This is a genomic window from Ruegeria sp. HKCCD6647-2 (genome assembly GCF_057221075.1).
The window spans coordinates 115344-172680 of record NZ_JBWVBD010000003.1; the positions used below are offsets into that span (position 1 = coordinate 115344).

The 57337-nt window shown below is 56.7% G+C and carries 51 protein-coding genes (1 of these 51 running past the window's edge); 33 read left to right on the forward strand and 18 right to left on the reverse strand.

The features are described 5' to 3' along the window. Positions 1 to 52: 52 nt before the first annotated feature. Positions 53 to 1021 carry a LysR family transcriptional regulator gene (locus AC2TDJ_RS09665; RefSeq protein ID WP_480841626.1) on the reverse strand — a complete coding sequence of 323 codons (969 nt, stop codon included), beginning with the start codon at positions 1019 to 1021 and terminating at the stop codon, positions 53 to 55. 130 nt (positions 1022 to 1151) lie between these two features. On the opposite strand from AC2TDJ_RS09665, the gene AC2TDJ_RS09670 reads away from it, so the two are divergent. The 4 genes from AC2TDJ_RS09670 (at position 1152) to AC2TDJ_RS09685 (ending at position 6486) form a co-directional block, all read left to right on the forward strand. Continuing rightward, on the forward strand, positions 1152 to 2156 hold the full coding sequence (locus tag AC2TDJ_RS09670) for a TAXI family TRAP transporter solute-binding subunit (protein WP_480841628.1): 1005 nt from the start codon (positions 1152 to 1154) through the stop codon (positions 2154 to 2156). Between the two features lie 85 nt (positions 2157 to 2241). Next, on the forward strand, positions 2242 to 4455 hold the full coding sequence (locus AC2TDJ_RS09675) for a TRAP transporter permease (RefSeq protein WP_480841630.1): 2214 nt from the start codon (positions 2242 to 2244) through the stop codon (positions 4453 to 4455). 3 nt (positions 4456 to 4458) lie between these two features. Continuing rightward, positions 4459 to 5697, forward strand: coding sequence for an NAD(P)/FAD-dependent oxidoreductase (locus AC2TDJ_RS09680; protein WP_480841632.1), 1239 nt, complete (start codon positions 4459 to 4461; stop codon positions 5695 to 5697). Positions 5698 to 5745: 48 nt separating this feature from the next. Further along, positions 5746 to 6486 (forward strand): aspartate/glutamate racemase family protein, encoded by a 741-nt coding sequence (locus AC2TDJ_RS09685; RefSeq protein ID WP_480841634.1) that lies wholly within the window; start codon positions 5746 to 5748, stop codon positions 6484 to 6486. Between the two features lie 60 nt (positions 6487 to 6546). Here AC2TDJ_RS09685 and AC2TDJ_RS09690 read toward each other — a convergent pair whose 3' ends face one another. Further along, positions 6547 to 6717 (reverse strand): hypothetical protein, encoded by a 171-nt coding sequence (locus AC2TDJ_RS09690; RefSeq protein ID WP_480841636.1) that lies wholly within the window; start codon positions 6715 to 6717, stop codon positions 6547 to 6549. A gap of 50 nt (positions 6718 to 6767) precedes the next feature. Between AC2TDJ_RS09690 and AC2TDJ_RS09695 the strand changes: the two genes are divergently transcribed. From AC2TDJ_RS09695 to AC2TDJ_RS09705, 3 genes are all read left to right on the forward strand, one after another. Continuing rightward, entirely contained in the window at positions 6768 to 9308 is a 2541-nt protein-coding gene (locus tag AC2TDJ_RS09695) for a plasma-membrane proton-efflux P-type ATPase (protein WP_480841638.1), read from the forward strand. Positions 9309 to 9342: 34 nt separating this feature from the next. Beyond that, a complete protein-coding gene (locus AC2TDJ_RS09700) occupies positions 9343 to 10173 on the forward strand; it encodes a polyphosphate kinase 2 family protein (protein WP_480841640.1) in 831 nt (276 codons plus the stop codon). Positions 10174 to 10424: 251 nt separating this feature from the next. Next, positions 10425 to 12281 carry an SLC13 family permease gene (locus AC2TDJ_RS09705; protein WP_480842242.1) on the forward strand — a complete coding sequence of 619 codons (1857 nt, stop codon included), beginning with the start codon at positions 10425 to 10427 and terminating at the stop codon, positions 12279 to 12281. 48 nt (positions 12282 to 12329) lie between these two features. Here AC2TDJ_RS09705 and AC2TDJ_RS09710 read toward each other — a convergent pair whose 3' ends face one another. Together AC2TDJ_RS09710 and AC2TDJ_RS09715 are read right to left on the reverse strand one after the other, a co-directional pair. Continuing rightward, entirely contained in the window at positions 12330 to 12626 is a 297-nt protein-coding gene (locus tag AC2TDJ_RS09710) for a DUF1330 domain-containing protein (RefSeq protein ID WP_480841642.1), read from the reverse strand. Further along, positions 12619 to 13311 (reverse strand): GntR family transcriptional regulator, encoded by a 693-nt coding sequence (locus AC2TDJ_RS09715; RefSeq protein ID WP_480841644.1) that lies wholly within the window; start codon positions 13309 to 13311, stop codon positions 12619 to 12621. The genes AC2TDJ_RS09710 and AC2TDJ_RS09715 overlap by 8 nt, the downstream gene beginning before the upstream one ends. 103 nt (positions 13312 to 13414) lie before the next feature. On the opposite strand from AC2TDJ_RS09715, the gene AC2TDJ_RS09720 reads away from it, so the two are divergent. The 7 genes from AC2TDJ_RS09720 (at position 13415) to AC2TDJ_RS09750 (ending at position 21527) form a co-directional block, all read left to right on the forward strand. Continuing rightward, the gene (locus AC2TDJ_RS09720) at positions 13415 to 14017 is read left to right on the forward strand and encodes an amino acid synthesis family protein (RefSeq protein ID WP_480841646.1); all 603 of its coding nucleotides are present in this window, start codon (positions 13415 to 13417) and stop codon (positions 14015 to 14017) included. Further along, positions 13989 to 14816: an alpha/beta fold hydrolase gene (locus AC2TDJ_RS09725; protein WP_480841648.1), complete on the forward strand. Its 828-nt coding sequence runs from the start codon at positions 13989 to 13991 to the stop codon at positions 14814 to 14816. Before AC2TDJ_RS09720 ends, AC2TDJ_RS09725 begins: the two co-directional genes overlap by 29 nt. Next, positions 14813 to 15748 (forward strand): flavin reductase, encoded by a 936-nt coding sequence (locus AC2TDJ_RS09730; protein WP_480841650.1) that lies wholly within the window; start codon positions 14813 to 14815, stop codon positions 15746 to 15748. Before AC2TDJ_RS09725 ends, AC2TDJ_RS09730 begins: the two co-directional genes overlap by 4 nt. A gap of 6 nt (positions 15749 to 15754) precedes the next feature. Then, positions 15755 to 16792 carry an LLM class flavin-dependent oxidoreductase gene (locus AC2TDJ_RS09735; RefSeq protein ID WP_480841652.1) on the forward strand — a complete coding sequence of 346 codons (1038 nt, stop codon included), beginning with the start codon at positions 15755 to 15757 and terminating at the stop codon, positions 16790 to 16792. 14 nt (positions 16793 to 16806) lie between these two features. Beyond that, positions 16807 to 18270, forward strand: coding sequence for an aldehyde dehydrogenase (locus AC2TDJ_RS09740; RefSeq protein WP_480841654.1), 1464 nt, complete (start codon positions 16807 to 16809; stop codon positions 18268 to 18270). A 67-nt stretch (positions 18271 to 18337) separates the two neighbouring features. Continuing rightward, a complete protein-coding gene (locus tag AC2TDJ_RS09745; RefSeq protein ID WP_480841655.1) occupies positions 18338 to 20008 on the forward strand; it encodes a BCCT family transporter in 1671 nt (556 codons plus the stop codon). 70 nt (positions 20009 to 20078) lie between these two features. Beyond that, positions 20079 to 21527 (forward strand): NAD-dependent succinate-semialdehyde dehydrogenase, encoded by a 1449-nt coding sequence (locus AC2TDJ_RS09750; RefSeq protein ID WP_480841657.1) that lies wholly within the window; start codon positions 20079 to 20081, stop codon positions 21525 to 21527. A gap of 125 nt (positions 21528 to 21652) precedes the next feature. On the opposite strand, the gene pdxR is transcribed toward AC2TDJ_RS09750, so the two are convergent. Next, on the reverse strand, positions 21653 to 23140 hold the full coding sequence (pdxR, locus tag AC2TDJ_RS09755; protein WP_480841659.1) for a MocR-like pyridoxine biosynthesis transcription factor PdxR: 1488 nt from the start codon (positions 23138 to 23140) through the stop codon (positions 21653 to 21655). A gap of 169 nt (positions 23141 to 23309) precedes the next feature. On the opposite strand from pdxR, the gene AC2TDJ_RS09760 reads away from it, so the two are divergent. Continuing rightward, on the forward strand, positions 23310 to 24605 hold the full coding sequence (locus tag AC2TDJ_RS09760) for a uroporphyrinogen decarboxylase family protein (protein ID WP_480841661.1): 1296 nt from the start codon (positions 23310 to 23312) through the stop codon (positions 24603 to 24605). 173 nt (positions 24606 to 24778) lie between these two features. On the opposite strand, the gene AC2TDJ_RS09765 is transcribed toward AC2TDJ_RS09760, so the two are convergent. From AC2TDJ_RS09765 to AC2TDJ_RS09775, 3 genes are read right to left on the reverse strand one after another with little or no spacing between them, the layout of a single operon-like run. Then, entirely contained in the window at positions 24779 to 25810 is a 1032-nt protein-coding gene (locus AC2TDJ_RS09765; protein WP_480841663.1) for an ABC transporter substrate-binding protein, read from the reverse strand. Next, a complete protein-coding gene (locus AC2TDJ_RS09770; protein WP_480841665.1) occupies positions 25777 to 27120 on the reverse strand; it encodes a sensor histidine kinase N-terminal domain-containing protein in 1344 nt (447 codons plus the stop codon). Before AC2TDJ_RS09770 ends, AC2TDJ_RS09765 begins: the two co-directional genes overlap by 34 nt. Before the next feature lie 41 nt (positions 27121 to 27161). After that, positions 27162 to 27911: a response regulator transcription factor gene (locus tag AC2TDJ_RS09775; RefSeq protein WP_480841667.1), complete on the reverse strand. Its 750-nt coding sequence runs from the start codon at positions 27909 to 27911 to the stop codon at positions 27162 to 27164. A gap of 40 nt (positions 27912 to 27951) precedes the next feature. Between AC2TDJ_RS09775 and AC2TDJ_RS09780 the strand changes: the two genes are divergently transcribed. The 4 genes from AC2TDJ_RS09780 (at position 27952) to AC2TDJ_RS09795 (ending at position 31633) form a co-directional block, all read left to right on the forward strand. Further along, a complete protein-coding gene (locus AC2TDJ_RS09780; RefSeq protein ID WP_480841669.1) occupies positions 27952 to 28938 on the forward strand; it encodes a Bug family tripartite tricarboxylate transporter substrate binding protein in 987 nt (328 codons plus the stop codon). 60 nt (positions 28939 to 28998) lie between these two features. After that, positions 28999 to 29484: a tripartite tricarboxylate transporter TctB family protein gene (locus tag AC2TDJ_RS09785; RefSeq protein WP_480841671.1), complete on the forward strand. Its 486-nt coding sequence runs from the start codon at positions 28999 to 29001 to the stop codon at positions 29482 to 29484. 12 nt (positions 29485 to 29496) lie between these two features. Further along, positions 29497 to 31017, forward strand: a complete 1521-nt coding sequence (locus tag AC2TDJ_RS09790; protein WP_480841673.1) for a tripartite tricarboxylate transporter permease — start codon at positions 29497 to 29499, stop codon at positions 31015 to 31017. Positions 31018 to 31168: 151 nt separating this feature from the next. Continuing rightward, positions 31169 to 31633 carry a hypothetical protein gene (locus AC2TDJ_RS09795; protein WP_480841675.1) on the forward strand — a complete coding sequence of 155 codons (465 nt, stop codon included), beginning with the start codon at positions 31169 to 31171 and terminating at the stop codon, positions 31631 to 31633. A 40-nt stretch (positions 31634 to 31673) separates the two neighbouring features. Here AC2TDJ_RS09795 and AC2TDJ_RS09800 read toward each other — a convergent pair whose 3' ends face one another. After that, on the reverse strand, positions 31674 to 32906 hold the full coding sequence (locus AC2TDJ_RS09800) for a proprotein convertase P-domain-containing protein (protein ID WP_480841677.1): 1233 nt from the start codon (positions 32904 to 32906) through the stop codon (positions 31674 to 31676). Positions 32907 to 33192: 286 nt separating this feature from the next. Here AC2TDJ_RS09800 and AC2TDJ_RS09805 point away from each other — a divergent pair, with 286 nt between their 5' ends. Continuing rightward, a complete protein-coding gene (locus AC2TDJ_RS09805; RefSeq protein ID WP_480841679.1) occupies positions 33193 to 34620 on the forward strand; it encodes an NfeD family protein in 1428 nt (475 codons plus the stop codon). Further along, a complete protein-coding gene (locus AC2TDJ_RS09810; RefSeq protein WP_480841681.1) occupies positions 34620 to 35387 on the forward strand; it encodes a slipin family protein in 768 nt (255 codons plus the stop codon). Before AC2TDJ_RS09805 ends, AC2TDJ_RS09810 begins: the two co-directional genes overlap by 1 nt. A gap of 171 nt (positions 35388 to 35558) precedes the next feature. On the opposite strand, the gene AC2TDJ_RS09815 is transcribed toward AC2TDJ_RS09810, so the two are convergent. Then, the gene (locus AC2TDJ_RS09815) at positions 35559 to 36029 is read right to left on the reverse strand and encodes an Lrp/AsnC family transcriptional regulator (protein ID WP_480841682.1); all 471 of its coding nucleotides are present in this window, start codon (positions 36027 to 36029) and stop codon (positions 35559 to 35561) included. A 101-nt stretch (positions 36030 to 36130) separates the two neighbouring features. Here AC2TDJ_RS09815 and AC2TDJ_RS09820 point away from each other — a divergent pair, with 101 nt between their 5' ends. The 6 genes from AC2TDJ_RS09820 (at position 36131) to AC2TDJ_RS09845 (ending at position 42096) form a co-directional block, all read left to right on the forward strand. Continuing rightward, the gene (locus AC2TDJ_RS09820; protein WP_480841684.1) at positions 36131 to 37141 is read left to right on the forward strand and encodes a pyridoxal-phosphate dependent enzyme; all 1011 of its coding nucleotides are present in this window, start codon (positions 36131 to 36133) and stop codon (positions 37139 to 37141) included. Continuing rightward, positions 37134 to 38258, forward strand: a complete 1125-nt coding sequence (locus AC2TDJ_RS09825) for an amidohydrolase (protein ID WP_480841686.1) — start codon at positions 37134 to 37136, stop codon at positions 38256 to 38258. The genes AC2TDJ_RS09820 and AC2TDJ_RS09825 overlap by 8 nt, the downstream gene beginning before the upstream one ends. A gap of 140 nt (positions 38259 to 38398) precedes the next feature. Beyond that, positions 38399 to 38749, forward strand: a complete 351-nt coding sequence (locus tag AC2TDJ_RS09830; RefSeq protein WP_480841688.1) for a DUF1428 domain-containing protein — start codon at positions 38399 to 38401, stop codon at positions 38747 to 38749. Positions 38750 to 39282: 533 nt separating this feature from the next. After that, a complete protein-coding gene (locus AC2TDJ_RS09835; protein WP_480841690.1) occupies positions 39283 to 41340 on the forward strand; it encodes an adenylate/guanylate cyclase domain-containing protein in 2058 nt (685 codons plus the stop codon). A 226-nt stretch (positions 41341 to 41566) separates the two neighbouring features. Beyond that, on the forward strand, positions 41567 to 41797 hold the full coding sequence (locus AC2TDJ_RS09840; protein WP_480841692.1) for a type II toxin-antitoxin system CcdA family antitoxin: 231 nt from the start codon (positions 41567 to 41569) through the stop codon (positions 41795 to 41797). Further along, a complete protein-coding gene (locus tag AC2TDJ_RS09845) occupies positions 41797 to 42096 on the forward strand; it encodes a CcdB family protein (RefSeq protein WP_480841694.1) in 300 nt (99 codons plus the stop codon). Before AC2TDJ_RS09840 ends, AC2TDJ_RS09845 begins: the two co-directional genes overlap by 1 nt. Positions 42097 to 42134: 38 nt before the next feature. On the opposite strand, the gene AC2TDJ_RS09850 is transcribed toward AC2TDJ_RS09845, so the two are convergent. Genes AC2TDJ_RS09850 through ubiT form a run of 4 tightly spaced genes read right to left on the reverse strand, consistent with a single transcriptional unit; the run spans position 42135 to position 45769 of the window. Beyond that, entirely contained in the window at positions 42135 to 43346 is a 1212-nt protein-coding gene (locus tag AC2TDJ_RS09850) for an NnrS family protein (protein WP_480841696.1), read from the reverse strand. Next, a complete protein-coding gene (ubiV, locus tag AC2TDJ_RS09855; RefSeq protein WP_480841698.1) occupies positions 43343 to 44245 on the reverse strand; it encodes a ubiquinone anaerobic biosynthesis protein UbiV in 903 nt (300 codons plus the stop codon). Before ubiV ends, AC2TDJ_RS09850 begins: the two co-directional genes overlap by 4 nt. 4 nt (positions 44246 to 44249) lie before the next feature. After that, positions 44250 to 45227 carry a ubiquinone anaerobic biosynthesis protein UbiU gene (gene ubiU / locus AC2TDJ_RS09860; RefSeq protein WP_480842244.1) on the reverse strand — a complete coding sequence of 326 codons (978 nt, stop codon included), beginning with the start codon at positions 45225 to 45227 and terminating at the stop codon, positions 44250 to 44252. Beyond that, positions 45227 to 45769 carry a ubiquinone anaerobic biosynthesis accessory factor UbiT gene (gene ubiT, locus AC2TDJ_RS09865; RefSeq protein WP_480841699.1) on the reverse strand — a complete coding sequence of 181 codons (543 nt, stop codon included), beginning with the start codon at positions 45767 to 45769 and terminating at the stop codon, positions 45227 to 45229. The genes ubiU and ubiT overlap by 1 nt, the downstream gene beginning before the upstream one ends. Before the next feature lie 137 nt (positions 45770 to 45906). Here ubiT and AC2TDJ_RS09870 point away from each other — a divergent pair, with 137 nt between their 5' ends. Then, positions 45907 to 47415: a UbiD family decarboxylase gene (locus tag AC2TDJ_RS09870; RefSeq protein WP_480842246.1), complete on the forward strand. Its 1509-nt coding sequence runs from the start codon at positions 45907 to 45909 to the stop codon at positions 47413 to 47415. Further along, positions 47412 to 47984, forward strand: a complete 573-nt coding sequence (locus tag AC2TDJ_RS09875; protein ID WP_480841700.1) for a UbiX family flavin prenyltransferase — start codon at positions 47412 to 47414, stop codon at positions 47982 to 47984. Before AC2TDJ_RS09870 ends, AC2TDJ_RS09875 begins: the two co-directional genes overlap by 4 nt. A gap of 79 nt (positions 47985 to 48063) precedes the next feature. Here AC2TDJ_RS09875 and AC2TDJ_RS09880 read toward each other — a convergent pair whose 3' ends face one another. After that, positions 48064 to 48918, reverse strand: coding sequence for a LysR family transcriptional regulator (locus tag AC2TDJ_RS09880; RefSeq protein ID WP_480841702.1), 855 nt, complete (start codon positions 48916 to 48918; stop codon positions 48064 to 48066). Positions 48919 to 49021: 103 nt separating this feature from the next. On the opposite strand from AC2TDJ_RS09880, the gene AC2TDJ_RS09885 reads away from it, so the two are divergent. Together AC2TDJ_RS09885 and AC2TDJ_RS09890 are read left to right on the forward strand one after the other, a co-directional pair. Next, positions 49022 to 49501, forward strand: a complete 480-nt coding sequence (locus AC2TDJ_RS09885) for a c-type cytochrome (protein ID WP_480841704.1) — start codon at positions 49022 to 49024, stop codon at positions 49499 to 49501. Between the two features lie 30 nt (positions 49502 to 49531). After that, positions 49532 to 50410: a c-type cytochrome gene (locus tag AC2TDJ_RS09890; protein ID WP_480841706.1), complete on the forward strand. Its 879-nt coding sequence runs from the start codon at positions 49532 to 49534 to the stop codon at positions 50408 to 50410. An 82-nt stretch (positions 50411 to 50492) separates the two neighbouring features. Here AC2TDJ_RS09890 and AC2TDJ_RS09895 read toward each other — a convergent pair whose 3' ends face one another. Beyond that, positions 50493 to 52586 (reverse strand): tetratricopeptide repeat-containing sulfotransferase family protein, encoded by a 2094-nt coding sequence (locus AC2TDJ_RS09895; protein WP_480841708.1) that lies wholly within the window; start codon positions 52584 to 52586, stop codon positions 50493 to 50495. A gap of 269 nt (positions 52587 to 52855) precedes the next feature. Next, the gene (locus AC2TDJ_RS09900) at positions 52856 to 53629 is read right to left on the reverse strand and encodes a DeoR/GlpR family DNA-binding transcription regulator (protein WP_480841709.1); all 774 of its coding nucleotides are present in this window, start codon (positions 53627 to 53629) and stop codon (positions 52856 to 52858) included. A gap of 214 nt (positions 53630 to 53843) precedes the next feature. On the opposite strand from AC2TDJ_RS09900, the gene gap reads away from it, so the two are divergent. Beyond that, positions 53844 to 54845, forward strand: a complete 1002-nt coding sequence (gene gap, locus AC2TDJ_RS09905; RefSeq protein ID WP_480841711.1) for a type I glyceraldehyde-3-phosphate dehydrogenase — start codon at positions 53844 to 53846, stop codon at positions 54843 to 54845. A 10-nt stretch (positions 54846 to 54855) separates the two neighbouring features. Continuing rightward, complete coding sequence (gene eno, locus AC2TDJ_RS09910; protein ID WP_480841713.1) at positions 54856 to 56130, forward strand: phosphopyruvate hydratase; 1275 nt, start codon at positions 54856 to 54858, stop codon at positions 56128 to 56130. A 94-nt stretch (positions 56131 to 56224) separates the two neighbouring features. Here eno and AC2TDJ_RS09915 read toward each other — a convergent pair whose 3' ends face one another. Further along, positions 56225 to 57337: the 3' portion of a SulP family inorganic anion transporter gene (locus AC2TDJ_RS09915; protein WP_480841715.1), read on the reverse strand. Its footprint extends 624 nt past the window's final position; only the last 1113 of its 1737 coding nucleotides appear in the window; its start codon lies off the right edge, out of view — the gene reads right to left on this strand; the stop codon is at positions 56225 to 56227.

Here is a 57337-nt window from a genome sequence, read left to right on the forward strand (position 1 = left end):
TTCCCGGGCGGCTCGGATTGCCGGAAAACGCAGCGAAATTTTCCGCAAAGTCCTAACTGTGCCTTCCAGTCTCGTCTGAAATCTTCCGCGTTTGGGGATTTGCACCAACTTCAGCAAGCATTTTCTGCACCTCGATCTTCCAACCTTCTCTTATCTTCAAGGCCAGACGCGAAGTTGGTCGATGTTCAGGTTTCAGGATCGCGTACTCATACCTGAGCGGGTCATCAAAAGGGAGGAAAACGACGCGGTCATTTGAGAGGTTGAGCTCCCGCTCGGTTGCAACCGTCAATGGGTCAACAATCGTGCAACACTGGCCTGAACTGACAAAAGGAATAAGCGGCAGAAAATACTGACACGTCACGGTCGGATTGTACCGGGCGGATATCGCCTGAAACTCCTGTTTTATCTTTCCCTGAAAAGGATGGGTTGTGTGCAATCCACCCATCGGAACGCCGTCTAAATCGGAGATGTTGATGCTGTTTTTGGTTGCCAGAGGGTTGCCCCGATCCATAGCGCAAAAACAATCGCCGCTGATGATTTCGGCCGAAAATTGACGTTGCTTGCCGACGGAAAACTCAAAGTCCGCAAATCCGAAATCGATATTCTGAGTACCCGCAAGCTCCATGATTTGCGGCGAACTGCGTGTTGACAGCGTGATGCGGATCTCGGGGTTTTCGCCAACCGACTGGCTGATGAAGCGAGGAAACAAAAAGGCCGAGGGGCCGGGCATGGTGGCAATATTCAAGCTGCCCGAATGACCTTTGATCAATCCGTCCATCGTATTGGAAATCGTTGAAAGCCGGTCCAGAATGTCAGTCGTTTCGGCCAGCAAATAATGAGCCTCCGGAACTGGAACGAGGCGCCGCCCCTTGCGTTCGAACAAGGCCAGTCCAAGACTTTTTTCCAGGTTCTTCAACGCCAGGCTGATCGCCGGTTGTGTGCGGTTCAGTTTCTTCGCTGTCTGAGAGATGGAGCCTGTTTCCATCACTTCGCGAAACACTGTGAGCTGCGTGAGGTTCATCCTTAGACACATAAGCTAAACTTTAGTTTTGTGAAATATAACAAATTTGTATTTATGAGAATTACTTTTAGGCTTTCAGGATCGAAGTTCGGGTGAACCGAATCCAAGGATCCAAAACTGGGAGATGACAATGAAACTCATGAAATGCCTGACAGGTCTCGCATTGGCAGGAGCGCTTGCTGCGCCCGCATTGGCGCAGGACCCGACATTCTTCCGCATCGGCACCGGGGGCGCAGGCGGGACCTACTTCCCGATCGGCGGCACTATTGCAAACGGTATCTCGGCCCCTCCGGGTTCGCGTCCCTGTGAGGAGGGCGGCCAGTGTGGTGTGCCCGGTCTGATCGCCATTGCGCAATCAACGACCGCATCGGTCTTCAACAATGCCGCAGTTCAGAACGGAGAGCTTGAGGCCGGTCTGGCCGCCGCCGACGTCACACGCTCGATGTATCTGGGTGAGGGCAAATTCGAAGGCAAGCCTCATCCGAAACTGCGCATCGTGGCCAACCTTTTTCCCGAAGACCTCCATCTGGTTTTGCCCGCTGGTGAGACCATCAACGACCTGAGCGATCTGGAGGGGAAGCGCGTCGGCATTGCACAGGCCGGTTCAGGAACGCAGGTTGCCGTGTTGCAGATGCTTGAGGCGTGGGGCGTCAACCGCGACAACATGGACGAAGCCGAACTGAACAACAGTCAGAGCGCCGAGCGTCTGGCCGACGGTCAGTTGGACGCCTATTTCTATGCAGCAGGCTGGCCGGTTGCCGCGATGGTGCAGCTATCTTCGACGAAGGGTATGAATCTGCATTCCTTCTCGGACGAGGATTTGGCGAAGATCAACGAGATCATCCCGGCCTACATCCCCTCGGCCATTCCGGGTGGCGTCTATGACGGGATCGACGCCGAGACCAAGACACCGGCGGTCAGCGCAATGCTGGTTGTGTCGTCGGATCTGTCGGAGGATCTGGTTTATCAGCTGACCAAGGCCCTGTGGAACGACAACACCCGCAAGCTGCTGGATAACGGCCATGCCAAAGGCAAGCAGATCACGCCTGATACCGCGTTGGATGGTGTCGAAGCCTTGGGTGTTCCGCTGCATCCGGGTGCCGAGAAGTTCTACAAGGAAGCCGGGCTTCTTTAATAGCCGAAATTCGGCGCAATCAATCGTCCGGTGCCCCTGAGCGGGGCACCGCACCTTCAAAGCACGCGCATTCAGGGGGGCCATCATGTCCGGGATACAGAAACTTGATGACCACGAGCTAACAGCCGAGGAACTGGCTGCCATCGAAGAACAGTTCGACGAAGGCGCTGCCGTCCGGCAGGTTACGCCGACGACGGGCAAGGTTCTGCGCGTTGTCGCCCTGATCTTTGCGTTTTACGAATTCTTCACCGCCGGGTTTGGCCTGCCAGCCGATCACTGGCACATGGGCATCTATCTGGCCCTGCTGTTCATTCTGGTCTACGCGACTATCCCGATTATCGGGGCCAAAAGCCTCTATGCGCTCAAGGTCAGCCGGTTTCGCATCGGCAACATCCCTCTTTATGATCTCGTCTTCATGGCCCTTGGGATCATTGCGGCGCTGTATGTGGGTGTCGCTTGGCGCGGCATTCCGTTTCTGGGGATCGAGGAACAGACGTTCCGCATGGGCAACCCCAACACGTACGACGTGATTTTGGGCGTGATCATCATCCTGCTGGTGCTGGACATCGCGCGCCGCACTTTGGGTTGGGTGCTGCCGCTGATCATCTGCGTCTTTATCTCATACGCCCTGCTCGGGCCGTACTTCCCTGGCCTGCTGCAACACCCCGGCGTGAACTTCAAAACTTTCGTGTCGTCGATGTATTTCCCGCAAGAGGGCATCTACGGTGTTACCCTTTGGGTCGTTTCGACCATCGTCTTTCACTTTGTCCTGTTCGGTGTGATCGCTCAGCGCACCGGGTTGGGACAGCTTTTCATCGACAACGCTACGATTTTGGCGGGCCGTTATACTGGTGGTCCGGCAAAAGTGTCGGTGGTATCCTCGGCCTTCTTCGGCACGATCTCGGGCTCTTCGGTGGCCAACACCGTTTCGACCGGCGCGCTGACAATTCCCAACATGAAGCGCCTGGGATACCCCGGGCATTTTGCAGGCGGCGTCGAGGCCGCGTCCTCGGCTGGTGGCCAGATCACGCCACCGATCATGGGAGCCGCAGCCTTTATCATGGCCGAGTTTCTTGAGGTGCCTTACACCACAATCGTCATCGCCGCGATCTTCCCGGCGATCCTGCACTATGTTGGCGTCTTCGCCGTGGTGCACCTGATGGCGCGCAAACTGAACTTGCAGGGATTGGCGAAAGAACAACTGCCGCAGCTTAAGGCTGTCTGGGCAGAAGGCTGGGCCAATATCGTCCCCCTGATCGGCCTTCTGGTGGTTCTGTTCACCGGCTACACGCCCTTCATGTCGGCTTTTTGTGGCATCTCCCTTGCGGTTATCGCCGGTATGTCGCGACTGAGGCAACCTCCGACATTGATCTACGCGGCCGCATTTCTGGCCTTTGTGCTGTGGAAATTCTCTGATGGCGGGTTCGATCTGAACATGACTTTGATCCTTTGTGGGCTGTTGGTGATCGCCACACTGAACCCGCAGAAACGGATCGAAGTACCCGAGATGCTGCAGGCCGTTGAACTGGGCGTGAAATACTCGCTGGCGGTTGGAGCGGCGGCTGCAGCTGTGGGCATCGTGGTTGGCGTGATCAACACGACCGGTATCGGTTTCCGTATCGGGTTCATGGTGACTCAGGGCGCAGGCAATCTGGCGTCGGACCTGTACAACATGATCTCATTCGGCAGCTTCCAACTGTTTGCGATGGAAGACCTCCAACTGTTCATCTCGCTGGTCTTCATCGCCATCGTCTGCATCCTGATGGGCGCAGGCATCCCGACCACGGCGCTTTACATCATGCTGGTATCCGTCGCGCAGCCCGCGCTGGCGCAGTTGGGCGTTCCGCCGATCGCGAGCCACCTGTTCGTGCTCTACTACGGCGTGGTGTCCGAGATCACACCTCCGGTATGCACGTCAGCCTATGCGGCGGCGGCCATTGCCAACTCAAACCCGTTCCGAACCGGTTTATCCGCATTTACTCTGGGGTTGGGGAAAGTTATCGCGCCCATGGCTTTTGTCTATGCCCCCGTTTTGCTGTTCGTATCCTCGACCGGGTTCGATCTTTGGGAGTTCACATATACCGCAACCAGTTGCATCGCCGGTGTCATCGCCTTGTCGGCCGCGGTGGTCGGCTATTGGCTGCAACCGTTGAACATGGTGTCGCGGATACTGATGGCGATTGCTGGCGTCATCTTCGTCGCGCCAACGCTGACCGCTGATCTGATCGCACTCGCGGTGGCGTCGCCCGTTATTGTTGCACAACTGATCGCCCGCACGCGCAGCCACTCTCCGGCCTGAAAGATGACAGAACAAGTTACCATCATCGGCGCTGGGATCGTCGGCATCTGCTGCGCCTTGTCGCTGCAGGAACGCGGTATCCCGGTTCGGCTTGTCGACAGGGGCGAGCCGGGTCAGGAAACCTCGTTCGGGAACGCGGGTGTAGTGTCGCCCTGGTCGATTATCCCGCAATCCGTGCCGGGCATCTGGAAGAAGCTTCCCCAAATGCTGCTGGACCCGAAAAGCGCTTTGTCTGTTCGGTTCTCATTCTGGCCAAAGATGGTGCCGTGGGGCCTGCGGTTTCTCGGAAACTCCGGCGAAAAAACCGTTCGCGAGGTCGCGGACGCCATGGAATTACTGTGCCGCCCGTCGATCGAGCTGTACCGTCGGCACCTTCTGGGAACAGGCCATGAGGACCTGATCACGGACAGTTATTACGTTCACGCATTTCGCCACCCGGAACAGGCCAACCTGAATGGTCTGGATTATCGGATCCGCACGGAAAAAGGCGGACAGCTGGAGCGTATTGACGGTGATGAGTTGCACCGCCTCGAACCGGCATTGTCGCGCGACTTCAAAGCGGCAGTTCTTATCAAAGGGCAAGCGCGGGTTATTTCGCCGGGCCGCGTCGGAGCGGTTCTGGCGGACAAAGCCCGCGGTCAGGGAGCCGAGATTGCGCGGACCGAGATAACGGGTCTGGCGCGGGCAGAGGACGGGGGCTGGAACCTGGCAACGCCAGATGGAACTTTACACACCAAGCATGTTGTGCTCGCCGCTGGTGTCTGGTCCGCTGACCTTCTGAAACCGCTTGGGTTGGCCGTTCCGTTGGTGGCCGAGCGTGGATACCATGTTGAATTTCCCAACCCGTCCATGTTTTTGAACAACTCGGTGATGGATGTGGATGCAAAGGTGGTGGCAAGTTCGATGCGGGACGGTCTGCGGGTTGCCGGGACAGCCGAATTTGCGAGCATCGACGCCCCTGTCGACCCACGCAAACGGGCGGTTCTGACAGATCAGGCCAAGGCAATGGTGCCAGACCTCGATACCAGCCAAACGCAATTCTGGATGGGACGACGCCCGTCTTTTCCGGACAGCCTTCCCGCTATCGGACAGCTTAATGGAAATTCGGGGCTCTACACGGCCTTCGGGCATTCTCATTACGGGCTCATGATGGCGCCGAAAACGGGAGAGCTTGTTGCGGATTTGGTATCCGGGCGCCGCCATAACATTGATCTTGCTCGGTTTTCCCTGACCCGGTTCTGAGCGACACAAACCAACACAGCGCAATCTCATCAGAAGGACGTACCCAAAATGCCGGTTTACAGAGGTGGACAAAACATATGTGGGGCTTCGATTGGTGTTCTGTGCCTGGAAAGCTATTTCCCGAAACCTCCCGGGCACATCAAAAACCCATCGAGCCTGTCGTTTCCGGTTCTCTACGAGATGATCGATGGCGTAACCGTACCGACTTTGCTGAACAACCCGACACCTGATTTGCTGGCGCCCTTCATCAAAGGTGCACAACGGCTTGAGGCAGAAGGCGTGCGAGCCATCACGGGCAGTTGCGGTTTTCTGGCTTTGTTTCAGAAGGAACTGGCCGCCGCCGTTTCCGTGCCTGTATTCGCCTCGAGCCTGATTCAGGTGCCCTTGGCTTATCACATGACTGGTGCCAGCGCGCCTGTAGGGGTTTTGACCGCTGACGCATCGGCCCTGACCGCTCGGCATTTCGAAGGCGTTGGTGCGGCGGGTATTCCGGTGGCCGTGAAAGGACTGGAAGAAACCAGTGAGTTTGCTGAGGTGATCTTGCGGAACACACGGACAAGTATGAATACGGACCTCATCGAGGCTGAAGTTCTGCAAGCCGCCCACAGCTTGAAAGACGAAACACCCGGCATTCGTTCATTGGTACTGGAATGCACCGATCTGCCGCCCTACGCCGCCCGAATTCAGGAAGAGCTGAAACTGCCGGTATTTGACCTCACGACTCTGGCCCAAATGGCTCATAACGTTGCGGCGCGTGCACCATATTCAGGGATAATGCCCTGGGGGTGAATTCAAGGTGAAGCCACAAGGGTGTCAGGCCGTTTCGCAGCCATATTGATCCTGCGTTTTTCAAACACGACGGCGGTGACTTTCACCGTTTGAACCACCGGTTGCGTTCCGTCTTTCATCTGAAACACTACCAGAGTCTGGCGACAAAAAATTTTCATCTTCAACAGGATCGCTGCCTGTTGAAGTTGCAACAGGCGTGACAAATGCACCGCGCTTGTGTTTAGTATTCATTTTTTTGTTTGAACTAAGCCCTGCGGAATTCAGCGATAGGTGACAGAGCGATGGTCAAAGAAGTCAAAGCGAAATCCCAAGGCAACAAGCTGAACCTCGAAAAAGCCGATCTTTCGTCAGTCCTGAGTGAACTGCATACGTCGAGCGATGGCCTGACTTCCACCGAAGTAAACGCACGCCTTCAGAAGTTTGGTCGCAACGAATTGGCCGAAGAGAAAGTGAGCAATCTTCAGCGGCTGTTCAAATATCTCTGGGGTCCGATCCCCTGGATGATCGAAATAGCGGCTGTTCTGTCTGCTTTGATCGGGCACTGGTCCGATTTCTGCATTATCCTTGTCCTGCTGGTCTACAATGCCGTGTCAGGCTTCTGGCAAGAACGCAAAGCAGCAGACGCGCTGGCCGCGCTCAAGGCCGGGATGGCGCCCAAAGCCGACGCAAAGCGCGATGGCACGTTCTCTCAGATTGACGCAGCAGATATCGTTCCGGGCGACATCGTGCGGGTTAAGCTGGGCGATGTTGTCCCGGCGGACGTACGTTTCACAGATGGGGAATATATCAGTATCGATCAGGCCGCGCTGACCGGGGAATCTCTGCCGGTCGCCAAGAAAGTCGGGGACGTCGGCTACTCCGGCAGTATCGCCAAAAAAGGCGAAATGACCGCGGTTGTCATAGAAACGGGCAACAACACCTTCTTTGGGCGCACGGCCAGCCTGGTCGCCGGGGCCGGATCTGGGGCGTCGCATTCTCAAAAGGCCGTCACCCATATTGGTGATTTTCTCATCATTCTTTCGCTTATTCTTGCGTTCATTCTGGTTGGCGCGGAACTCTACCGCGACATTGTAGTCGAACACTCTTGGCACTGGACTGCTGCCGCTGACATCCTGAGAACAGTGCTGGCCCTCCTCATCGCCTCGATCCCCGTGGCCATGCCCACGGTGATGACCGTCACCAACGCGTTGGGCGCGATGAACCTGTCCAAGAAAAAGGCAATCGTGTCGCGGTTGGAGGCGATCGAGGAACTGGCAGGTGTTGATGTACTGTGTTCGGACAAGACTGGAACGTTGACCAAAAACCAGCTGAGCCTGGGCGATCCCGTCCTGTTTGCTGCCAAGGACGCAGACGAACTGATACTGGCGGGTTCCCTCGCGTCCCACTTTGACGGAGATGATCCGATCGACGCCGCCGTGATTGCCGGACTGGCAAACCGCGATGAATTGTCGGGTTACAAGCAATCAAACTTCGTACCGTTTGATCCGGTGTCCAAACGGACCGAGGCACAGGTCACGGACGCGCAGGGAAAGGCGGCCTCGTACACGAAAGGAGCGCCGCAGGTCATATTGGATCTGAGCGATATTGACGCGGCTTCAAAGGCCAAGGCGCAGAAATCCGTTGATGATCTTGCCTCGAAGGGGATGCGTGCGCTTGGGATTGCGCGGTCGGACGATCAAGGGAAAACGTGGCGGTTCCTGGGAATATTGTCGCTATACGATCCGCCGCGCGATGACTCCAAGGAAACCATTCAAAGGGCCATGGCGCATGGTCTGCAGGTCAAAATGGTAACCGGAGACGACGTGGCCATTGGAAACGAGATTGCCGGGCAGTTGGGAATGGGGTCGCATCTTCAGGCGGCGTCGGATCTGTTCAAGGATGGCATGGATCTGAGCCATCTGCCCGAGCCGGTGACTGCCTGCGTAGAGAAGGCCGATGGGTTCGCCCGCGTTTTCCCGGAGCACAAATACGCCATTGTCAAAGCGCTTCAGGATCGCGGTCATGTTGTTGCGATGACAGGCGACGGCGTAAACGATGCCCCGGCTTTGAAGCAGGCAGATTGCGGCGTTGCCGTCAGCGGTGCCACCGATGCAGCCAGAGCTGCCGCTGCACTGATCCTGACGGCCCCTGGCTTGTCCACGATCATCGACGCCATTGAGGAAGCCCGGCAAATATTCGAACGGATCGTAAACTACATTGTGTACCGCGTCGCAATGACACTCGACATCATGTTTGTGGTGGTGCTGGCGACGGTCCTGTTTGGGTTTTCGCCCTTGACCCCGATCATGATCATCATGCTTGCGTTGCTCGACGATGTGCCGATCATGACGATCGCGTATGACAACACAAACCTGCCCAAAGCACCGGTTCGTTGGGATATGCGGCGCATATTATTCGGCGCAAGCCTGATGGGAGTCCTGTCGGTGGTACAGACCTTCGGGCTGCTCTTGATCGGCATGGAATGGATCAACAACCAAAGCCTGCAGGCATGGATTTCGCTGACGCAAGAGCAGCTTCAGACCGTGCTGTTTCTGCAGTTGGCGGCAGGTGGACATCTTCTGCTGCTGGTCATTCGGTCACGTGGAGCGTTCTTTGCGCACCCCTGGCCAGCGCGCCCGTTGTTCATCGCGGTTGTAGGCACTCAGATTCTTGCAGTCTTGCTGTGTGGCTCCGGGGTATTCGTCGAACAAATCCCGTGGACGATCATACTGATGGTCTGGATCTATATGCTCGTCTGGATGGTCATATTGGATCAGGTGAAACTTGCCATGTATCGCAGGTTGCAGCGGCAGAACCGTCACCTTCATTCAAGGACAGCCTGAGACACAGCGCAATTTGCAACGGAAAGGAGTTGGAATGCACTATTTCAATAAGTTCCGCGTCAAACCCGGAAGCTCGGTGGAGCTCGACAGCATCGATCCGAATTTCAAGGACAAACACGAAAGCCATGAACACGCGCTTCCTGAGATACAGGCTTATTCGCAAAAGCTGAGCGAACTCCAGTATTTGATGTACGCGGAAAAGAAACGGTCCCTGCTGATTTGCCTTCAAGGCAGGGATGCCGCAGGCAAGGATGGAACGATCAACCATGTGTTGGCGGCCATGAACCCGCAGGGTTGCAAGGTAAGTGGGTTCAAAGTGCCCACGCCCGAAGAGGCTGGTCACGATTTTCTCTGGCGCTATCACAAGGAAACCCCCGGAAAGGGGCAGGTCTCGATCTTCAATCGATCCCATTACGAGGACGTTCTTGTCGTTCGGGTGCACGACCTGGTCCCGAAGGACGTTTGGGAAAAACGATACGATCATATTAATGCGTTCGAGGCGTTGCTGCGCGACAGCGAAACACACGTTTTGAAGTTCTATTTGCATATCAGTCCCGAAGAAGAACTGAGCCGCTTCAAAGAAAGGATCGACGATCCGGCGCGTCACTGGAAAATCAGCGAAGGCGATTACGCGGAACGGCCATTTTGGGATGACTACACCAAAGCCTTCGAGGCCGCGTTGAGTAAATGCAGCACAGAACATGCGCCATGGTTCGTTATTCCGGCAAACCACAAGTGGTTTCGGAATCTGGCAGTCTCCCGGATCGTCGCCGAATACATGGAGTCTCTCGATATGCGGTTTCCGCCACCGACAGTCGACATTGAAGACATACGCAAAAAGTATCATGAGGCTGCTAAGTCTTAGTCGAATACGACCCCAGAAACTACATGGGACCACCCGTGGCCCTTTCATGGACGTATGATTCCAATTCCCCTCCCGAAAGAACGGCGCGCAAAATATTAGTGCGCAGATAGCGTTTGCGCGCGTCATTTGGCATCGCATCACAGGTGCAAATTGTAATTTCATGACAATTGGGTGACGATGGTCTAGGTGTTCTAGAAAAACAGTTCAAACTCCAGGTGATATTTGTGGAACAAGTGGCCTTCAGTTTCGAGATGGGTGTGGTTTGCGCCCTTTTGGCCTTTACCGTCTTTCTGTTTGTTTCCGAAATTGTCAGAATTGATCTCTCGGCAATACTTGTGCTGGTTATTATCGGTCTCCTCAGCTATGCGCCCGGGTTGGATAACCTTGCGAATGTTCCGCACCTGTTCGACGGATTTGCATCAAACGCCGTAATCTCGATTATCGCGGTCATGATCGTCGGTGCCGGTTTGGACAAAACGGGCATCATGAACAAGGTCGCCGCCGTTATTCTGAAATACGGTGGCACATCCGAGAACCGTGTATTGCCCATCGTGTCCGGTACCGTTGGCGTGATATCATCGTTCATGCAGAATGTGGGGGCAGCCGCGCTGTTCCTGCCGGTCGTCAGCCGCATTTCTTCAAGGTCAGGAATTCCGCTGTCACGCCTGCTGATGCCAATGGGATTCTGCGCCATCTTGGGCGGTACGATGACGATGGTTGGGTCCTCGCCACTGATCCTGCTGAACGATCTGATCCTGACGGCCAACGAAGGCCTGCCCGAAGGGCAGAAAATGCCGCCGTTCGGGCTCTTTTCCGTCACACCTATTGGTGCCGTCCTGATCCTGACCGGGATCGTGTATTTCTTGCTGCTGGGCCGCTGGGTGCTGCCGGGCGACGCAGGTTCTGAAAACACTGGAACGGGACAGGGCACACAGGAATATCTGCAACGAGTCTACGGTCTGAAAGCCGATGTTTTTGAGGTGATCGTGCCTGCTGACAGTCCACTGGTTGGGCAGGTGCTGGCGGATATCAACCACGAAAACCACCTCTATATAATCTCTACTTTCTATCGCGGGAAAACCTCGATGGTTCAGGTCCTGACAGCCGAAATCGCCGCGCCTTGTAGGCTTGCGATCATCGGTCGCCGCTGGGTCGTCGAGGAGTTTGCCGAGAAATTCGGACTGACTGTCCTTCCGGAACTGGACATTTTCGTCGAAGAATTTGCGGCGACAAACGCGGGCATAGCCGAAGTTGTCGTCACGCCCGACAGTAAGTTGATTGGGAAATGCCCACGCGAGCTTTTGTTTCGCAAGACATATGGCATGTCGTTGCTGGCTATTCACCGGGGCGAAGAAACGCTTAGCCACGTAGAAACTGAAACGCACGAATCCACCCAGATCGGGCTGGAGAAGTTTCACGCAGGCGACATGCTTGTTGCGCATACCAGATGGGACAACCTGATGCGGATCAAGCGGGATCCCGATTTTGTTGTCGTGACCACAGATTTCCCACAAGACGAACTGCGCCCTCAGAAAGTTGGTTGGGCTCTGCTGTTCTTTGCGATTTCGCTGTCGCTGATATTGTTCACCGATGTGCGGTTGTCGTTGTGCCTGTTGACCGGAGCGGCCGGAATGATGCTAACCCGTGTGCTCAGCGTGGACGAGGCGTACCGTGCCGTCGGATGGAATACCGTTTTTCTGCTTGCGTGCCTGATACCGCTGGGGCAGGCCGTGCAGAACACGGGCACTGCAGCCTGGATCGCGCAGCAGATTCTGGTCATCCTGAACGGCTGGCCAATTTGGGCACTTCAGGCCGGCGTCGCAATTCTGGCCACAGTCTTTTCGCTTGTAATGTCAAACGTCGGTGCGACTGTTTTACTTGTACCCCTGGCCGTATCGATCGCGGTGGCGGCTGGCGGCAACCCGGCCGTATTTGCGCTGACAGTGGCGATATCGACCTCGAACAGCTTCATTATTCCCACTCATCAGGTCAACGCTCTCATAATGGGTCCTGCGGGTTATAAAGTTATGGATTTTGTGCGTTCAGGCGGAGTTATGACCGTGCTGTTCCTGGCCGTGTCGTTGTTGATGCTCAACTTGATATACTGAGTTCTCCGAACGCTGATTGTTCGTGAAGTTGCCGAAGCGACAGGAAAGCTACTCCACACCTTCAATCAGGGCGATGTCTGCATGGCACGCATTGGCTCTTTTTTCTCTCGCGATGCGGTATTCGTCAGATGCGTAACAGGCGCGCGCCAGCTCTATACTGTCAAACTCAATGATAACCCGTCGCTGCCATTTCTGTCCTTCAAGAGTTTCAGCATCGCCGCGGGCTAGAAACCGGGCGCCAAACTTGCGAAAGGCTTCGGGGGCGAGAGCTTGATAATCCAGGTAAGCCTCAGGGTCGGTAATGGTAACGTTGGCAATCCAATAGCCTTTGGGTGTGTCAGTCATTTTCGTTCTTTTCTTCTGCGGCGAGCAGACGGTCGGCGATGGCCGTCGTGTCATCCAGATGTCTTTCAACTGCGACCCGCGCGGCATCCGGGTTGCCGGAGATTATGGCCTCGCAAATCAGCTCCATATGCGCGATGCCGGGGCGGTCCCGGTCCGCTGTCGACAGGGTCATCATGCGCAGCCGACTGATCCGGCCGTTCAGACGCTGAACGATATCCCAAGCGATGTAGTGACCCGCCCCGTCAAAGATCTCGGAGTAGAAATCGGCTGTGGCGCGAAACAAGGCGCCCGGGGTCCGGTCAGCAAAGCCCTGCTTCAGACGTTTCAGTGCTTCCTTGAGGGATCGCGCGCGTTCGGGTGTGATCTTGCGGGCGCAGTTTTCGGCCGCCGCTGTCTCGAGCATGCGGCGGATATCATAGATTTGGCGCGCGTCTTCGCGGCTCATGGTGGCCACGATGGGCCCGCGACCGGGTAGAATTTCCACCAGCCCCTCGGCTTCGAGATAGCGGATGGTTTCGCGGATCACCGTTCTGCTGACGCCCAGCTGGTCGCAAAGCGGGCGTTCGACAAGCCTTTGACCGGGCTCGAACAATCCTTCGATGATCGCCTCGCGCATGCGTTCCTGTACCATGTCGCGCAGGGTGGCGGGAGGGTGATCGATTTTCGTCAGTTTGGGTGTACTCATGGCGTCGACGCTATCGGCTTGGCATTTTTTGTACAAGGTATGATTGACAGTTGGTATGATGGTATACCATCTTACAGCGCAACGAATCGCAAGGAATACCGACATGCCCGCCGAAATCCGCAAAACACTGCTGCACGTTGAAAACACCCTGATCGAAGGAGGGAAGGTCGCCGAGCAGCCATTGAAGATGATTGCAGCGATTGCGGTGATCCGGAACCCGTGGGCTGGCCGCGGTTTTGTTGACGACCTGAAGCCCGAGATTCATGATTGCGCGCCGGGCCTTGGCAGCCTGCTGACCGACATGGTGCTCGACGCTGCCGGTGGCGGGGACAAGGTCGAAGGGTACGGCAAGGCTGCGATCGTCGGTGTCAACGGTGAGGTCGAGCATGGTTCGGCCCTGATCCACACCCTGCGCTTTGGTAACTTTTATCGCGAGGCGGTTGGCGCAAAGTCGTATCTCGCGTTCACCAACACGCGCGGCCCGGCAAATGCTGCGATGCAAATCCCGCTGATGGACAAGAATGACGGTGGTCGGCGCAGCCATTACCTGACCATCCAGTTGCAGGTGGCAGACGCGCCCGCGCCGGATGAGATCATGATCGCGCTTGGCGCCTCGATCGGTGGCCGTCCGCATCACCGCATCGGTGACCGCTATCAAGATCTCAAGGAATTGGGCCATGACGTCGACAACCCTGCAGCTGTCTGAGCCCTTCGGCACAGTCGCCTATCGCGAGGCCGGGCTTTCCCATGCTGGGAAAGCGGCCCCCGTCGTGCTGATCCACGGCGTGGGCATGCAATCGGCGGCTTGGGGCCCCCAGATTGAGTTCCTCGCGGGATCGCACCACGTGATCGCGCTGGATATGCCCGGACACGGCGGCAGCGATCAGATCCCAGCAGGTTCTGACCTGCCGGTATTTCTTGATTGGTTGTTGGCGGTTCTGGATGAGCTGAAGCTGCAGCGCGTCAACCTAGCAGGCCATTCGATGGGCGCGTTGATTGCGGGTGGATTTGCAGTACGCAACCCCGGTCGGGTTGAGCGGGTCGCGCTGCTGAACGGAGTATTTTGCAGGGACGCGGCCTCAAGCAAATCCGTGATCGAGCGGGCCAAGCTGATCGGCACCGGAACTTTCGATGTAGAAACTCCGCTGCGGCGGTGGTTTGGTGACACGCCCGTCGAACAGGCCGCGCGTGACGATGTTGCGGCGTGGCTTTCAGCGGTTAATATCGAAGGCTACGCCACCGCCTACAACGCTTTTGCACGCGGAGACGCCCTTTATGCGAAAGGGTTCGGTACGATCACCTGTCCGCTGCTGGCCCTGACCGGAGATGGCGACCCGAATTCGACCCCGGCAATGTCTTACGCGATGGCAGAAGCCGCGCCGAATGGGACGGCCATCGTGATCGAAAATCACCGGCACATGGTGAATCTGACCGCGCCGGAAACCGTGAATGCAGCTTTGGAAGCCTGGTTGCAAACCCCATCGGAAGAGGTTGACCCAAAATGATCGAATTCGACCCGCGCATGCTGAGCAACCCCCGCGCCCTGCGAAATGCATTTGGCACCTACATGACCGGCGTCACTGTCGTGACCGCACATGATGAGGGCGGAAACCCGCTGGGCTTTACCGCAAATTCTTTTGCCTCCGTTTCTCTCGAGCCGCCTCTGGTACTGGTGTGCCTTGCCAACACCTCAAGCAACTATGAAGCGTTCGCGAACACATCGAAATTCGCGATCAACATACTGTCCGAAGGCCAGATCGAAGTGTCGAACACCTTTGCCCGCCCGGTCGAGGATCGGTTTGCGACAGTTGACTGGCAGCCTGGCCCCAACGGATCACCGATCCTTGATGACGTCTCGGCCTGGTTCGACTGCGACATGTCCCGAACCGTTGATGCAGGCGACCACCTGATCCTGATCGGTGAAGTCAAAGCCTTTGATCACAATATTGCACCCGGGCTGGGCTATGCCCGGGGTGCCTATGTAACCCCCGCTGCCGAAGCCAAGGCCCTGAGCAAACGCACCGGATTGGTCGTATCCGCCCTGATCGAACGGGATGGGAAAATCCTGTTGCAGGGTGACGGCTATGGCCGCCTGACCATTCCGGCAACTGACGACGTGGCCGATGGTGCCAACGCGGCCCTGACCCGCCTGATCGGCGAGAGCGGCGTGCAGGCGGAGCCGGGGTTTATCTACTCAGTTTATCAGGATGAAGCGCGCAAACTTCAACATATCTCGTTCCTGTGCCAGGCCGCCGATGGCGAACCGGAGAATGGTGTTTTTACCGAGATCAGCGAGTCCACTCTTATGGATATCGCCGATCCGGCCATCTGCACCATGCTCGAGCGGTTCGCCAAAGAAAGCCGTATGGGGAACTTCGGGGTGTATTACGGAAATGAGGTGAGTGGCGAAGTCAAACCACTCTCCGCTGGGAGCTAACTTGGCATGAAATTCTCACTCTTTGCGCATATGGAGCGGATCTCTCCGGATCAGGACCAGAAGCAGCTGTATGACGAGTTCATCCAGCTGTGCAAAATCGCCGATGAGGGCGGGATGCACGCGGTCTGGACCGGTGAACATCACGGGATGAACTTTACCATCGCGCCAAACCCGTTTCTGAATCTGGTTGATGTCGCGCGCCACACCAAGAATGTGCGACTGGGAACCGGCACGGTCATTGCGCCGTTCTGGCACCCGATCCGTCTGGCAGGTGAAGCCGCGATGGCCGATATCATCACCGACGGGCGCCTGGATCTTGGCATCGCGCGCGGCGCCTACAGTTTTGAGTACGAGCGCATCATGCCCGGCATGGACGCGTGGGAAGCCGGCCTGCGCATGCGCGAGCTTGTGCCCGCCGTGCAGAAGCTTTGGCAGGGTGATTATGCGCATGAAGGTGAATTCCACCAGTTTCCCAAAACCACCTCAGCTCCTCAGCCCCTGCAAACGGATGGTCCACCCATCTGGGTGGCGGCGCGTGACCCGAACAGCCACGAGTTTGCAGTGCTGAACGGCTGCAACGTACAGGTGACTCCGCTTTGGAACGGCGATGGCGAGGTCGAGAACCTCATGTCCAAGTTTAACGCAGCCTGCGAGAATTTCCCGGACGTGTCGCGGCCCAAGATCATGCTGCTGATGCACACTTACGTGGCTTCGGATGATACAGATGTGAAACACGCTGCTGTCGAACTGAACCGGTTCTACAACTACTTCGGCGCCTGGTTCATGAACAAGCGGGACATCACGCAGGGTTTGATAGAACCGCTCAGCGATGAAGAAATCGCAGGGCATCCGTTCTACACGCCGGAAAACATGGAGCGTGATCTGGTTGTTGGAACCGCCGACACCGTCATTGATCGCCTACGTGGGTACGAAGCGCTTGGATACGACGAATACTCGTTCTGGATCGATTCAAGCATGCCGTTCGAGCGCAAGAAAGCCTCGCTCGACCGGTTCATCAAAGACGTCATGCCGGCGTTTCAGTAAGGGGTTGGCGTAAAATGCAGCAGTTTCAACAGTATATCGGCGGCGCATTCTCGGATGGTGCAGGGCAGTTCGACAGTCTGGACCCGGCCACGGGCGCGGTCTGGGCCCGGATGCCCGACGCGGGGCCCGAGGACGTCAATCAGGCTGTTGAAGCTGCTGACCAAGCTTTCTACTCGCCCGAATGGGCAGGGATGACGGCAACGGCGCGCGGTAAACTGCTGCACCGGCTTGCTGATCTGGTCGCGGAAAACGCGCCGCGTCTGGCCGAGCTGGAGACCCGGGATACAGGAAAGATCATCCGCGAGACATCGGCCCAGATAGCCTATGTCGCCGATTACTACCGCTATTATGCTGGACTGGCCGACAAGATCGAAGGCGCGCATCTGCCGATCGACAAGCCGGATATGGAGGTCTGGCTGCGCCGCGAGCCAATTGGTGTTGTTGCCGCGGTAGTCCCATGGAACTCTCAGTTGTTCCTGTCAGCAGTCAAAATTGGCCCAGCTCTGGCGGCGGGTTGTACGGTTGTCCTGAAGGCTTCGGAAGAAGGGCCCGCGCCGATGCTGGAATTCGCGCGCATTTTTGATCAGGCCGGGTTCCCCAAGGGTGTGTTGAATATAATCACTGGTGGTCCCGTTGCAGGGGCCACGCTGACCAGTCATCCGAAAGTGGCCCATGTGGCCTTTACAGGCGGACCGGAAACGGCACGTCATATCGTGCGTAACTCGGCCGAAAATCTGGCCTCAACCTCTCTGGAACTGGGTGGCAAGTCCCCGTTCATCGTCTTTGAGGATGCCGACATCGAAAGCGCTGTGAATGCGCAGGTGTCCGGCATCTTTGCCGCAACCGGGCAAAGCTGCGTGGCTGGCTCACGCCTCGTGGTGCAGACTTCGATCAAGGAGGCGTTTCTGGCGCGTCTGAAGGAAAAGGCCGACGCCGTTATCATCGGTGCGCCCGATGACATGGCGACCGAGGTTGGTCCGCTTTGCACAAAGCGTCAGCGGGACGTGGCAGTTGATCTGATCGAACAGTCGGTTGCGCAGGGCGCCAAGCTGGTGACCGGCGGCAATCCCATTGACCGGGATGGGTTCTATTTCCCGCCGACTATTCTGGATTGCTCGGATGTGCCGGACGCGGACAGCCTGACCAACGAGTTCTTTGGACCTGTTCTGTCAGTGACCTCGTTTGAGACCGAAGCAGAGGCCATCGCAATCGCAAATGACACGAAATTCGGGCTGGCCTCAGGCCTATTCACCCAGAACCTGACCCGCGCACATCGCATGATCCGTGCTATTCGGGCGGGCATTGTCTGGGTCAACACCTATCGTGCCGTCAGTCCCATCGCACCTTTCGGAGGCCATGGCCTTTCGGGTCACGGGCGCGAAGGCGGTCTGCAGGCGGCGCTGGATTACACCAAGATCAAATCGATCTGGCTGCGCACCAGCGACGACCCGATCCCGGATCCGTTCATCATGCGCTGATCTCAACATCCTTCACCGCAAACAAGGGATAGCGGTGTGTTCGTCAATCAATGGGAGGACTACGAACATGGCTGAATTCCAGCCCCCAAATAGTGGTGACCATCTGGTCTCTGACAAGGGGATTTTCAAAGGGTTGCACAATGGGATGAGCATCGCCTCCAAGGCGATGGTCGCGGCCTTTGTGCTGTTCACAATTCTCAACGTAGACTTCGCCGGCAGCGTCTACAAAGGCGTCCGGTCCTGGGTCGAAGGTGCGCTGAGCTGGTACTATATCAGCTCGGTCCTCGTGCTGTTTTTTGTCTGCCTGTTCCTGATGTTCAGCCGCTTCGGCTCGATCCGTCTGGGCGATGATGACAGCCGGCCCGAGTTCAGCAACTTCTCCTGGTTTGCGATGCTGTTCTCGGCCGGGGTTTCGATCGGCATCCTGTTCTTCGGCATCGCCGAGCCGCTGTTCTATTTCGACAACGCAGCGGGATGGGGATATCCGAACAACCCGTTCGCCGATGCGGCAGGGCATACAGAAATGAATGTCCAACGCGCTGTGGACGCCGTTGTTGTCACCAACTTTCATTGGGGCCTGCATGGCTGGGCAATCTATACAATGACCGGCCTGGCCCTTGGGTACTTTGCGTTTCGCAAGAAACTGCCGCTGACCTTTCGCTCGGCGCTGTACCCGATCCTGGGAGATCGCATTTATGGCCCGGCCGGCCATGCAGTTGATTTGCTGGCTGTTTTCGGCACGGTATTTGGCATAGCCACTTCCATGGGTCTGGGCGTCACGCAAATGGCCGAAGGTCTGAATGTATTGTTCAACACCGGCACCGGAACGACGCTGAAGGTTGCACTGGTTGTCGGTATCTCGATCGTCGCGACGATGTCGGCCGTTTCGGGCATCGGCAAAGGTATTCGCATCCTGTCCGAATGGAACATCATCCTGTCGATCCTGCTGGTGCTGTTCTTTCTGTTCGCCGGCCCGACCCAATGGCTTATCGGGTTCTTCATGAATGCCATCGGCGACTACGCCACTGGCCTGTGGTCGATGGGTTTCTGGACGGCATCCGAACCCGGTGACGTGTCGTGGCAAGGCGGTTGGACCATCTTCTACTGGGGCTGGTGGCTGAGCTGGGCACCGTTTGTCGGTATGTTCGTGGCGCGCATTTCCAAAGGGCGCACGATCCGGGAATTCATGCTGGGCGCGATGTTTGTTCCCACAACAATGGCCTTCATCTGGATCTCGATCTTCGGCGGCAACGCGCTGTTCCTGGAACTGAATGCAGCCGGTGGTGTGGGAACGGCAGGTCTGGTCGACATGGTCAACAGCTGGAACCTTGGCGGGACTCTTTATGGCACAATCGAATTGCTGGCGGTCAATGGCACGTTGTCCTGGATCGTGTCGGCCTTGGCTACGTTCCTGTTGGCAACCTGGTTCATCACCAGCTCGGACTCGGGCACTCTGGTCGTGACTACCATATTGTCCATGGGCAACGCGCACCCACCGAAACTGCATCGTGTGGTTTGGGGCGCGGCACAGGGTCTGGTGGCGGCCGTATTGCTGATTGCCGGTGGCCTGTCGGCTCTGCAAACTGCCGCCATCGCCGCTGCGCTTCCGATTTCGATCCTCGTCGTTCTGATGGCCTGGGGTGTCATCAAGTCGCTGATCGAAGACAGTTCCGCCACAGCGGTATCATCGGGATTGGCCCCGGATGGAACCGCACTTGACGGCGATCTGCACGCCTGAACCGGCATCACCGACAAACTTGAACGGGCGGGCATATCCTCGCCCGTTTGCAATCAAACAGGAGACACCAATGCAGACTTTGAAGCGTGCCGATCTTTTGATTGAAGCGGCCTACCTGAACGGAGAATGGGTGGCGCGCGACAAAAGGTTCCATGTCTCGAACCCCTCAACCGGAGAGGTTTTGGCGCACGTTGCAGATTGCTCCGCAGTCGATGCTCATAGCGCCATCGAAACTGCGCGGATTGCTCAAAAGGACTGGGCGGCAATGACCGGCAAGGAGCGTGCCGCAATTCTGCGCAAATGGTTCGATCTGATGGTCGCCAACGTGGATGATTTGGGCGCGATCCTGACGGCCGAGATGGGCAAGCCACTGGCCGAGGCCAAAGGAGAAGTCATGTACGGCGCCAGCTTTGTCGAATGGTTCGGTGAAGAAGCCAAGCGTGTCTATGGCGATACAATTCCGGGCCATCAGCGCGACAAGCGTATCATAGTTATGAAGCAACCGATTGGAGTGGTTGGTGCCATTACGCCCTGGAATTTCCCGAATGCGATGATCGCTCGCAAAGTCGCACCGGCGCTTGCGGCCGGGTGCGCCATGGTCGTGAAACCTGCCGCCGAGACGCCATTGTCGGCACTGGCGATGGCCAGGTTGGGAGAGGAGGCCGGTATTCCACCGGGGCTTCTGTCTGTGATTACTTCTACCGATAGTGTCGGGATCGGCAAGGCATTCAGCGACAACCCGGTGATGCGCAAGATCAGCTTCACCGGTTCGACCCGTGTCGGCAAAATCCTGGCGCAACAGGGGGCGGACCAGATCAAGAAGCTCTCGCTGGAACTGGGCGGCAACGCGCCCTTCATCGTGTGCGACGATGCTGATCTGGATAAGGCCGTGGAAGGCGCGATGATCTCGAAATTCCGGAATGCCGGTCAAACCTGCGTTTGCACGAACCGGTTTTATGTGCAGGACGGTATCCATGACGCATTCGTTGAAAAGCTGTCCGCTGCCGTTGCCGCCTTACCGGTCGGAGATGGCTTTGCCGCAGGAACGGCAATCGGCCCCCTTATCACACCTGCGGCGGTTTCCAAAATTCGGGAACACATCGCAGATGCAGTTGAGAACGGCGGAGAAATCGCCACAGGTGGTGCGGCGCACGAATTGGGCGGGACATTCTTTGAACCAACCGTAATCAAGGGAGCAACTAAAAAGATGAAGGTTGCGCGTGAAGAAACATTCGGTCCGCTGGCCCCGGTTTTCCGATTCTCGGAAGTCGGAGAGGCAATCGCTTCCGCGAACGACACCGAATTTGGACTGGCGTCTTATGTTTACACGCAGAACATCTCGCAGGTCTGGCGTTTCATGGAAGAACTTGAGTATGGAATGGTCGGCGTGAACACGGGCCTGATTTCCACTGAAGTCGCCCCATTCGGTGGCATCAAGGAAAGTGGTGTGGGGCGGGAAGGCTCAAAATACGGGATCGAGGATTACCTTGAGCTGAAATACTGCTGCGTAAACATCTAGCTTGGCATTCGCGCAATGGTCAGATCGATCCCGGTATGCGCGCCTTTGCCGTTTTCTTTCGCTTCCCGCAGGATTGGCATTGTGCAAGCGACACCCACCATCCGACATTTTTTGGCAAATGCCTGTCAAGACGCGTCGTCATCGAGACACTGAACAACCTGAAGCACTTTTCCATTGATCTGTGCTTCTGGGGCACACGCAAATCCAAGAAGCAGGCCGGACCTGACACTGGCCTGATCCCGAAAGATCGAGAGCGGCAGGCAGTCGATGCCGGCGTCCCATAGCCGCCGAGCCGCCACCTGATCCGAAACTTCACAATCAACGAAACGGGTCACCAGATGCATTCCAGCGCGACAGGGCTCGGCAACAAGCTTTGAAGAAGCGTGGTTTTGCAAGGCTGTAACAAGAACGTCGCGCCGGGACTGATAGGCTTGTTTCATCTTGCGAACATGGGCGTTGAAGCTTCCGTCTTCCATGAAACAGGCCATCGCCTTTTGCTGCAGCAGCGAGACATTCTGACTCAACAATGTTTCTGCGGCGGAGAAAGCCGAATTCAGGCCCGGCGGACAAATCAAATAGCCAAGCCGAATGGCCGGGAACATGGTCTTGGAAAAACTGCCCACGTAAAGGACCCGCCCATGTTTGTCCAAAGCCTTCAGGGCGGGTTGTGGACGTTCCTCGTAATGAAACTCGCTGTCGTAGTCGTCTTCAATGATCCAGGCATCTTGAGCGTTGGCAACGTCCAAAAGTTCAAGCCGGCGGGTCAGGCTCATTGTAATCCCAAGTGGGTGTTGATGAGAGGGCGTGACAAAAACAAGATCGCAGCGATCATAGTTTTTCAGCGCATAAGACATTGAAAAACCTTCAGTATCCAGAAGAACGGACCTAATATCCATCCCGTGAAGCTTTGCTGCATCGCGAAAGGCGATATGCCCGGGATCTTCCATCCAGATCGTTGCGCCCGGACTGGATAGCGTCAGTAGCACAATCGAAAACGCCTGTTGGGCCCCTGATGTCACAATGATCTGGTCGGGCGCGCATTCTATGCCGCGGCTGTCACGGACGTGAGCGGCAATTGCCAACTTAAGCTCGTCCAGACCACTGGATGGACCGTACCCAAAAAGTGAGTTGTCGCTGATCCGGATCGCACGAGACTGGGCCTCGGCCCAGGCTTTTCGCGGAAAAAGGTCAAGCGCCGGAATGCCGGGGCGGAAGGCCCGCACGTGTGAAAGCCGCGTTGTTGCCAATGAGCTTTCTATTTGGCTTACACGAGGCGAAACAGGCCCGGTTCCGGTCTTGTGTATGCGCCGCCGCCTGCGAACCGGTGTGATCGGAAGGTCGCCTGATGACAGTTGCGCCACATAGGTACCTGATCCGCAGCGGGTTTCCAGAAAGCCTTCGCTGGTAAGTTGCTCGTACGCGTTTTTTACTGTCAGGCGCGAAACCCCCAGATCTGACGCAAGCTGTCGGGTGGAAGGCATTCGGGCCGCCTGCACCAGGGTTCCATCAAGCACGGCTTTGCGAATCTTATTCTCAAGCTGGCGCATGAGCGACGTTTTACTCTGGCGGTCCAAACTGATCATCGAAAGAAGGGCACCACCGGATTTCTTCATTTTTTGGCGACCTGTTTCAAAAGTGGATATAGTAGTTTTTCCTGAATGGGTATTTTAGCATACCCATTTATCCGCGCAAAGTAGCCACGTTCGACCGCAGAGCTTGTGGCGAACGTGGTTGCACACAAAACCTCGCAATAATCGGGCCGAAAGATACAAGGATCGAGAAATGTCGGATTATCCGAAATTCCCGGAAGGCTTAAACCTGATTTCCCGGTGGAAGGCCGGCGATCCTGCCGCCCGAGAGGAATTGCGCCAGATCTTTGACGATACAATAGCTGGTAAAATGGATGCGGATTTTGCACGCCCTTCTACGACAGACCGTGTTCATGTTTCGGCGTCCGTCCATATGCTGGCACTGGCCATTCTGCATGATCTTTATGGCATCGACTCGGCGGCGTACTACAAGGGCGACCCGGTTCGTTACGCACGTACGAACCTGATAACCAGTCGTCTTCTGGGTGTGGACAAAGTTTATACCGTCTGGGCCCTGTACGGCTTTACCTGCGAGCAGGTGGGTCAGAAGATGATGTATCCCGATCGGTTCCCGCCGGGCTCGGATCCGGATGAGCCACTGATCAACAAGGATAATTGGAAGGACTTGAAGACTCCGGATTTCAACAGCGGAGTGGCCAAGGTCATCACCGACATGCTGCGTGAGACCGAGCGTTTGACGGGGATGGAACCGCTCCTGCAGATCTCGGCACCTTACAGTTTCGCGGCGGACATCTACGGGCAGGAACCGCTGCTGGCGGATGTGGTGCACGATCCGGATTTCGTGAACGAACTGTTGGACTTTCTCGCTGACACTGTGCTGACACCATGGATCGAGCATTTCATCAACGAGTTTCCGAATGGCTGGATCGAGCTTTCGGATGCGTCGGGATCGCCTTTCTTCATTGGACCGGAGAACTGCAAGAGCATGGCGATCCGCTCAATGCGGCGGATGACCAAAGGGAAGCCTTGGGCCGATCGCCTGTTCGATTGCAACTATCGTGGCGACCATGTTGCGACGGCAACAAAGCGGAATCGGGGATCGCGCCGCCGTGGTGCAGCCGGAGTAAGCAACGGCTCTGGCGTGGGATTGTTGGAGCTGATGGATCATAAACACGCCGTTTGTCCGAAGTTTGTTATGCGGCTGGAAGCGGACAAGGTCGAAGTACCCTTCTATGTCGATCAGGCGATTCAACGTGGCGTACCTCTGACGACAGGGATTGGTTCGCGGCAGATCGATGCCAACAGTATTGGCGATCTTGAAGAGGCCAAGACTGAAATCCGGAAAGTCGCCGAGACGTTCGTCGCCGCACAAAAGGAAGTGGCGTCAAAGGTCACCATGCCGTTGGATCGCTTCCGGCATCAACCGTGGCCAAGCCATATCTATTTTGAAGACGTTGCTGCCGAATCTCAGTTCGAAATGATCGAGATCATCATCAGAACTGTAAGAGAGCAGGGGGCTTTTGCGTAGTGACGGGCGTAAACGGAAATTGGAAAAAAGCGAAGGCCGGAGCGCCGGGAAGCCGGAAAACGGTTTGGCCTTTGAATTGAATGACCCTGACACTTAGTAATAACGATGGTCTCAATTGGCGGAAATGAGCTTGTTGCCTGATTGAACAGAGCCTGCAGGCATCACCGCATTCCTCAGTTTATTCTCATTGAATTAACCCAACCGCTCACGAAGTCGAGCCGCTTCATTGAATCCAAAAACACCAGTAGGCTTGGGCCAAGCTTGACGGCCCCTTCAAGGTTTTTGGGTTCGAGTTCACCTTCGACTATTGGATAAAACCCGGAGGATTCCACAAGTCGCGGCCTGTCCGCCAACGTGATGAGGAAGTCCACCATGGCTTCTGCTGTCTTTTCGTTTTTGGCATTTCCGGGTATCAGAACGGTCCTCAAAATTGCGGTCTGAAAATCACCGAATTCAACCACCTGAACGTTCGGTTTGCCCTCGGCAACCCTGCGCAGGGCGTAGCTGCCAAGCACGTTATAGGCAAATGCCAGACGCCCGCGATCGACGTCCCGTATCATGTCGGCAGAACAACAATAGAGCTTCGTTCCCGCGAGCCCGAAAACCTCGGTCAGCCGCCAATATGTTTGGGAACTGAGTGAATCCTGAGTGGCCAAAAGATATCCCAGGCCCGACAGCCGTATGTCATAAGTCCCAATTCGGCCTCTGAATTTGTCCGTATCCTGACGAACCAGTTCGACCAGGGCCTGTCGGCTGCGGGGGATTTCAACATCATGAAACGCAGACCGTGAGATCAGAAAGACGGCCGGTTCGAAGGTGAACGCAAAGACACGGTTCCGCCACTTTCCACCAGCCGGAAGCCTTTGCGTTGCCTCGGAAAAATACTCCCGGGCAAGATTGTCGTTTGCGATCTTCACCTGCAAATCCATTGCCGAAGAAATCGCCAGGTCGAATTCTGCTTTTTCTTCATAGATGGCCGCAAAAATCTGCTGGCTGCTCGCTACGGTGTAGTCAATTCCGGTATTTGGATGCTCTTCCAAAAACGCCAATAGGAGAGGCTCGAATATCTCGATGTCGGACGTCGAAATGATCCTCAGGATATCGCTCGTATCTTCCCGCCCATAAAACCGGCGTTCTTCGAATTCGAAGGCATGGGCCCAACCGAAACCCGTTATGAATACAAGGGCAGCAACAAAGATACGCATGAACCCCTCACTTTGTTTCTGGAAATTTCGATCCTGCCATTGTGCACTTTAAGTGCATCAGACACAATTTTGAGTCCCAACCCAATACCCTCTGTATTTGTCGTTTCGATACCCCGAAAGAACAATTCGGTGGCCCGGGTTGCATCCTCATCGGAAAAACCGGGGCCTTGGTCTTCAATTCTGACAATGCCGAAGTCGCCCTGCTTTAGGCACGAAATCTCGACCGTGGAATCTGACCCAGAGTACTTGATGGCGTTGTCCAGAACGTTGCCTATGGCGCTTTGCATCAGCAACGGATCCGCGGCAACCATCACTTCCGGGTCCTGCTGAGACACGCGCAATTCGATGCCTTTCATTTCAGCAATTGGGAAGAACCTGGAAATGGATTTCTCTATGAGGTCGTATAAGTTTACTGGCGCCAGTTGCGGGTTTTGGGCGCGAAATGCAACGGTCGCATGATCAAGCAATTGAGACGCGGAACGAGAAGACTCTCGGGCGGCGACGATTATTTCGCGGATCTTGTCCCGTGATTTTTGGGTGGTCGCGAACCTCAGCGCTATCTCGGCGTTGGTCTGCGCAAGCGCCATCGGCGTTCGAATGCGATGCGCGGCTTCTGCAATGAACTCTTCGGCTTTGTCGAGAGAGCCCGACAGTCTGGTTATGAAGCTGTTGAGTGCCGTGATCAGTGGTGCGACCTCAACCGGCACTTCCCTGTCAACCGGGCGCAAGTCTTCTGGTCCACGGCGTTCAATAGCATTAACCAGCGATCTTAGTGGTTTCAATGCGGATTGCGACGCCAGAAGACAAAGCACGGCGGAAACGACGAAAAACCCTATTCCAACCCCAGTTGCAATCGTCTGAACCTGCGAGACCGTTCTGTGGTACCCTTCTCGCGTCTGAGCTAAAGTGATCGAAACGGCAGTCGAAACTCCTTCCACATCAAGCGCGCGATACAGTGTTACAGTTCGCACCGGTTCGCCTTGAAATTCTTCGGTTGAGTATGCTTGCCCCGCAAATGCATTTGCCGGATTGGCAGGTTGCAACGCGTGATATCCCGTGACTGTACGCTCTCCGACGGCAACGCGATAAAAGATGGCATCCTCACTGATTGCTTCCAGCATCGCAAAGGCGGAATAGGGCAGATCCAGCTGCGGTCGGCCGTCCTCTGAGTGCATGACACTTGCAATGGTTGCTGCCGCGGCAAACAGGGCGCTGTCCTGTGCCGATTGCGCTATTCGCTCGCCGATCAGGCGGACGGCAAGAACAAACAACACCGTCAGGATCAGCGCGACCAATGTGAGTTGCAACACCAGCCGCCGCTGAACTGAACCTTTGATCGGAGTCGAAGCGGCTAGGGGCACAAAATACGATACCCCCTGCCTCTGACAGTTTCGATTCTCAGGTTGGAATGCTCAAGTTTGCGCCGAAGACGGCCGATATAGACCTCGATTGCATTTGATGAACCTTCGTCGCCGAATGAAAACAAACGATCCATGAGATGCTCTTTCGAGTGGACCCGGTCCGGGGCATCCACAAGAGCTTCGAACAGGCGCAGTTCCTGAGTTCTCAGCGGCACCGGCTGTCCATCAACCGTCAGGGTTCCATCGAGCTGGTCAAACGAAACATTCCCGATTTCGATCTGGTTACGTGCGTCACCGCGCTTGCGGCGCAAAACGGCGCGAACGCGTGCTTCCAGTTCTGCAAAGTCGAAGGGTTTCACCAGAAAATCATCTGCGCCCAGATCCAGAACAGCCACTCTCTCCGAGATTTCACGGCTGGCTGTGATCACAATAATAGGTGTCAGGTCATTGATGTTTCTAAGATGCCTGAGAACGTCACGACCGTTTCCGTCCGGCAATGCCAGATCCAGCAGAATCATGTCGTAATTGGTCAGGTTTCTCATGGTATTTGCAGAAGAAACGTCTGACACCCCGTCGACGATGTGGCCATCCAGTTCAAGGCGCTCGGTGATCGCTTTCGACAATCCTATGTTGTCCTCGATGAGCAGGAACCGCACGTTACCTCGCAAAAATTGACCATGTGTCAGGTGGTTGTCAGGGTTACCGGGTAGGTTAGGGGTCACGATAAAGCAATCCAGCATTGCTTGCGAGGATATTGTCAATGGATCTCGGGAGGACATCATGACAAAAATGACCTTAACACGTCGCGCAATGATCACGGCGACGGCGGCCATCCTTAGCTTGGGAAGCAACGCTGCTTCTGCGGCGGATCAGATGGTGGAAAGCATTCATTTCCTGATCCCCGGCGGTGCAGGCGGCGGTTGGGACGGGACCGCGCGCGGCACCGGCGAGGCGCTGACCAAGTCCGGTCTTGTAGGCAACGCCAGCTACGAAAACATGTCCGGCGGTGGCGGCGGCAAGGCCATCGGTTTCCTGATTGAAAACGCGGAAAGCAATCACGGTACGCTGATGGTCAACTCGACCCCGATCGTCATCCGTTCGCTGACCGGTGTTTTCCCGCACAGCTTCCGCGATCTGACTTTGGTGGCAGGTACTATCGGTGACTATGCTGCATTTGTTGTCAGCAAGGACAGCCCGATCAATTCTATGAGTGACCTGGTCGAGACGTTCAAAGCAGACCCACGCGGTACCGCGATTGGTGGCGGGTCCGTTCCGGGCGGTATGGACCACCTGGTCGCCGCGATGGCATTTGAAGCCGCCGGCGAAGACCCGACGGCCGTAAAATACATTCCCTACGACGCGGGCGGCAAAGCAATGGCGGCCTTGCTGTCAGGCGAGATTGCCGCGCTTTCGACCGGCTTCTCGGAAGCCATCGATCTGGCCAATGCCGGGGAAGTGAAGATTATCGGTGTCACGTCAGATGACCGCGTGGCCAGCTTCCCGGATGCTCAAACGCTGAAAGAACAGGGCATCGATGCCTCTTTTGTGAACTGGCGCGGGTTCTTCGGCGCCCCAGGTCTGCCGGATGATCAAGCAGATCAATACCGCGCTGTCCTGGCGGCCATGTATGAAACACCGGAATGGGGTGAAGTGCGCGACCGGAACGGTTGGGTCGACATCCACAACTCCGGTGATGATTTCAAGGCTTTCCTGGAGCAGCAAGAGCAGGCCATCGGTGAACTGATGAAAAAGCTGGGCTTCCTCTAAAGACAATAACGGCGTGCCCGGCGCATCCGGGCACGCCGACACTAGAATGGGAGGATCGGAATGGCTCTGGACCGTGTCATCGCGCTCATCTTTTTGCTGATCTGTCTGGTTTACGGATACAACGCGTATTTCGTGATGGACGCGCTTTTGCCGCCCTTCATGCGGAACAACCCAATCTGGCCAAGCACTTTCCCCAAAGTTCTGAGTGTTCTGGGTATTCTGACGTCGCTGCTGATTGTGCTGGGGATCGAAAAATCCAATCACACTGCTGAAGTGGCAGAAATCAACTACCGCAAACTCACCGAGTACAAATTGGGTCAGGCCGTCGCACTTCTGCTGCTGATGGTGTTTTACGCATTTGCGCTGCGTCCGATTGGATTTCTTGTGTCGACCACCGTTTTCCTCGTGGGCGGCTCGGCGATCCTGGGTGAGCGTCGCTGGGGCATCATGATCCTTGTCAGCGTCATCGCCGCCGGTTTCGTCTGGTACCTCGTGGATGAGGTCCTGGGGATATTCATGCGGCCCTTGCCGTGGTTCCTGTCGTGAGGGAGGGCGCACATGCTTGAAGGAATTCTCATTGGTCTGGGCACTGCCTTTTCGATTACCAACATCCTGATGGTGATCGGGGGGTGCCTTATAGGCACATTCATCGGCATGTTGCCCGGTCTGGGTCCGATGTCGATCATCTCGATCATGATCCCCGTTGCAATCAGCCTTGGCGACCCGTCGGCAGCGTTGATTTTGCTGGCCGGGGTGTACTATGGCGCTATTTTCGGCGGGTCTACTTCGTCGATCCTGATCAATGCGCCGGGTGTTGCTTCGACAGTCGCATCCAGCTTTGATGGCTACCCGCTGGCCCGGGCAGGCAAAGCCGGCAAGGCGTTGACTGTTGCCGCAATCTCATCATTCGCAGGTGGGTCCGTCGGTGCCATTCTGTTGATGATTTTCGCACCAGCACTGGCATCGGTCGCTCTTCTTTTCCACTCAGCTGAGTACTTCGCACTTATGGTTGTGGGTCTTTCCGCAATCGCGGCATTTGCTGGGTCCGGCCAGGTTGGCAAGGCTCTGATGATGACGCTGCTTGGCCTGATCATGGCTACGGTGGGCGAGGGTGCCCTGTTCAACATGCCGCGCTTTACCGGTGGCATTCAGGATCTGCAGTCCGGGTTTGGCTTCATCACGCTGGCAATGGCGATGTTTGCGATGCCGGAAGCAATCTTCCTTGTGTTGGATCCCTCACGTTCAGGTGGTGACGATGGCAAATCGCAGGAGATCAAGGATCTGCGTATCACCAAGGAGGAAGCCAAATCCATTGCGCCGGTCATTGGCCGACAGTCAATTCAGGGATTCCTGATCGGCGTACTTCCGGGGGCGGGGGCGACCATCGCGTCCTTCCTGGGCTATGCGGTCGAGCGCAACATTGCACCAAAGTATGAGCAAGAGCAGTTCGGCAAAGGTTCGATCAAAGGTCTGGCCGCGCCGGAATCGGCGAACAACGCCGCGTGTACCGGGTCGTTCGTGCCACTTCTGACACTGGGTATTCCGGGATCAGGGACCACTGCAATCCTGCTTGGCGCGCTGATTGCGCTTAACGTCTCGCCGGGCCCGCGCCTGATGATCGACAATCCGTCGATCTTCTGGGCGGTGATCATCTCGATGTATCTCGGCAACCTGATCCTGCTGATCCTGAACCTGCCGTTGATCCCGTATATCGCAAAGGTTCTCGCGGTTCCGCGCAACTACCTGATCCCCTTTATCCTGTTCTTCACGCTGATGGGGGCCTATATCGGGCAGAACAACGCGACCGAGTTGCTGCTGCTGACGGGCATGGGTGTGGTCGCGACGATCCTGAGATTTGCGGACTATCCGCTGGCGCCGGCGCTGATCGGCTTTATCCTCGGATCGATGCTCGAAGACAACTTTGCTCGCTCCATGCAGCTTGCGGATGGCATCGGCTTTATCTTTGATCGCCCGATGACATTAGGTCTGCTGGTTCTGGCCGTTATTCTGGTGCTCTTGCCCAGCTACCGGGCCCGTCGCGCCAAGGCACGTGCCGAAGGTGTCGCCGACGGAGACTGATCCTGACTGCAACTGCTCCTCTGTTTCCGGAGGGGCAGTTCTGCGAATTGGGCTGTTTTTGCCAAAGGAATTCACACGAGAATGTGGTGACCGGCGTTATACTCGGCGCATTACGAATCTTCGGTAGTTTCGATTGGAAAGTGGATTCAAGATGCCTGCGGATACCCTGATTGAATGGAGCTCCGGTGCACCTGGGCAGACTGAGACCGTCGAGGTCAGCGTGGACAGCGACGGTCGTGTCAGCCTTAGTCAGCGATTGGGTGGGGGTACGCATCAGCTATCCGGGGAAGCGCTTGAAGACCTCAAAAGGTTCGTTGAAGAGGAGGCGGTCTTTCCGTCGATTGAGCAGGAAAAACTGGATGCGGAAATCAGGCATGCAGAAGATGTCCGCCACAACAGTGATACGGAGCAGGTGACGTTCTTTGGTCAGCCGCAGGCCGATGCGGCAATGACGACGATCAGATCCAATCTGGGCGGCGCTGTTCATGAGGTAAGCCGGGCGGATCTTCTCGGGGATATGCAGCGTTATCAGGAAGTTGACGAACTTGGGCGTCTGCGACGCATTCAACTCCGGCTTCTTGAACTTGCCGAGGGTCTGGCTGGCAGCTCACCTTGAACGATGAAGCGGCAAGCGACCTGACCTCCAGTTGGTTCGTTCAAGTATTGTGCAACGCCGTCGGTGAAACGACAATCGGCGTTGTTCGGTCAATCGCGCATGTGTCCACGGCGTGGCGTACACCCATCAATCCCATTTCAGCAATACGCAGCATACTCGGCAGGGCGTAGGGATCGGCCGCGTTGTAGTCCACCTGATAACCCATGTCTTCAAAGCAGGCGACTGACATTGCGCTGATCGGACGGGTCGCGCCACTGAGGAACCCCGTCAAAAGTTCATCGCCGAAGACAGCTTCGCGCCAGTGCCCGTCCCGTGTGCCCGGCCCACCCGTGTTGGCGACCGGCACATCTGTCGGAGCGTTGCCAAGGACCGGATCTGCTGCGCCTCGCAGCAACCCGTATTCCCGACGTGCATTGGCGCCGGTAAAGACCGGATTCACCGTGCCTGCGCCCTGGATCAGGTTCATATGCTGCCAGAGCGTTCCAAAGCCGAGGACATGCGCCATCTCGTGGAGGATCACGTCTTCCAGGCTACCGTCAGCCTCCATATTGCCAAGATCGGCGGTGTCAAAGGACATGATGCCCTTGATCGGGATGCCAGAGCCGGGTCGGATGAAACGCGGCCCGGCCTGACCGAGAACACCCCCGACACCATCGATCGGAACGCCTTGTGCTTCGATCAGGACGTCGTCGATTATCTCGCCTTCGACAGTCGCGGGCGGTACGTCTCCGACTATCACCTGAGACCACCGCGCTGCCGCGCTTGCGAATGCAAGCTGCTGGGCCGGGCTAAGCCCGCCGATAAAACGAACGTCGATGTGAAATGGTGCTGTCGCAACCGTGTCGGTTGTAAGGCCGAGCGTCCAACTGCTGAGCGCACCGCCGTCGAATGCGGCATGGTCTTCAACCTCTAGCACCCATGTACCTTCGGCTGTTGTTCCCTGAAAGTCTGTTAGGTCGCCCTCGGGCCGATATGTACCTCGGAAGGGCGCGACCCCGTCGCTTATTGCTGTGGTTGCGGTTTGCCGGAAGATCGAGCCATCGAAATCGTCCCTCGACCCGCCTCTGCGACGCGCGAGGACAACCGTTGTGCCATCCGGAGCAATCAGCCGAAGCTCAAGGTCACCGACCCATGTGTGGATGATGTTCACGGTCACTTCGACTTCTTCGACAGTCGCCGCCCCAAGACCTGTCACGTCAAGTTCTGATCGGAATGTATCCGGTGGGCCGGAATCGATGAATACAGGGCTGGTGTTTGTAAATTCGTGGCGCATAGCTGAGCCTCCAAAATAAGTGATAGAAAAATGTTGCTGGGTAATGCCGCATTGTACCAAATTCCGCGTGATTTTTGTATCCTCTGACGATGGTAGCCGGGTTCGCCCTGGCTTGGGCCATGTCATTTGAAACCTGATTGACGCAGCGACTTCACAACCTTTTGCAAACGCGGACGTATTCCGCGCGGCGCTTTCGATCATCGCCTTCGCTGAATTTTGCACAGAATTTTACCTGAGATTTGAGGAAGAAACAGATCGCGCTACCTTTTGGTGTGGGAAAGTAAACATGGAGATTGCAAAGAGGCCATTACAACTCCTCTGTCTCATCATCCTGACCTTCCTGTTGGCAGACCGGTCGAATGGTCAGGTTGACACGACGGAAGACGCCGGGAACCGGGTGTTGCACACGGTGATTGAAGGGCCAATCGGCCCGGCAACCGTGCATCACATAGCGCGCGTGCTTGAGCGTTCAGAAGACCGGAAAACTTCGGCAGTTGTGCTGCAACTCAACACCCCTGGTGGGTTGGCTGATGCAACGCGCGAAATCATTTCAGAAATCCTGTTGTCACCGGTTCCGGTGATCACCTATGTCGCTCCGCCCGGCGCCCATGCTGCCAGCGCGGGCACCTATTTTCTTTATGCCAGTCATGTTGCCGCGATGGCTCCGGGAACCAATCTGGGTGCGGCGACACCGGTGGCGATCGGTGGGCTGCCGGGTGGGTTGCCCGGGCAACCGACCGACGCCGCGGACGAAAAGGATGACGAAGCCAAAGGAGAGGCCGAAGACCCTCTGGCGCCAAAGGATGCCATGTCGGCCAAAGCCACCAATGACGCAGCGGCCCTGATCCGCAGCCTGGCCGAGATGCACGGCCGTAACGCAGACTGGGCTGAAAGTGCGGTACGGCAGGCCGAAAGCTTGTCGGCGGCCCAAGCACTGGAGCTGAATGTCATCGACCTGATGGCCGCGGACCTCAACGCGCTTTTACGGGATGTCGACGGACGCAGCGTGGTGATGGGTGAAACCCGACAAACACTGAATGTCTCTGGATTGCCCGTGGAACGGATCGAGATGGCGACGGTCACCCGCATTCTCAGCATTCTGTCAAACCCGAATGTGGCGTTGGTGCTGATGATGCTTGGCATCTATGGTTTGATCTTTGAGTTCTGGAACCCCGGCGCGATTGTTCCCGGCGTTGTCGGTGCCATCTGCCTGACGCTCGGACTGTATGCGCTCAACCAATTGCCGCTCGATTACGCCGGGCTGGCGCTGATCGGGCTCGGGATTGCCTTCATGGTGGCCGAAGCCTTTTCGCCCAGCTTCGGGGTGCTGGGCCTGGGTGGGATTGTCGCCTTTTCACTGGGTGCCGCGATGCTCGTGGACACGGATGTTGAAGCCTACCGTATCTCTTGGTGGCTGATCGGGGTCATGGCGCTGGTCAGTGCCTCGGTTCTGGCCATGCTTCTGGGATACACGGTTCACACGTACCGGCGCGCTCCGGTATCGGGTTCTGCGCGGATGTTGGGGGCGCAGGCCCGCGTGCTTGAATGGTCGGGAGGCACCGGTTTCGTCTGGGTCGAGGGTGAACGATGGCAAGCTCAGGGAGAGGTCGGCCTTCAGCCAGGACAAGACGTTCATGTGTTGGACGTTGACGGTCTGACACTGCGTGTCGGGCGGGCGACCGAGGGCAATCCAAAGCCAAGCGGAGGAGTGTGATGATGGAAGTAATCCAATTCGAATGGATCGCCTATTTAATCGCTCTCGTGCTGGTGATTCTGTTTCTGCAAGCGGCCATCTATATCTTCCGGGAATATGAGCGCGGAGTTCTATTCACCCTCGGCCGCTTCACACGGGTTTCGGGGCCGGGTTTTGTTTTGATCATCCCGGTCGTGCAGCAGCTTGTACGCACTGACTTGCGCATGTTCGTTGAAGATGTGCCCAGCCAGGACGTGATCAGCCGCGACAACGTTTCGGTCAAGGTCAACGCGGTGATCTATTTTCGCATCGTCGATCCGCAACGTGCCATCATAAATGTGGCTGATTTCCGGGCCGCTGTCAGCCAACTGGCGCAAACCACTTTGCGGTCTGTTCTTGGTAAACATGAACTTGACGAAATGTTGGCCGAGCGTGACAAGCTCAACGCCGACATTCAGGAGATTCTGGACCGTCAGACCGATGCCTGGGGTATCAAGGTGGCAAATGTCGAGATCAAGCATGTCGATATCGATGAAAGCATGGTGCGCGCAATTGCCAAACAGGCCGAAGCCGAACGCCTGCGTCGGGCCCGGGTCATCAATGCGCAAGGTGAGTTTCAGGCGGCGTCGAAACTGGTGGAAGCCGGCAAGCTGCTGGCGACCCAACCAAATTCCATGCAGCTGCGATATTTCAATGCTCTCAATGACATTGCTGCGGACGGTACGACAACGGTTGTATTTCCATTGCCGATCGATCTTCTTCCCAAATCAAACAAGAAGAATGAATGAAGCACTTTCAGGCGTCATTCACAGGTGATGTGTTGGATGTTTGTCCCTTGTTACTCAGCAAGTCTGGATGCCTTTATCCAAGGGACCATTTTTCGCTCTGGAAAGGATGACAACACCGGCGGATACCGTTTCGCGACAAAGCCCGGCCTCATTGGACCGATCAGGTTTGGATCACTTGCCATCCTGCGCCGGGATGGGCACCTCGAGGCTGACCTTTTTGCGCCCCATAACGACGGACGTTCGAAACCGCCTGACGTTGGAGTTGTTGAAAAACAGGCGCTTTGTGAGCGCCTCGAAATCATCCATGTCGATGGCGGTGCAGATCAGACAGAAATCCGCTTCACCCGTCACATAGTAGCATTGCTGCACCATCGGTTCGGACTGAATGCGCCGGGTGAAGGCATCGATCTGATCTTGTCGCTCGCGTTCAAGTTCGACCATCACGACAAACGTCATGGCCACGCCAACTTTGTTCGCGTCGATCACAGCCACTTCGCGCGCAATCTGTCCGTTGTCACGCAATGCCCTGAGCCGCCTTTGAACGGACGCCACCGACAACCCGGTTTCGGAGGCCATGGCCTCCAGCCCACGGCGCGAGTCCGTTTGCATCATGCTCAAAAGCTGTGCGTCCTGGGCATCCATAAGAAATCTCCGTGATTGTTTGCGTGGATGTGAGAATAATTCTCTCAGTTTAGCCAATCGGTGATCAATTTGGCGCACGAAAATCAGGTAACTTTACGGTTATGGAACAAAGAATCGTACTAAACCCGGAAAAACCGCGTTCGCTTTGGCGCACAAATTCACTCTATAGCCCCAGCCCGCTGAACAAAGTCACGTATCGTGGCCGACGGCTGTTGATCAAAGATGAAACCGCGCGCATGGGTTTGGGAGCATTCAAGGCGCTTGGCGGCATTTATGCAGTAGCCCAGATGATTGCGGACAGGGCGGGCGTGGGTCCTGAGCCGCTAGCCATGGACAGTGATGCCTTTCGGCGAACAGCTCAAGAGATGACATTCGTTTGCGCAAGTGCCGGCAATCACGGAATGGCGGTTGCCGCTGGCGCGCAGCTATATGGTGCCAGCGCGCGCATCCATTTGGCAGAAACTGTTCCAGAGGCTTTTGCCACAAGGTTACGTGACAAAGGGGCCGAAGTAATTCGATCCGGAGTGGATTACGAAGCCAGCGTGGCTGCCGCCATCAAGGACTCGGAAGAAAGCGGCGCCTTGCATTTGGCTGATGGGTCATGGCCCGGTTACACCGAACCTCCGCGTCTGGTGATGGAAGGGTACACCGTAATGGCCGAAGAAATGCGCGAAACCTTCGAGGCGTCGGGGGAATGGCCGAGCCATGTGTATCTACAGGCCGGCGTCGGTGGGCTGGCGGCTGCTGTGGCCTACATGATCCGGGCCAACTGGTCTGTGCAGCCGCGCATCCTTGTGGTCGAACCCGACGCAGCTCCTTGCCTGCGCGAGAGTGCCAAGGCCGGACACCTGGTGACTGTTACGGGACCGCAGTCAAATATGGGTCGTCTGGATTGCAAAACACCTTCGATGCTTGCCTATGAGATTCTGCGCAATGCTGCCGACGATTGGCTGATGATAACCGATGCAACTGCCACAGAGGCCGTGGGTGCTGCCAGAGAGTTGGGTTACTCTACGACTCCGTCCGGTGCGGCAGGGCTTGCAGCTTTCCTGAGGGGCGACGCCTCCGCGCCCCTGGTTATCCTGTCTGAAGGGGGTTTGGTCGATGATTGATCCGAAGGCCTTTCGCCGTGATTTGCATATGCACCCCGAAACAGGTTTTGATCTGAGCCGGACCGCAGCGCTGATCGCCGACCATCTCGAAGCTGCAGGCCTGGAAGTCGCCCGGGGGGTCGGCAAGACCGGTTTGGTTGCCACACTGCGTCGTGGGACTTCGGAAATCGGGATTGGGCTGCGCGCAGACATGGACGCGCTGCCCATAGAAGAGGCAAACAGGTTTAAGCATCGATCAACTGTTCCGGGCAAATTTCATGGCTGCGGGCACGACGGGCACAGCACCATGCTGCTGGGATCTGCCTTGGCTTTGGCCAATGATCCCGATCTGGATCGCACGGTCCATTTCGTTTTTCAACCAAACGAAGAAAACGGTCTGGGGGCGGCTGCCATGATCGATGACGGTCTCTTTGAACGGTTCCCGATGAGCGCAATCTTTGGCCTGCACAATCTTCCCGGATTGGAGGTCGGTCATTTCGCAACACAACCCGGACCGTTCTGCGCGTTCGAGGACAATTTCGAGATCGTCATCGAAGGGCGAGGAGGTCACGCCTCAATGCCTGAAAAAGGCATTGACCCAATCGTGACCGGCAGTGCGATAGTACTGCAACTGCAGACGATTGTGTCCCGAAGTCTTCCGCCAAGCGAACATGCAGTGGTATCGGTAACCGAGTTCATCACCGATGGTGCTCGGAACATTCTGCCGAGCAAGGTAAGCATCCGAGGTGATTGCCGGGGGTTTTCGGCCCAGGTTTCGGATGCTATCGAAAAACGCATGCGTGACATCGTTGAAGGTGTCTGCCTGGCCCAGGGCGCAACCGGGAACATCAGCTATTCAAGATCCTTCGAGCCGCTCGTGAATAACCCGGATGCGACCGAAGCGATGGTGAACGCAGCGCAGGCAGTCGGGTCCATTGAACCGAATTATGGTCGCGTAGGGTTTTCCGAGGACTTTGCCGAGTTTCTAAAACACCGACCCGGCGCATTTGTCCTTATGGGCAACGGGACCGAGGGGCACAACGCAGTACCCCTTCACAACCCGACTTATGATTTCAACGACGAGGCAACACAGGCCGGAATCGATTTCTGGTGTCAGCTTGCCAAAGCCGAAGTTTGATTGCCAATTTCTGTAGCAGCCTCGGCAGGAAAGGGTACCGAACAAAAAACTGTGGCCAAATGCTGGCGCAGCATATTTGGCTCTGCGGCCGCTAATTAATGCTAGACTGATCGGACCGACATCTTCTGGAGGACAAAAAATTGGCGTGGATTATGGCATATGCCGGGGCAGTCCCCACGGCGAAGAAAGCGCAATACGAAGCACATGCCGCGCGGATGGCGCACATCTTCCGCAAGCACGGTGCAACGCGAGTCGTCGAAACATGGGGCGGAGCAGTCCCTCCGGGCGAAGTGACATCTTTCCCACTTGCCGTGCAGGCCGGCCCCGATGAAACTGTCGTGATGGGTTGGCAGGAATGGCCCGATCAAACGACGCAGGAAGCGAAGTTCGCAGAAGCCATGCAAGACCCGGAAATGGGTGACATGAAAGACGTCCCGATCAATGGAAAAACCATGATTTTTGCAGGGTTCGAGGTTTTGACGGACGTATAAGCTTCCGCAATGTGTCGGAGCGGAGGTCCTTATCCCTTTCGTGGCAGTGCAACCGAGACCATCTGAGGCGCTCCGGCTGTTGTAAAAAGCGAAAAGAATATGAAGCAAGCCACTGGCGTCAAATTGCAAACCAATACTCTGCCGACTGATCCGGCGCCGAATTATTTATCAACTTAAACCTGGCTTGTTGGCGATTTTCTGAACATCAAACACACACTGCTTCGACGGTGTTGGTTGTCATGACTATTGGTCGCGCAGCCCCGTTCAAAGTTCTTCAACATATTGAGAATTCAAGGCAATGTGATGCTGGGCTCGGGTGACATATGTGGTTATCTTGCAGGAACCATTATTCGTCAGCCGTGGCAGAATAGGAGACCAAATCATCCAGACATGTTGCAACCTTCCAAACGGGCTTCACACTTGCCTTGTCAGATGGGATTGCCCGACAGCCGTGGGATTGTCGCATCGACGATTTACGCAACAATCGGGCTGCGTGTGCTTCTGACAGCGGCGTTTATCATATTGGAGTTACCATGCGTGTCAGCGTAGGGATCGCAGTGACAATGCTTGTCGCCCTGTCGATCGGCGTGTCGACTTTCGTTGTACACTCGCTGTGGTGGACAACCGCGCGCGAAAACAGCCGGATGCTTGCGGCTGAGATCAACAGTCAGATCGCCAACACCGTTCGGATCGAGGTCGGGTTGACTCTGAGGTCGGCAGAAGCCGCCTGGGCCGCTGTCCGAACCATATTTGTCCAGAACGTTATTGCGACGCGGCAAGCCGACAAACGAGAGTTTGTTTTCCTGTCCCAGTTGCAGGCCCAACCCAATATTTCCTGGATCATGTTTGGCTGGCCAGACGGGAATTTTTTCGCGGCGCACCGTCTTGGAGACGGTGGCCTTGAAATGATTGAGATCGATAGCGAAATCCGAGATCGGATGCTGCGCAGAGATCGGTACATTTTTATTCCCGGCGACATTCAATTCGAAGAACGGAACTTTTCGCCAACAACTTACGATCCGCGCGATCATGTCTGGTTCCGGAATTTCATAGGGCGGAGCTCGCCCGATTGGATCGAAGCCCGCGATTTGCCGGGCAGCCAAAAAACCGTTTATGCGTTTGCCGGACCCGTTGACGTGAACCGCAGACGGCAGGGTGTTCTGGCAGTTGTTATCGAAACCGATCGGCTTTCCCGTTTTCTGGGCACGTTGCGGCCGGGTGAATTCGGTGCTGCGTTCATTCTCGATGCGGACGGCAAAGTGATTGCTGCGCCGGATCCGAATGCAGATGAGGTCACGCCGGCGCGGATGGGCGAAGGTGACCTCTACGAGGTTGCCAAAATTTCGGGTGAACAGTTGTTGGGTGACGCCGCCACGCGGGCAGCCATGAATTCGACGACCAGAGTCGTTAACGATGGGGTTCCTTATGCAGTGGCGCTGACGCCGCTGGGATTTTATGGCTGGCGCGTGGCCACGGTCATTCCGGAATCGGCTTTCCTGTCCGGGATCGACCAGACGTTGGTCAGTTTGATTTATGTGTTAATTGGCGTCGTAGTCGTGGCAATCGGACTGGCGATCTGGCTTGTCAGACGGGTCGTCTCGAATCCTTTGGCCGATATTGTCGATGATCTGAACAAGGTCGAACGTTTCGACATCGAACAGATATCAAGCCGACCATCCAGGTTGTCGGAGCTTGCCAACCTTTCCGCCGCCACGGCAAACATGGCCGCTGGTTTGTCTTCATTCCGCAAATACGTTCCCACGGACCTTGTGCGGACTTTGGTTTCCGAAGGTATAAACACGCAACCCGGCGGAGAAATGAAACAGATTTCAGTGCTGTTTTGCGACGTAGCCGGATTTACGGGCCTTTCCGAGAGGCTTGGACCAAAAATCGTCGAACTGATGGAGCCTTTTTTTGATGCTGCATCATCTGCCATTTCCCGTCACGACGGTACGATTGACAAGTTTATGGGCGATGCGGTGATGGCGTTCTGGGGCGCACCTCGTCAGGATAGCAATCATGCCGAGAACGCTTGTCGGGCCGCATTGGATCTTGTCGCAGCGGTCGCAAAAGCAGATATCCGGGACGATAACGGTGACCCTTTGCGCGTCCGGATTGGGTTGAACAGTGGTGAAGCGTTGGTTGGGAACATTGGCTCCGAAGAACGCCTGAATTATACGGCAATTGGCGATGTTGTGAACGTCGCCAGCCGTTTGGAGGGTGCCAACAAGGCCTATGAAACGTCGATCCTGATTGGGCCCGAGACCCGGCGTGCTGCCGGTGACACCATCATTGCAAGAGAGCTGGATACGCTCGCTGTGTTTGGCCGTGCTGGCGGGCTGGTGATCTATGAGTTGATCGCGATGGCCGATAGCTCTGACAAATCACATAGCTGGATCGAAGATTATGAAAACGGGCTCGCCTGCTATAGAAACAGGCGGTTTGACGAAGCGATTTCGGCTTTTGAGGCGGCCGGGAAGGCGCGCGGTGATGATCCGGCGTCGTCGGTTATGAAGATGCGAGCCAGCAACTTTCTCATTGATCCTCCACCGGATGACTGGATGGGTGTTGCGGTTGCCGACACCAAGTGAATTTAATTTCTTCTTTCGGCTGTATTCGTCAGGCAGGACATCTGATTTGCCAATTGTGCGGGTCTACGTGCAGTATTGGAGCGGTAGGGTCTTTGAAGATCCGATTTAGGTGCCGAGCGGAGGCTGATAAAGCTCCAGGCATGCGCATAGATGTATCGTATATTATGCGCAAGTTTGACGCACAAATTTGTTGTTGATACAATTGGTGCATTAGGAGGTTGGCCGGATGAATGCCCAATCGCGAAAGCCGACGAACTTGTCGCTCGACAGTGCTCTGCTTGCCGAGGCCAAGGCGCTGAAGGTCAATCTATCCCGCGCGGCTGAAGAGGGTGTTCGCGCCGCTGTGGCTTCGGCCAAAGCGGAACAGTGGAAGATCGAAAACGCTGCCGCCCTGAAAAGCTCCAATTCCTATGTCGAGAAACACGGATTGCCGCTCGAAGGCTTCAGGCAGTTCTGATGCCGAAATACGATGTGTTTCCCAACCCGTCCGGTGACGGCTTTCTTCTGGATGTTCAAACTGACCTGCTGAGTGACTTGAACACTCGCGTTGTGGTGCCGCTTTTGCCAAAAACAATGGCACCTAAACCGGCAACCCGGCTCAATCCAGTGTTCGAAATCGACGGTGAACCTGTCGTCATGGTCACGCAGTTTATGGCCGCCGTTCCGATCGGAATCCTGAAATCACAGGTTGGCAACCTGAAAGATGAGTTTGAACGCATTACGATTGCGGTGGACATGCTCATGCAGGGGTTCTGACGTGCTATGAGCGTCGATGATTGGGGCCAATTACGTCTCTACGCCTGATGCCGCCGGCCGCTGAGAACCGGGCGCTGCAGTGGTTGGTTCAGGGCTGGCAAAAACCCAATCGCAAACGCGGACCAAGCAGCGCACCATACGCCTGCCGCCAGAGGCACCAACGGTAGCCCAGGGAAGATCGGCGCGGCCAAGCGGATCCATGTAGCGACCCAAACCAAGAGAAACCCGATTGTGTACCCCAACGTGGCCTGCATGATGCCGCTTTCGGTATGCGCCGCCGCCCGACCGGATATCGCCATTATCAGGCCCGACATTCCACCAATTGTGATGGCGTGTATTGCGTCGCTCAAAGGATATGGCGCGGACAAAAGGCCGGAAAAGCCCACAACGATCAGGCCAATTGGCAGCCAGAGGAAAGCAAGGTTCAGCGCAGCCAATAAGGGATTGCAGAGGGCTGGCAGGCTTTGCCACTTGCCTATGACCAAAAGCAAGGCCAATCCAGAGGCGATCATGGCAACATGAGCTATGGCAAGATATCCGAACATGTTGGCCACTAAAGCTGCAACCAGCAGAAGGAGTATCAAGACTTTCAACCATGCAGGGTCTCGATTCTCCGGAATTGCGCGCCCTGTCATCGCAAGCCAGTTTTGGGTGAAGGCGGGAATTGCTCTCATCCCAATGCTTGTCATCAGCATGACAAGACCGATCAGTAAGGTGTGAACCACAGCCAGGCTGTCCCACGGCGACCCAGTTCTCGCAGCTTGCAGAAAAATGACATCGCCAACACCCAGACACACTATTGCAGACAGATACCCGAGTTTACTGAAGGCACGGGACAACAGCAGGTGGTAGCCGATGATCCCCGCCAACAGAGCAAAATACCCGGCGTTGAGCGACAAAAGCAGCGTATCTGGAATATGAGCGGCCAAAGCCATTGCGAGGCGTGCGAACACCCAAATCGCCAACAACACTTTCAGGACCGTGCCTCGAACCGGGGAAATGCCAGTCCAGGCCGGAAGTGCTGTCAGCAAGTAACCACCAATAGCCGCGCCGGCAAAGCCGAAGACAAGCTCGTGAACGTGCCAGAGGACCACCGGTTCGAATGACGGGCCGGGAAATTCCAGATAATCTCCCAGCGGCCACCAGCCCACGGATAGCAGGGCGCAAATAATGGCTGCCGAAAACAGCGGGCGGTGCGCCGCTTCCCAGAAATCGCAAAAAAACTGGTCGTCGACCGACGCCGAAGTCATGGCGCCGAAGTACCGGACCAATCCGCTCCGCAGGCCCCTGTCAGGAAACCGTCGCTCAGGCGAATGTCGGGATCAGAAGCGAGGACATCCTTTGTCAATTGCCCTTTGTTCAGATTTCGATCTATCCGCTCGCGATACAACGCGCACAATTGCAAAAAACCGTTCGATTGCGGTGACAGGCGCAGGGCCGAGACGCCGGCATCACGCAACATTTCGATTTGGTTGTCGGTACAGGCATAGCTGTCCGACAAGGTCTGCACCCCATTCATCGCCATAAAGGGTTTGCCGTCGCTGGTCAGCACGTCCAGCCCGTCAGGATCGTCCTCGCAGGCGAATTGGCAATTGTCTTTCGTGCGCCCATGCAAACGCGCGTGATAGCACCGACCCGATATTGCAAGCGGCAGGCGCCCGTGCCCCCAAACTTCTATCGCAACACCCAGCTCGGCAGCGGCTTTCGCCAAGGTTTTAACCGAGCCTATGGGCAGTTCCGGCGGCAGGCACACGCGACGCGCTCCGCGCGAGGCCAGCCACCTCAACGTGCCCTCGTTATAAACGTTCACCAAAGGACCGACCGAGAAGCCGGTATCTTCGGGCAAATACGCCAATGCGGTCAGGTCGTTGATTTCAACCGTAACCCCCATCTTGGCCAATTCAACCGTCAGCTTGCGTTCACGTTTCAACGTCACCAGTGCCAGGCTGGTCAGGGCAACGTCCTTACCGGCGTCGACAAGTCTGGAAATCGCCTCGGGTATTCGGTCCTGATAAAACGGCAGCCTCTTGGAACAGACGAGTTCCCCGATCACCACTCGGTCTACAGGCGACTGGGTCAAATCATCATAAAAGCGGCTCCAAGTGTCGGCAGGCCAAAAAAACTGGTTGGGACCGATTGTCAGTTCCATCCTGCTATCTCCACGTCTTTTTGTAGGCACCGGTGGTCATGGCCTGCCCTTCCGACAATCGAGCCAGCATGCTTTCGGGCAGCGGTTTTCCCATGTCAAGCGCATCCACGGCCGTGCGGAAATTTCGGACGACCTGCGCGACATAGGATTTCGAACGCTGGCGGCCCTCGATTTTCAGAGCAGTAACGCCTGCCTTCTGCAACTGAGGGATCAGCTTTTCCGCGTTCAGGCTGACGGGATCTTCAAAAAGGTGACCGGATTTTCCACCTGCCGAAAAACACCCTTTGCACAGTGTCGGGTAGGGTGCGGGCTGATCTTTCTCAACGCGGTGAATGAGATAGCCACCCAACCGGGCATCCAGAGCGCCGCGGTCCTCACTGTATTCCACGTGACTGGCTGGTGAGCAGACACCGTTCATGTTCGGTGACAATCCGGTGGCGTATGACGAAAGCGAGCAGCGCCCTTCAGCCATTACACAGAGGCCGCCGAAGACGAACACCTCGGTCTCGACCTCGGTCTCGGCGTTGATCGCGGCAATCTCGGGCACCGACAGGACGCGGGGCAGAACCACGCGTTTAACGCCAAAGGTGGCGGCATAGAAATTGATGACATCAGCGTTGGCGGCGGCCGCCTGTACCGACAAATGCCGGCGCAAACCGGGATGGTTCCGGGCCGCATAGTCCAGCAACCCCAGATCGGCCAGGATTACCGCATCCGCGCCACTGGCTTCGGCATCGCCAACCGCGCGGTGCCAGATCGCCTCATCACCAGCGCGGGGAAATGTGTTGATGGCAACCAGGACCTTGGACCCGTGCGCATGGGCAAATTCCACGCCTGCACGCATTTCAGACCGGTCGAAGTTCAGGCCGGGAAAGTTTCGCGCGTTGGTTTCGTCGTTAAAGCCACAGTAGACGGTGTGTGCACCTGCCTTGACGGCGGCGCGCAATGCAGCCGGAGTGCCTGCGGGGCAGACGATTTCCATCACCATATCGCCGCATCCTCTGGCCGGGTCAGGCATAGCCCGGTTTGGCGTTCCATGAGGGCTATCAACTGCTGAACCGAACGTGCCAAGGGCCCTGAAAGGGCGGCCGCTTCCTGTGCCAGATCCAGCTCTGCATCATCTATTGCGTTGCGCAACGCCAGCGCTGCGCTGGTATCCCCCTCGACAACCAGATCGCGTGAGAAAAACAGCGCGTCGCCATCAAACGCACCGTGAACCAGCCCCAATAGAGCGGCCAGCGAGCCTGAGATTCGCGCAGCGCCCATTGTCGGCCGTCGAGTGAGTTTTATCTTCGGCAGCCCGCCATTTGGATTGAGGCACAGAACAAGCGGCAGATCGACCGGATCGAGGATAAAATCGGTGCGGTCGTATTTGCCGAGACGGTTGATCAAGCCGGGATTGTTTTTTGCGATCTTTCGCGAGAACGCGGTCAACGAGAGCGATAGCGGCGCCAGCGGCATGAACCGCAATGCCGCCGCCAGCGGCGCAGGGCAATACGGAATCGGATTTTGAGGATCGGACAAACAGACCTCCTGCAGCCTCAATGAAAATGTGCACGTGGTCTTCCTAGGGTGCGCTCGGCCCTAGTGAATTGACTGTAGTCAAGTGTGCCGGATGGTTCCGCTGTTAGGGGAGGGATAAGAATCGTCGGAGCAGACCAATTCGCACATTTTCACCCCATCCCAGTCTTCGGGATTTCCTGAGCTGGTGTCGGGAAACCGGTCAGTTCAAAACTGTGCCCGATCCGGTTTCCGTGCGCCATCAGATGACAGCCGTACATCGTGCCGTGCTGGAAGCGCATGGGCCGGTTTTGCAATTCGACAAGCCAGTGAACGAACATGGCTTGGCGTCAGACATCCCCGTCGTTGTGAACCTGTTTGGCACAGCAGAACGCGTCGCGGCGGGGCTTGGCGTTTCGACCGACGGATTGGATGAGCTTGGCGCGTTCCTGGCTGCTTTGCGCGCGCCGGAACCTCCTGACGGAATGCGCGATGCCTTGTCGCGTTGGCCGATGCTGAAAGCCGCTCTGGCGACCCGAGCAAAGCCCGTCAAATCGGCGCCGGTTCAAAATGTGGTACACAGTGGCGATGACATCGACCTGTCGGCACTTCCCGTTCAGACACATTGGCCGGGCGATGCTGGCCCGCTGATCACCTGGCCGGTGGTTGTGACGCGGCCCTGCGCCAGCGAACCGGACAATGTCGGCAGATACAACGCCGGCGTTTATCGCGTTCAGGTTCTGGACCGGAATCGTCTCATCATGCGCTGGTTGCCGCATCGCGGTGGCGCTGCGCATCACCGTAGCTGGGCCCGTAGACAAGAGAAAATGCCTGTGGCGATTGCCCTGGGCGCGAATCCTGCAACGCTTCTGTCGGCAGCACTGCCCTTGCCGGAAACTGTTTCCGAACTGACGTTCTCGGGCGCCTTGAACGGCACGCGCCCTCGATTTGCACCGGCCAAAACGGTGCCGCTGCTCGTCCCCGCCGATGCCGAGATTATGCTGGAGGGTTGGGTATCCCCCGATGAAACCGCACCTGAAGGCCCGTTCGGAGATCACACGGGCTATTACAACCCCGCCGAGCCCTTTCCGGTCATGCATGTCAGCGCCGTCACGCATCGGGAGGCGCCGTTGTACCTGTCCACCTATACTGGCCGTCCGCCCGACGAACCTGCGATTATCGGAGAGGTTTTCAATCAACTTGCCCTCCCGACAATCCGGGCCCAGATTCCCGAGATACATGATCTTTGGCTCCCGCCCGCTGCGTGTTCCTATCGCATCGCGGTTGTCAGCATCGACAAGCGCTATCCCGGTCAGGCCCGCCGGGTGATGATGGCGCTTTGGGGAATGCTGCCGCAATTCAGTTACACCAAAATGATCATAGCTGTGGATTCAGACATCAACCCAAGACGATGGGATGACATTGCCTGGGCTCTGGCCACACGCATGGATCCCGTCCGTGACGTGATGCTGTTGGAAAATACGCCGATGGATTACCTCGACTTCGCTTCCCCTCAGCCGGGACTGGCCGGAAAGATGGGCATTGACGCAACGACCAAGATTGGCAGTGAAACCAGCCGGGAATGGGGAGAAGTGATGCAGACGTCGGACGCGGACAGTGCCTTTGCCGCAGATCTGTTGGACAGGCTGATCCCGGAGTTGAACCGATGACCGACACGCGCGTCATATTGGGGGTGTCCGGCGCTTCAGGAGCCGCCCTCAGCCTTGCAGTTGCCCGGAATTTGTCGGTTCAGGGCATCGAAGTAGATCTTGTCGTCAGCCCTGCGGCCAACCTGACGTTGGCTCAGGAATGCGGGGCGGGTGCGATTGACGAGCTTCGCGATCTGGTGACCCGTCACCATGATACGGCCGATGTCGGTGCCAGTATCGCGTCGGGCTCGGTTCCCGTCGCGGGTATGATCGTTGCCCCCTGTTCGATGCGGTCACTGGCGGCGATCTCACTTGGTTTGGACGATAACCTGCTGACGCGCGCGGCCAGTGTGCAGCTCAAGGAACGTAGGCCCCTTGTTCTGCTGACCCGCGAAGCGCCACTGACCCTGGCGCACCTGCGGAACATGACCGCTGCGACGGAAATGGGCGCAGTGATCATGCCTCCGGTTCCGGCCTTCTATCTCGGTCCAAGCAACCTGACAGACATTATCGACCAGATAGCAGCCCGCGCCGTCGATCGTTTGGGTGTTTGCGAACCGATTGCAAAACGATGGAACCCTTCTGCTTGACACGCGCAAGCGGGTGAAGCTTTGTCAGAATTGCGGTTGACGTTCCGGGAGACTTCAATGAGGCGCGCGGACGGTCTGCTCAGATGCCAGAAATAGCCGTTTGCTGAGACAGGAACTTGACAAGACGTGCTTGCACGACCTCCATCTGCTGCGTTTCGACAGTGTCGATATGCCTCGCTACCCACAAAGGGACGGTTATTCGTGGCATCAGGTCGTCGCGTCGGGTCAGTCGTGGGTCCGCGTCCCCGATAAACCTCGGCAGCACTGTTATCCCACGCCCCAGTGCCGAGATCTCCTGAAGAGTCAGAAAGCTGTCTGCGGCAACCGTCAACTGATCTGCTGCTATGTTTTCGTCCATCCACTTTCCGGCAGCCGACTGAGACAGTGGACCTGACAGCGCAAGCCAGCGATCCTGTTTTTTGTCAGCAGCATAGGCCGCGAATGCAAGATCGGTGGCGACCTCACCCACCAGGTCATCCGCCAACCTGACCGAAGGGCGCACGGCTATGGTGGCCTGTTCGCGCAGCAGATCCAGATGTGTATTACTGCTCATAAGCGACAGCGCCAGGTTCTGTTCCCGGGCCTGCATCTTTACGACAAATTTTGGCAAAATTGTCGCGCAGAGCGTGTCGGTCGAGGTTACCCTGACGCTACCACGCAACTTGGGTTGCCCTCCACCCGCCAATCGGTTGACCTCGTGCATGGCTGACTCAGCAGTTTGCGCGGCGCGGATGATGTGCGCGCGATCCGGCAGCAACCGGTATCCCTGCGCGGTCCGCTGAAACAATTTCTCTCCATGGCGCTGTTCGAAGGCGACAACACGGCGCAGAACCGTCGCATGGTTCACACCTAACCGCCTGGCCGCCTGCAGGACCGATCCGGTATCCGCAACCGCCAAAACAAAGCGCAAGTCATCCCAGTTCTCGTTGTGCATAAATCGCGAATCCACGCTGCAGTTTTGCTGACTGTTATCATATTCCCGAACAGCTATTCTGAAAGCAATAGAGCCAAGTTTTTTAACATTCGGGAGTATCAGAATGCGTAAATCAGCTATTATTGCCATGTCGGCTGTTCTTGTTTCCACCGGTGTGCTGGCGACCGCGGATGGACATGCAAGCGACAAGCAACTTGCTGCCGCGGCCAAGGCGCGCCAGTCCCAGATGCAGCTTTATGCGTTCAACCTTGGAGCGTTGGGGGCTATGGCCAAGGGTGAAGTGGCCTATGACGCGGGTGCGGCATCGGCGGCGGCCACCAACCTGGCAACGCTCGCGTCGCTCAGTCAGGCGGGATATTGGCTACCGGGTTCTGACAACGAAAGTATGGAAGGGACGCGCGCGCTGCCTGCCATCTGGGCGGCTGACAGCGATGTCGGGGCAAAGGCCGAAGGATTTGCAAATGCAGTCGCGGGTATGCAAACTGCTGCGGGTATCGACCTGGAGTCGCTCCAGGCGGCGATGAAACCGTTGGGAGATGCCTGCGGGGCGTGTCACAAAGCCTATCGTGCACCCGAAAACTAGGAATAGAATTTATCCGGATTCCTGATCGCGATGCGGCGTATCGTCATTTTAGTCTTGGGCCTGGTGCTTATCGGGGTCGTTGCCTTCTGGGTGACGCGTCCCCGGACGCTGAGCCCAAACGCATTGGATGGTCTGACGTCAGACGCCTCTCGCGGGGAATTGATATTCGCGGCCATGGGCTGCGCCAGTTGCCACAAGGCCCCAGGGTCGGACGATCCACTGGTTCTTGCGGGCGGGCTGCCGTTCGAAACCGAGTTTGGTACATTTCTTGCCCCAAATATCTCCAGTGACCCGGTGCATGGTATCGGCGCGTGGTCCGATCTGGACATAGCAAACGCTGTTCTGAATGGAAGCTCCCCGCGTGGCGAGCATTATTACCCGGTCTTTCCATACCCGTCGTATTCGCGTAGCCGCATAGAAGATATTGCGGATCTGATCGCCTACCTTCGTACTTTACCGGCCGATCCAACACCAAACCGGCAGCATAAGATCGGCTTTCCTTTCAATATCCGGGCGTCGCTTGGCGGCTGGAAAACGCTGTTTTTGCGACCGGAACACATCGTTCAAGGTGAACTGACGCCTGAACAGGAACGGGGCAGGTACCTTGTCGAAGCGCTTGGTCATTGCGGAGAATGTCACACCCCGCGGAACCCGCTTGGCGGCGCGGATCTTGATCAGTGGCTGGCGGGCGCACCAAACCCATCCGGGAAAGGCCGCATTCCCGACATCCGGCCAGCGAAACTGGGATGGTCCGAAGCGGATATCGCGGCCTACCTCAGAACCGGATTGACGCCCGACTACGACTCCGCGGGAGGAACGATGGTGGAGGTTATCGAGAACACGAGCCAATTGCCGGAAAGTGACCGTCAGGCCATTGCAGCCTATCTGATGATTGTCCCTGACGCCTGATCGTCGGCGCGGGCATTCCAAAAGAAGGAAAATGCAATTTGCTTGCCGGCGCCCCTGATCCAATACTGCTTCGGTTGAGTTTTCAAAACAAAATCTGATTGGAGCCGATTGTCTCGATCAGCGGTTGCAGGTGTTTCTCGTACCGACGCCATTTCGCTTTCGATGACGAATAGAGCGGCTGGCGAACCTGCTGCACGCTGGCTGTACGCACGCGACGCTTGGCTGAGTGGAACTCCAGGCAGGATTCGGCCCAGTCCAAACCACAATACGCGATGAGGCCGCGGGCAACCGTCTCGATATCGTCGACCAGTTCCTCGTACCGGATGGAGTGGAACGCTCCTTCCGGCAGCGTCTCATTCCAATGGTTCATGAGGCGCACGTAGTTATTGAAATACCGTCCCAATTCGACCTGATCATAGCTGTGCAGCTGACTGCGTTCGAACAGTCGCGTGTAGCAAGACAGGCAGGTATCCAGCGGGTCGCGGGCAATGTGTATGATCTTTGCATTGGGCAGGACGCCATGAATCAATCCGATCATCTGGAAATTTGCGGGCATCTTGTCGACAACGCGCTGCGCGTCGGGTCCGTGCAGCTTCAGGGCTGTAACGTAGTCTTCTGCACGCCGGGTCAATGTGTTGTCGGGCAGTGTCCGAACAGCGCCGGGTACATTTGACGAGCCTTCGTTGACCCGTCCGAACAGGTTTTGCAGGTCATTCAGCTCTCCGGCACCTACGACATCAGGATGCGCGTTCAGAATGGATTCGGTCAGCGTCGTTCCGGAACGCGGCATCCCGACCACGAAGATCGGAGTTGCATCGGCAATAGCGCAGGAGCGCAGCCGTTCGATAATGTTTGCATCGAAACTGGCTATCAGCTCGTCCGTCAACGTATCGGTTTCCGCCGGATCATAAGACACCAAAGACCGCTTGATCCCGGCACCTTTGGCAAAGTGATTGAACGCGTCGTCGTAGCGGCCCAGTTTTTCGTAACAGTCGCCCATCGCGAAATGATAAGCGACCGCTTTCTGAGGCAGCATAGCGCCTGCATTCGGCAACTCTGCCTCAAGGGATCGGAAAATGGGGCTGCTTTCGGTGACCTTATCCAAGCGCGCCAGAGCAATCCAAGCACTAAGCCTGTCGTCGCTGGATTCCGTGGCCGCCAAAAAAAACTGACGCGCAGTGTCAAACTCGCCCTGTTCCATCGCGAGGTGCCCCAAGGCCAGCCGGCTTGCAGTCATGTCGGGTTTTAGCTGGATCGCCTTGTGGTACAGGGTGGTTGCTGCATCAACATCACCCAGATGGGCTTTCACCAGGGCAGTCTGATGACAGGCGACTGCATTGTCCGGGTCCAGACGCAATGCCTGCTCGGCCTCGATCAGAGCGAGTTTCGGATGGTTTTTTTCAAACAGAACCTGAGATAGCCCGACATAGCTATCGGCCTTTTTGTCGTCCAGTGAAATAGCATTCCGGAACGCTGCCTCAGCCTTGTCCAACTGGTTTTCCAGCGAGAAGAGACGCCCGAAGTTGCGGTGCAGTTCCGCATTACGCGGAAACTGCTCGATCAGTGTCTCGCAAAGCCTTTTGGCGTCGGTGATCTTCTCGAGTTCGATCAAAACCGAAACAAGGTTGTTTGCGGATTCGGATGAATTTGGTTTTACACGAAGCGCCTTTTCGTAAAGTTCCACGGCCTTTTCACGGTCGCCCCTGTCGCGCGCAATGCTGCCGAGATTGTTGATGGCCCGGTCGAACTCGGGCGCAAGGGCCAAGGCGCGGTGTTGTGACGCCTGAGCCTGGTCCAGATCTTTCAGGTCATAATGCACCAGCCCAAGATTTGAATGTGCTGCTGCGCTGCCCGGGGCGAGGCGCACTGCACGTTCACCAACTTCCCGAGCCTGATCCAACTGCCCGGCCGAGCGCAGAACTTCGGTGAAATTCGTCAGAAACTGTGCGTTTTCCGGTTGCAACTTGATTGCCTGGCTCAAGGCGCTGACAGCCGGGCCGAATTGCCCGGTTTGAAAAGCGATCAGCCCTAGCACGTGGTGCGCGGCTGCAAACTGCGGCACGGCACGAACGATTTCGGAGAAAACGGCGACGGCCTGTTGCAACTGTCCCTGTTCGTAGTGGGACATGCCCTGCGCAAAAGCGTCTTGCACCGATACCTGCCGCTGCTGTGCCATGAACGTGACCTCATTTATGCAGTGAATGTGGGTTTGGCGAACGCAACAAATCCCGACGATGGGCACGTGGTAATGCATTCCTGTGCCATCGTCTATGCAAGTCGTTTTGCTGCGCTTATTTCCGACGTAATGCTTGAACTCACGGCTGCTCGGTGTTTGGCGACGCGGCGCGAGGCTAGATAGCCCGAGCCGGAAATTCGTGTGCATTCCAATTTTAAACTTTCACGCTCAAAGCCAGAGGCAGATCGAAACTCCTAGGCCAAGTTCCGTTAATTCTCTCGTGCTTCGGCTACGATCACCGATGTCTCCAGATCGATTAGTTTCGCATCCATATCCGCCGGCAACCGAGCGTCGGTGAACAGTTTGTCCGCGTCGCCGAGATTGCCAATCCGACCCGGAGCGGACCGCAGGACTTTGGAACTGTCCGCTACCACAAATGTGGATTTCGATTGCCGGATAATCGACTTGGTCGCTCGGACTTCCTGAAAATCGAAGTCCAGCAAGTCAAGATCGGCATCAATTCCCGCGCAACTGATGATCGCGAAGTCGAACTTGAACAGGTCCACCACCTGCGTTGTCAGATTGCCAAGCAACCCTCCGTCCGTGCGCCTTAGTGACCCTCCGGCGACGACAATCTCGATATTGGGATTGGCGGCAAGGATATTGGCGGTGTTCAGGCTGTTGGTCACCACAAGCAGATCCGTATGCGTCATCATTTCGCGAGCCACCGCTTCGGTGGTGGTGCCGATGTTGATGAACACGGTGGAGCCGTCCGGAATATGGCGCGCGCATTCCTTCCCAATCTTGGCCTTACCCCGGGTGTTCCGGTTGCGTCGTTGCACATAGTCAAGATTGCCAAGCCCCGACGAAACAACGGCACCGCCATGCACACGCTCAAGCTGCCCGGATTGTGAGAGCTGTGTCAGATCGCGCCGAATTGTTTGTTCGGCCACGCCGAAACGACGGGCCAGGTCCTCGACGCGAATTGTGCCCTGGCTTTGCGCGATCTGAAGAATCTCGGATTTTCGGTTCTTGCTTAGCATGTTCGATTGTCCTGTGTCGCGCAAAATTGCGCGAATCCGCGCACAATCGCAACCAATTTTTGTTCGGTTTGAGGGCAAGTGCGCTCAATTGGCAGATATTCATGACCGAATGTGTTGACTTTTGACCTCAATGGTGATTGTTAGCGGTAACAAATCAAAGCGCCCCCGAGTCGGCGTTTCGATCACCAGCCACCAAGGGATTGGGAGAAGTGACATGACCGTAAAAGTTGCCATCAATGGATTTGGCCGTATCGGCCGCAGCGTTCTGAGGTCTCTGGTCGAGGCGGGCCGAAACGACGTATCGGTTGTTGCCGTCAACGATCTGGGGCCAATCGAAACCAATGCTCATTTGCTGAAATATGACAGCGTGCACGGGCGGCTTGATGCAGATATCCAGATTGAGGGCAACACCATGCTGGTGGGTGGTCGCCAAATCCGTGTCAGCGCCGAACGTGATCCCGCCAAGCTTGCCTGGCAGGATGTCGACGTGGCCCTGGAATGCACTGGCCTTTTCACCAAGCGCGAGAGCGCCATTCAGCATATTGGAAACGGGTCAAAAAAAGTTCTGGTCTCTGCCCCTGCAACCGGTGCGGACAAGACCATTGTCTACGGAGTCAACCATCACAGCCTGACTGGCAAAGAGGTTGTCGTTTCCAATGCAAGTTGCACGACCAATTGCCTGTCACCGGTCGCCAAGGTTCTCGATGATGCGTTCGGCATCGAAACCGGATACATGACAACGGTGCACTCCTATACGGGTGACCAACCCACGTTGGACACCATGCACAAGGATTTGTACCGCGCCCGCGCCGCTGCGATGTCGATGATCCCGACCTCCACAGGGGCTGCACGAGCGGTGGGTGAAGTATTGCCTCAACTGAAAGGCAAACTTGACGGCTCGGCTATCAGAGTGCCGACGCCGAACGTATCGGCGGTGGATTTTTGCTTTATGCCCAAGCGCGAAGTAGCGGTTGATGAGGTCAACGATGCGATCCGCTTGGCGGCCTCGGGTGAGATGCGTGGCGTTCTGGCGGTGACGGATGAACCGCTCGTCTCTATCGATTTCAATCACGACCCGCATTCGTCGATATTCGCCACTCAGCAGACCCGTGTGACCGATGGTGGCATGATCCGCGTTCTCAGCTGGTACGACAACGAATGGGGCTTCTCCAACCGAATGCTGGACACAGCATGCGCCATGGCGACCCGTGGGTGAGAAGCCGTTGATGAGCACGATCATCGACATACACGCACGCGAGATACTGGACAGCCGGGGCAATCCGACGGTTGAGGTGGACGTGATCCTTGAGGACGGCACGATGGGCCGTGCGGCGGTGCCGTCCGGGGCCTCGACCGGGGCTTATGAGGCGGTGGAAAAGCGTGACGGCGACAAGGCGCGCTATCTGGGCAAGGGCGTGCTGGAGGCCGTGGCCGCCGTAAACGGTGAGATCGCCGAGGAGCTGGTCGGTTTCGACGCGACCGAACAGGTGGCCATCGACCAGGCGATGATCGAACTGGACGGGACCGAGAACAAGGGGCGTCTGGGCGCCAACGCCATTCTGGGCGTCTCGCTGGCCACCGCCAAGGCGGCGGCGGATTTCACCACGCAGCCTCTGTACCGCTACGTGGGTGGAACTTCGGCGCGCGTGTTGCCGGTGCCGATGATGAACATCATCAACGGGGGCGAACACGCCGACAACCCGATCGACATCCAGGAATTCATGATCATGCCGGTCTCGGCCAGCAATATCCGCGAAGCCGTGCGCATGGGTTCCGAAGTGTTCCACACGCTGAAGAAAGAGCTTTCGGCGGCAGGTCTGGCCACCGGTGTCGGCGACGAGGGCGGTTTCGCCCCCAACATCGCCAGCACCCGCGAGGCGCTGGATTTCATCCTGAAATCCATCGAAAAGGCAGGCTACAAGCCGGGAGACGAGATCCACCTGGCGCTCGATTGTGCGGCGACCGAGTATTACAAGGACGGAAAATACGTCCTGTCGGGTGAGGGCAAGAGCCTGACATCCGAGGAAAACGCCGATTACCTGGCGGCGCTGGTCAATGACTACCCGATCATCTCGATCGAGGACGGCATGTCCGAGGATGACTGGGACGGCTGGAAGGCCCTGACCGACGCCATCGGCGACAAGGTGCAGCTGGTGGGCGACGACCTGTTCGTGACCAACCCGGCGCGTCTGGCCGAAGGGATCGAGCGTGGCTGTGCCAACTCGATGCTGGTCAAGGTGAACCAGATCGGCTCGCTGACCGAGACCCTGCGCGCCGTCGATATGGCGCACCGTGCGCGCTATACCAACGTGATGTCACACCGCTCGGGCGAGACCGAGGACGCCACCATTGCCGATCTGGCGGTGGCGACCAATTGCGGCCAGATCAAAACCGGCTCGCTGGCGCGCTCGGACCGGTTGGCCAAGTACAACCAGCTGATCCGCATCGAGGAAAGCCTCGGTGAGGTTGCGGAGTATGCAGGCAAGGCCATCCTTCGCTAACCCTATCGGGGCCGTCTTTTTCCAAGCGTTTTTTCGACCAAGAAAGCGCTCTTTTCACTCACAAGTTCAATAAGCGGTTTCTCGCGCAGCTTTCTTACTCCGCAGCATCTGGCAACGGAGCGGAAATGAGGTCTGTCCAAGCATCGAACTGAGACAGAAATACCCTGCCATTTAGCTCCTGAAGAAAGTGTGACCTTCCCAGGCGATCCATGACGGGTCCCTTGACCTCGGACAGGTGAAGTCCGACGCCCAGATCTTTCAGCCGGTGATTGATCGCTTCCAGGCTTTCCAGCGCTGAAAAGTCGACTTCGTTGACTGCAGAAAACATAAGGATGACGTGGCGAACGCTGCGGTCCTCTGCCACGCGACATTGTATCAGGTCTTCCAAAAATCGTGCGTTCACGAAATACAGGCTCTCGTCGATGCGCAGCGTGACAACCGATGGGTCGGTTTCAACATCATGGCGCAGGACGTTCCTGAAATGCTGGGTGCCGGGAACCAGACCTATCTCGGCCACATGCGGTCGTGACGTTTTGTAGATGTGCAGCAGAACCGAGGTGGCAACACCGGATGCAACTCCAACTTCGACCCCGAGGCCAAGTGTCAGAAGAATTGTCGCCGCCACGGCAGTGAAGTCGGCCCGGGAATAGGCCCAGGTCTTTTTCAGGATCGACAGATCAACAAGGCTGAGCACCGCAACAATGATGGTTGCGGCCAACGTTGCATTTGGCAGAAAATAGACAAGGGGCGTCAGGGCGACGGCAGCGATTGCAAGGCCCATTGCCGTCAAAGCCCCGGCCGCTGGCGTTTCAGCGCCGGCATCGTAATTCACCACCGACCGGGCGAATCCACCGGTTACCGGGTAGCCGCCGGTGAATGCAGCACCGAGATTGGCCGCTCCGAGCCCGATCAACTCCTGATCCGGGTCGATCCGTTGCCGTTTTTTTGCGGCGAGCGTTTGTGCGACGGAAACGCTTTCTACGAACCCGATGATGGAAATCAGGATCGCCGGAACAAGAAGGGCGCCTAGGAGGTCGGAGGACAACCCCGGCAGCGTCAGTGGCGGCAGGCTTTGTGGCACCGCGCCGACAATTCTCACGCCTTGGTCCGCCAAATCCAAGCCCCACACCGCGACGGTCGTGGCAATCACTGCGGCGACCGGTCCGGCTTTGGTCAGAACATTTGCCAACGTTGTGGGCACTCCAAT

Excerpts from the sequence above, each read along its gene's own strand:
- AC2TDJ_RS09665 (WP_480841626.1), bottom strand. The coding sequence starts at position 1,021 with ATGAACCTCACGCAGCTCACAGTGTTTCGCGAAGTGATGGAAACAGGC.
- AC2TDJ_RS09670 (WP_480841628.1), top strand. The coding sequence starts at position 1,152 with ATGAAACTCATGAAATGCCTGACAGGTCTCGCATTGGCAGGAGCGCTT.
- AC2TDJ_RS09675 (WP_480841630.1), top strand. The coding sequence starts at position 2,242 with ATGTCCGGGATACAGAAACTTGATGACCACGAGCTAACAGCCGAGGAA.
- AC2TDJ_RS09680 (WP_480841632.1), top strand. The coding sequence starts at position 4,459 with ATGACAGAACAAGTTACCATCATCGGCGCTGGGATCGTCGGCATCTGC.
- AC2TDJ_RS09685 (WP_480841634.1), top strand. The coding sequence starts at position 5,746 with ATGCCGGTTTACAGAGGTGGACAAAACATATGTGGGGCTTCGATTGGT.
- AC2TDJ_RS09690 (WP_480841636.1), bottom strand. The coding sequence starts at position 6,717 with ATGAATACTAAACACAAGCGCGGTGCATTTGTCACGCCTGTTGCAACT.
- AC2TDJ_RS09695 (WP_480841638.1), top strand. The coding sequence starts at position 6,768 with ATGGTCAAAGAAGTCAAAGCGAAATCCCAAGGCAACAAGCTGAACCTC.
- AC2TDJ_RS09700 (WP_480841640.1), top strand. The coding sequence starts at position 9,343 with ATGCACTATTTCAATAAGTTCCGCGTCAAACCCGGAAGCTCGGTGGAG.
- AC2TDJ_RS09705 (WP_480842242.1), top strand. The coding sequence starts at position 10,425 with ATGGGTGTGGTTTGCGCCCTTTTGGCCTTTACCGTCTTTCTGTTTGTT.
- AC2TDJ_RS09710 (WP_480841642.1), bottom strand. The coding sequence starts at position 12,626 with ATGACTGACACACCCAAAGGCTATTGGATTGCCAACGTTACCATTACC.
- AC2TDJ_RS09715 (WP_480841644.1), bottom strand. The coding sequence starts at position 13,311 with ATGAGTACACCCAAACTGACGAAAATCGATCACCCTCCCGCCACCCTG.
- AC2TDJ_RS09720 (WP_480841646.1), top strand. The coding sequence starts at position 13,415 with ATGCCCGCCGAAATCCGCAAAACACTGCTGCACGTTGAAAACACCCTG.
- AC2TDJ_RS09725 (WP_480841648.1), top strand. The coding sequence starts at position 13,989 with ATGACGTCGACAACCCTGCAGCTGTCTGAGCCCTTCGGCACAGTCGCC.
- AC2TDJ_RS09730 (WP_480841650.1), top strand. The coding sequence starts at position 14,813 with ATGATCGAATTCGACCCGCGCATGCTGAGCAACCCCCGCGCCCTGCGA.
- AC2TDJ_RS09735 (WP_480841652.1), top strand. The coding sequence starts at position 15,755 with ATGAAATTCTCACTCTTTGCGCATATGGAGCGGATCTCTCCGGATCAG.
- AC2TDJ_RS09740 (WP_480841654.1), top strand. The coding sequence starts at position 16,807 with ATGCAGCAGTTTCAACAGTATATCGGCGGCGCATTCTCGGATGGTGCA.
- AC2TDJ_RS09745 (WP_480841655.1), top strand. The coding sequence starts at position 18,338 with ATGGCTGAATTCCAGCCCCCAAATAGTGGTGACCATCTGGTCTCTGAC.
- AC2TDJ_RS09750 (WP_480841657.1), top strand. The coding sequence starts at position 20,079 with ATGCAGACTTTGAAGCGTGCCGATCTTTTGATTGAAGCGGCCTACCTG.
- pdxR (WP_480841659.1), bottom strand. The coding sequence starts at position 23,140 with ATGAAGAAATCCGGTGGTGCCCTTCTTTCGATGATCAGTTTGGACCGC.
- AC2TDJ_RS09760 (WP_480841661.1), top strand. The coding sequence starts at position 23,310 with ATGTCGGATTATCCGAAATTCCCGGAAGGCTTAAACCTGATTTCCCGG.
- AC2TDJ_RS09765 (WP_480841663.1), bottom strand. The coding sequence starts at position 25,810 with ATGCGTATCTTTGTTGCTGCCCTTGTATTCATAACGGGTTTCGGTTGG.
- AC2TDJ_RS09775 (WP_480841667.1), bottom strand. The coding sequence starts at position 27,911 with ATGCTGGATTGCTTTATCGTGACCCCTAACCTACCCGGTAACCCTGAC.
- AC2TDJ_RS09780 (WP_480841669.1), top strand. The coding sequence starts at position 27,952 with ATGACAAAAATGACCTTAACACGTCGCGCAATGATCACGGCGACGGCG.
- AC2TDJ_RS09785 (WP_480841671.1), top strand. The coding sequence starts at position 28,999 with ATGGCTCTGGACCGTGTCATCGCGCTCATCTTTTTGCTGATCTGTCTG.
- AC2TDJ_RS09790 (WP_480841673.1), top strand. The coding sequence starts at position 29,497 with ATGCTTGAAGGAATTCTCATTGGTCTGGGCACTGCCTTTTCGATTACC.
- AC2TDJ_RS09795 (WP_480841675.1), top strand. The coding sequence starts at position 31,169 with ATGCCTGCGGATACCCTGATTGAATGGAGCTCCGGTGCACCTGGGCAG.
- AC2TDJ_RS09800 (WP_480841677.1), bottom strand. The coding sequence starts at position 32,906 with ATGCGCCACGAATTTACAAACACCAGCCCTGTATTCATCGATTCCGGC.
- AC2TDJ_RS09805 (WP_480841679.1), top strand. The coding sequence starts at position 33,193 with ATGGAGATTGCAAAGAGGCCATTACAACTCCTCTGTCTCATCATCCTG.
- AC2TDJ_RS09810 (WP_480841681.1), top strand. The coding sequence starts at position 34,620 with ATGATGGAAGTAATCCAATTCGAATGGATCGCCTATTTAATCGCTCTC.
- AC2TDJ_RS09815 (WP_480841682.1), bottom strand. The coding sequence starts at position 36,029 with ATGGATGCCCAGGACGCACAGCTTTTGAGCATGATGCAAACGGACTCG.
- AC2TDJ_RS09820 (WP_480841684.1), top strand. The coding sequence starts at position 36,131 with ATGGAACAAAGAATCGTACTAAACCCGGAAAAACCGCGTTCGCTTTGG.
- AC2TDJ_RS09825 (WP_480841686.1), top strand. The coding sequence starts at position 37,134 with ATGATTGATCCGAAGGCCTTTCGCCGTGATTTGCATATGCACCCCGAA.
- AC2TDJ_RS09835 (WP_480841690.1), top strand. The coding sequence starts at position 39,283 with ATGCGTGTCAGCGTAGGGATCGCAGTGACAATGCTTGTCGCCCTGTCG.
- AC2TDJ_RS09840 (WP_480841692.1), top strand. The coding sequence starts at position 41,567 with ATGAATGCCCAATCGCGAAAGCCGACGAACTTGTCGCTCGACAGTGCT.
- AC2TDJ_RS09845 (WP_480841694.1), top strand. The coding sequence starts at position 41,797 with ATGCCGAAATACGATGTGTTTCCCAACCCGTCCGGTGACGGCTTTCTT.
- AC2TDJ_RS09850 (WP_480841696.1), bottom strand. The coding sequence starts at position 43,346 with ATGACTTCGGCGTCGGTCGACGACCAGTTTTTTTGCGATTTCTGGGAA.
- ubiV (WP_480841698.1), bottom strand. The coding sequence starts at position 44,245 with ATGGAACTGACAATCGGTCCCAACCAGTTTTTTTGGCCTGCCGACACT.
- ubiU (WP_480842244.1), bottom strand. The coding sequence starts at position 45,227 with ATGGAAATCGTCTGCCCCGCAGGCACTCCGGCTGCATTGCGCGCCGCC.
- AC2TDJ_RS09875 (WP_480841700.1), top strand. The coding sequence starts at position 47,412 with ATGACCGACACGCGCGTCATATTGGGGGTGTCCGGCGCTTCAGGAGCC.
- AC2TDJ_RS09880 (WP_480841702.1), bottom strand. The coding sequence starts at position 48,918 with ATGCACAACGAGAACTGGGATGACTTGCGCTTTGTTTTGGCGGTTGCG.
- AC2TDJ_RS09885 (WP_480841704.1), top strand. The coding sequence starts at position 49,022 with ATGCGTAAATCAGCTATTATTGCCATGTCGGCTGTTCTTGTTTCCACC.
- AC2TDJ_RS09890 (WP_480841706.1), top strand. The coding sequence starts at position 49,532 with ATGCGGCGTATCGTCATTTTAGTCTTGGGCCTGGTGCTTATCGGGGTC.
- AC2TDJ_RS09895 (WP_480841708.1), bottom strand. The coding sequence starts at position 52,586 with ATGGCACAGCAGCGGCAGGTATCGGTGCAAGACGCTTTTGCGCAGGGC.
- AC2TDJ_RS09900 (WP_480841709.1), bottom strand. The coding sequence starts at position 53,629 with ATGCTAAGCAAGAACCGAAAATCCGAGATTCTTCAGATCGCGCAAAGC.
- gap (WP_480841711.1), top strand. The coding sequence starts at position 53,844 with ATGACCGTAAAAGTTGCCATCAATGGATTTGGCCGTATCGGCCGCAGC.
- eno (WP_480841713.1), top strand. The coding sequence starts at position 54,856 with ATGAGCACGATCATCGACATACACGCACGCGAGATACTGGACAGCCGG.